Source organism: Pseudomonas sp. MNR3A, from assembly GCF_009650575.1.
GTDB classification, from domain to species: Bacteria; Pseudomonadota; Gammaproteobacteria; order Pseudomonadales; family Pseudomonadaceae; genus Aquipseudomonas; species Aquipseudomonas machongensis.
Genome location: NZ_VZZS01000037.1, coordinates 1 through 54,787, shown reverse-complemented (window position 1 = coordinate 54,787; position 54,787 = coordinate 1). Strand labels below are relative to the sequence as shown.

The 54,787-nt window shown below is 63.4% G+C and carries 59 protein-coding genes and 2 tRNA genes; 34 read left to right on the top strand and 27 right to left on the bottom strand.

Annotated features, from left to right (window positions below; genetic code table 11):
* Positions 1–59 precede the first annotated feature (59 nt).
* Complete coding sequence (locus F6X62_RS23730) at positions 60–677, bottom strand: dihydrofolate reductase family protein (protein WP_153774879.1); 618 nt, start codon at positions 675–677, stop codon at positions 60–62.
* 199 nt (positions 678–876) lie between these two features.
* Between F6X62_RS23730 and F6X62_RS23725 the strand changes: the two genes are divergently transcribed.
* Positions 877–1,689, top strand: a complete 813-nt coding sequence (locus tag F6X62_RS23725) for a crotonase/enoyl-CoA hydratase family protein (RefSeq protein ID WP_153774878.1) — start codon at positions 877–879, stop codon at positions 1,687–1,689.
* A 36-nt stretch (positions 1,690–1,725) separates the two neighbouring features.
* Positions 1,726–2,556, top strand: coding sequence for an NAD(+) diphosphatase (gene nudC / locus F6X62_RS23720; protein WP_153774877.1), 831 nt, complete (start codon positions 1,726–1,728; stop codon positions 2,554–2,556).
* A gap of 69 nt (positions 2,557–2,625) precedes the next feature.
* Here nudC and F6X62_RS23715 read toward each other — a convergent pair whose 3' ends face one another.
* Positions 2,626–3,405, bottom strand: a complete 780-nt coding sequence (locus tag F6X62_RS23715) for a TSUP family transporter (RefSeq protein ID WP_112898686.1) — start codon at positions 3,403–3,405, stop codon at positions 2,626–2,628.
* Between the two features lie 126 nt (positions 3,406–3,531).
* Positions 3,532–4,431: a LysR family transcriptional regulator gene (locus F6X62_RS23710; protein ID WP_153774876.1), complete on the bottom strand. Its 900-nt coding sequence runs from the start codon at positions 4,429–4,431 to the stop codon at positions 3,532–3,534.
* A 106-nt stretch (positions 4,432–4,537) separates the two neighbouring features.
* Here F6X62_RS23710 and F6X62_RS23705 point away from each other — a divergent pair, with 106 nt between their 5' ends.
* The 10 genes from F6X62_RS23705 (at position 4,538) to F6X62_RS23660 (ending at position 14,237) form a co-directional block, all read left to right on the top strand.
* A complete protein-coding gene (locus F6X62_RS23705; RefSeq protein WP_063545474.1) occupies positions 4,538–5,401 on the top strand; it encodes a VOC family protein in 864 nt (287 codons plus the stop codon).
* Complete coding sequence (locus F6X62_RS23700; protein WP_178117589.1) at positions 5,398–6,105, top strand: class II aldolase/adducin family protein; 708 nt, start codon at positions 5,398–5,400, stop codon at positions 6,103–6,105. Before F6X62_RS23705 ends, F6X62_RS23700 begins: the two co-directional genes overlap by 4 nt.
* Positions 6,106–6,125: 20 nt before the next feature.
* The gene (locus F6X62_RS23695) at positions 6,126–7,586 is read left to right on the top strand and encodes a 2-hydroxymuconic semialdehyde dehydrogenase (RefSeq protein WP_153774875.1); all 1,461 of its coding nucleotides are present in this window, start codon (positions 6,126–6,128) and stop codon (positions 7,584–7,586) included.
* Positions 7,587–7,596: 10 nt separating this feature from the next.
* Positions 7,597–8,379, top strand: coding sequence for a 2-oxopent-4-enoate hydratase (gene dmpE, locus F6X62_RS23690; protein ID WP_065861828.1), 783 nt, complete (start codon positions 7,597–7,599; stop codon positions 8,377–8,379).
* 12 nt (positions 8,380–8,391) lie between these two features.
* Positions 8,392–9,195 carry a 2-oxo-3-hexenedioate decarboxylase gene (dmpH, locus tag F6X62_RS23685; RefSeq protein ID WP_054892125.1) on the top strand — a complete coding sequence of 268 codons (804 nt, stop codon included), beginning with the start codon at positions 8,392–8,394 and terminating at the stop codon, positions 9,193–9,195.
* Between the two features lie 14 nt (positions 9,196–9,209).
* Positions 9,210–9,407 carry a 2-hydroxymuconate tautomerase family protein gene (locus F6X62_RS23680; RefSeq protein WP_054892124.1) on the top strand — a complete coding sequence of 66 codons (198 nt, stop codon included), beginning with the start codon at positions 9,210–9,212 and terminating at the stop codon, positions 9,405–9,407.
* A gap of 16 nt (positions 9,408–9,423) precedes the next feature.
* Positions 9,424–10,359 (top strand): acetaldehyde dehydrogenase (acetylating), encoded by a 936-nt coding sequence (locus F6X62_RS23675; protein WP_054892123.1) that lies wholly within the window; start codon positions 9,424–9,426, stop codon positions 10,357–10,359.
* 4 nt (positions 10,360–10,363) lie between these two features.
* Positions 10,364–11,377, top strand: a complete 1,014-nt coding sequence (dmpG, locus tag F6X62_RS23670; RefSeq protein ID WP_125929488.1) for a 4-hydroxy-2-oxovalerate aldolase — start codon at positions 10,364–10,366, stop codon at positions 11,375–11,377.
* Positions 11,378–11,438: 61 nt separating this feature from the next.
* On the top strand, positions 11,439–12,794 hold the full coding sequence (locus F6X62_RS23665) for an MFS transporter (RefSeq protein ID WP_153774874.1): 1,356 nt from the start codon (positions 11,439–11,441) through the stop codon (positions 12,792–12,794).
* Between the two features lie 111 nt (positions 12,795–12,905).
* Positions 12,906–14,237, top strand: coding sequence for an OprD family porin (locus F6X62_RS23660; protein WP_153774873.1), 1,332 nt, complete (start codon positions 12,906–12,908; stop codon positions 14,235–14,237).
* A 50-nt stretch (positions 14,238–14,287) separates the two neighbouring features.
* On the opposite strand, the gene F6X62_RS23655 is transcribed toward F6X62_RS23660, so the two are convergent.
* From F6X62_RS23655 to F6X62_RS23640, 4 genes are read right to left on the bottom strand one after another with little or no spacing between them, the layout of a single operon-like run.
* On the bottom strand, positions 14,288–15,715 hold the full coding sequence (locus tag F6X62_RS23655; RefSeq protein WP_153774872.1) for an efflux transporter outer membrane subunit: 1,428 nt from the start codon (positions 15,713–15,715) through the stop codon (positions 14,288–14,290).
* Positions 15,708–18,887 carry an efflux RND transporter permease subunit gene (locus F6X62_RS23650; RefSeq protein ID WP_153774871.1) on the bottom strand — a complete coding sequence of 1,060 codons (3,180 nt, stop codon included), beginning with the start codon at positions 18,885–18,887 and terminating at the stop codon, positions 15,708–15,710. Before F6X62_RS23650 ends, F6X62_RS23655 begins: the two co-directional genes overlap by 8 nt.
* A gap of 15 nt (positions 18,888–18,902) precedes the next feature.
* Positions 18,903–20,060 carry an efflux RND transporter periplasmic adaptor subunit gene (locus F6X62_RS23645; RefSeq protein ID WP_256674061.1) on the bottom strand — a complete coding sequence of 386 codons (1,158 nt, stop codon included), beginning with the start codon at positions 20,058–20,060 and terminating at the stop codon, positions 18,903–18,905.
* Positions 20,061–20,096: 36 nt separating this feature from the next.
* Complete coding sequence (locus F6X62_RS23640) at positions 20,097–20,339, bottom strand: hypothetical protein (protein ID WP_153774870.1); 243 nt, start codon at positions 20,337–20,339, stop codon at positions 20,097–20,099.
* A gap of 187 nt (positions 20,340–20,526) precedes the next feature.
* Between F6X62_RS23640 and F6X62_RS23635 the strand changes: the two genes are divergently transcribed.
* Together F6X62_RS23635 and F6X62_RS23630 are read left to right on the top strand one after the other, a co-directional pair.
* Positions 20,527–21,447, top strand: coding sequence for a LysR family transcriptional regulator (locus tag F6X62_RS23635; protein WP_054892115.1), 921 nt, complete (start codon positions 20,527–20,529; stop codon positions 21,445–21,447).
* Between the two features lie 91 nt (positions 21,448–21,538).
* Entirely contained in the window at positions 21,539–21,889 is a 351-nt protein-coding gene (locus F6X62_RS23630) for a hypothetical protein (protein WP_125929493.1), read from the top strand.
* A gap of 1 nt (position 21,890) precedes the next feature.
* On the opposite strand, the gene F6X62_RS23625 is transcribed toward F6X62_RS23630, so the two are convergent.
* Positions 21,891–22,589, bottom strand: a complete 699-nt coding sequence (locus tag F6X62_RS23625) for a YoaK family protein (protein WP_153774869.1) — start codon at positions 22,587–22,589, stop codon at positions 21,891–21,893.
* Between the two features lie 18 nt (positions 22,590–22,607).
* Positions 22,608–23,681, bottom strand: a complete 1,074-nt coding sequence (locus tag F6X62_RS23620; RefSeq protein ID WP_153774868.1) for a helix-turn-helix transcriptional regulator — start codon at positions 23,679–23,681, stop codon at positions 22,608–22,610.
* A gap of 150 nt (positions 23,682–23,831) precedes the next feature.
* Here F6X62_RS23620 and F6X62_RS23615 point away from each other — a divergent pair, with 150 nt between their 5' ends.
* Positions 23,832–25,925: a TonB-dependent siderophore receptor gene (locus tag F6X62_RS23615; RefSeq protein ID WP_371926327.1), complete on the top strand. Its 2,094-nt coding sequence runs from the start codon at positions 23,832–23,834 to the stop codon at positions 25,923–25,925.
* Between the two features lie 39 nt (positions 25,926–25,964).
* Here the strand turns inward: F6X62_RS23615 and F6X62_RS23610 are convergent, their stop codons facing one another.
* Positions 25,965–26,336, bottom strand: coding sequence for a GFA family protein (locus F6X62_RS23610; RefSeq protein ID WP_153774867.1), 372 nt, complete (start codon positions 26,334–26,336; stop codon positions 25,965–25,967).
* Positions 26,337–26,419: 83 nt separating this feature from the next.
* On the opposite strand from F6X62_RS23610, the gene F6X62_RS23605 reads away from it, so the two are divergent.
* A complete protein-coding gene (locus tag F6X62_RS23605) occupies positions 26,420–27,241 on the top strand; it encodes a bifunctional 2-polyprenyl-6-hydroxyphenol methylase/3-demethylubiquinol 3-O-methyltransferase UbiG (RefSeq protein ID WP_151926195.1) in 822 nt (273 codons plus the stop codon).
* On the opposite strand, the gene F6X62_RS23600 is transcribed toward F6X62_RS23605, so the two are convergent.
* The 4 genes from F6X62_RS23600 to F6X62_RS23585 all read right to left on the bottom strand — a co-directional run bounded on the left by F6X62_RS23600 (position 27,242) and on the right by F6X62_RS23585 (position 30,387).
* On the bottom strand, positions 27,242–28,009 hold the full coding sequence (locus F6X62_RS23600; protein ID WP_063545458.1) for an SDR family oxidoreductase: 768 nt from the start codon (positions 28,007–28,009) through the stop codon (positions 27,242–27,244).
* Between the two features lie 24 nt (positions 28,010–28,033).
* Positions 28,034–29,101, bottom strand: coding sequence for a phosphotransferase family protein (locus tag F6X62_RS23595; RefSeq protein ID WP_153774866.1), 1,068 nt, complete (start codon positions 29,099–29,101; stop codon positions 28,034–28,036).
* Positions 29,102–29,302: 201 nt separating this feature from the next.
* A complete protein-coding gene (locus F6X62_RS23590) occupies positions 29,303–29,620 on the bottom strand; it encodes an SCP2 sterol-binding domain-containing protein (RefSeq protein WP_027920549.1) in 318 nt (105 codons plus the stop codon).
* A gap of 53 nt (positions 29,621–29,673) precedes the next feature.
* Positions 29,674–30,387, bottom strand: coding sequence for a histidine phosphatase family protein (locus F6X62_RS23585; protein WP_153774865.1), 714 nt, complete (start codon positions 30,385–30,387; stop codon positions 29,674–29,676).
* Positions 30,388–30,586: 199 nt separating this feature from the next.
* On the opposite strand from F6X62_RS23585, the gene sohB reads away from it, so the two are divergent.
* Both sohB and F6X62_RS23575 read left to right on the top strand, forming a co-directional pair.
* Positions 30,587–31,612: a protease SohB gene (sohB, locus tag F6X62_RS23580; RefSeq protein WP_153774864.1), complete on the top strand. Its 1,026-nt coding sequence runs from the start codon at positions 30,587–30,589 to the stop codon at positions 31,610–31,612.
* Between the two features lie 145 nt (positions 31,613–31,757).
* Positions 31,758–31,831, top strand: a tRNA-Cys gene (locus tag F6X62_RS23575).
* A gap of 798 nt (positions 31,832–32,629) precedes the next feature.
* Here the strand turns inward: F6X62_RS23575 and F6X62_RS23570 are convergent.
* A complete protein-coding gene (locus tag F6X62_RS23570; protein WP_153774863.1) occupies positions 32,630–33,412 on the bottom strand; it encodes an EAL domain-containing protein in 783 nt (260 codons plus the stop codon).
* A gap of 325 nt (positions 33,413–33,737) precedes the next feature.
* Between F6X62_RS23570 and F6X62_RS23565 the strand changes: the two genes are divergently transcribed.
* Both F6X62_RS23565 and F6X62_RS23560 read left to right on the top strand, forming a co-directional pair.
* Complete coding sequence (locus F6X62_RS23565; protein WP_153774862.1) at positions 33,738–34,031, top strand: hypothetical protein; 294 nt, start codon at positions 33,738–33,740, stop codon at positions 34,029–34,031.
* A 231-nt stretch (positions 34,032–34,262) separates the two neighbouring features.
* The gene (locus F6X62_RS23560; RefSeq protein ID WP_065862473.1) at positions 34,263–35,132 is read left to right on the top strand and encodes a GyrI-like domain-containing protein; all 870 of its coding nucleotides are present in this window, start codon (positions 34,263–34,265) and stop codon (positions 35,130–35,132) included.
* 7 nt (positions 35,133–35,139) lie between these two features.
* Here the strand turns inward: F6X62_RS23560 and F6X62_RS23555 are convergent, their stop codons facing one another.
* Both F6X62_RS23555 and F6X62_RS23550 read right to left on the bottom strand, forming a co-directional pair.
* Positions 35,140–35,319: a DUF2388 domain-containing protein gene (locus tag F6X62_RS23555; RefSeq protein ID WP_153774861.1), complete on the bottom strand. Its 180-nt coding sequence runs from the start codon at positions 35,317–35,319 to the stop codon at positions 35,140–35,142.
* Between the two features lie 74 nt (positions 35,320–35,393).
* Positions 35,394–36,068, bottom strand: coding sequence for a polysaccharide lyase family 7 protein (locus F6X62_RS23550; RefSeq protein ID WP_151926200.1), 675 nt, complete (start codon positions 36,066–36,068; stop codon positions 35,394–35,396).
* On the opposite strand from F6X62_RS23550, the gene F6X62_RS23545 reads away from it, so the two are divergent.
* Together F6X62_RS23545 and F6X62_RS23540 are read left to right on the top strand one after the other, a co-directional pair.
* Positions 36,055–36,192 (top strand): hypothetical protein, encoded by a 138-nt coding sequence (locus F6X62_RS23545; protein ID WP_153774860.1) that lies wholly within the window; start codon positions 36,055–36,057, stop codon positions 36,190–36,192. The two genes, F6X62_RS23550 and F6X62_RS23545, sit on opposite strands and share 14 nt — an antisense overlap.
* Before the next feature lie 112 nt (positions 36,193–36,304).
* Entirely contained in the window at positions 36,305–36,499 is a 195-nt protein-coding gene (locus tag F6X62_RS23540; protein ID WP_054892098.1) for a hypothetical protein, read from the top strand.
* Between the two features lies 1 nt (position 36,500).
* Here F6X62_RS23540 and F6X62_RS23535 read toward each other — a convergent pair whose 3' ends face one another.
* From F6X62_RS23535 to F6X62_RS23525, 3 genes are all read right to left on the bottom strand, one after another.
* Entirely contained in the window at positions 36,501–36,914 is a 414-nt protein-coding gene (locus F6X62_RS23535) for a DoxX family protein (protein WP_054892097.1), read from the bottom strand.
* 104 nt (positions 36,915–37,018) lie between these two features.
* A tRNA-Leu gene (locus tag F6X62_RS23530) sits at positions 37,019–37,103 on the bottom strand.
* 106 nt (positions 37,104–37,209) lie between these two features.
* The gene (locus F6X62_RS23525; RefSeq protein WP_054892096.1) at positions 37,210–37,422 is read right to left on the bottom strand and encodes a hypothetical protein; all 213 of its coding nucleotides are present in this window, start codon (positions 37,420–37,422) and stop codon (positions 37,210–37,212) included.
* 135 nt (positions 37,423–37,557) lie between these two features.
* Here F6X62_RS23525 and F6X62_RS23520 point away from each other — a divergent pair, with 135 nt between their 5' ends.
* Genes F6X62_RS23520 through F6X62_RS23510 form a run of 3 tightly spaced genes read left to right on the top strand, consistent with a single transcriptional unit; the run spans position 37,558 to position 40,546 of the window.
* Positions 37,558–38,706: a nitrogen regulation protein NR(II) gene (locus tag F6X62_RS23520; RefSeq protein WP_054892095.1), complete on the top strand. Its 1,149-nt coding sequence runs from the start codon at positions 37,558–37,560 to the stop codon at positions 38,704–38,706.
* Positions 38,707–38,728: 22 nt separating this feature from the next.
* Positions 38,729–40,174 (top strand): ATPase domain-containing protein, encoded by a 1,446-nt coding sequence (locus F6X62_RS23515; RefSeq protein WP_063545338.1) that lies wholly within the window; start codon positions 38,729–38,731, stop codon positions 40,172–40,174.
* A gap of 12 nt (positions 40,175–40,186) precedes the next feature.
* Entirely contained in the window at positions 40,187–40,546 is a 360-nt protein-coding gene (locus F6X62_RS23510) for a response regulator (RefSeq protein ID WP_065862479.1), read from the top strand.
* Between the two features lie 71 nt (positions 40,547–40,617).
* On the opposite strand, the gene csrA is transcribed toward F6X62_RS23510, so the two are convergent.
* From csrA to F6X62_RS23480, 7 genes are all read right to left on the bottom strand, one after another.
* Positions 40,618–40,815, bottom strand: a complete 198-nt coding sequence (gene csrA, locus F6X62_RS23505) for a carbon storage regulator CsrA (protein ID WP_054892092.1) — start codon at positions 40,813–40,815, stop codon at positions 40,618–40,620.
* Positions 40,816–41,079: 264 nt separating this feature from the next.
* A complete protein-coding gene (locus tag F6X62_RS23500; RefSeq protein WP_153774859.1) occupies positions 41,080–42,093 on the bottom strand; it encodes a DNA topoisomerase IB in 1,014 nt (337 codons plus the stop codon).
* A 54-nt stretch (positions 42,094–42,147) separates the two neighbouring features.
* Positions 42,148–43,239: a molybdenum ABC transporter ATP-binding protein gene (modC, locus tag F6X62_RS23495; protein WP_153774858.1), complete on the bottom strand. Its 1,092-nt coding sequence runs from the start codon at positions 43,237–43,239 to the stop codon at positions 42,148–42,150.
* 1 nt (position 43,240) lies between these two features.
* Positions 43,241–43,921: a molybdate ABC transporter permease subunit gene (modB, locus tag F6X62_RS23490; RefSeq protein WP_063545336.1), complete on the bottom strand. Its 681-nt coding sequence runs from the start codon at positions 43,919–43,921 to the stop codon at positions 43,241–43,243.
* Positions 43,921–44,679 carry a molybdate ABC transporter substrate-binding protein gene (gene modA / locus F6X62_RS23485; protein WP_153774857.1) on the bottom strand — a complete coding sequence of 253 codons (759 nt, stop codon included), beginning with the start codon at positions 44,677–44,679 and terminating at the stop codon, positions 43,921–43,923. The genes modB and modA overlap by 1 nt, the downstream gene beginning before the upstream one ends.
* Before the next feature lie 170 nt (positions 44,680–44,849).
* Positions 44,850–45,020 (bottom strand): hypothetical protein, encoded by a 171-nt coding sequence (locus F6X62_RS25255; RefSeq protein WP_172964765.1) that lies wholly within the window; start codon positions 45,018–45,020, stop codon positions 44,850–44,852.
* An 8-nt stretch (positions 45,021–45,028) separates the two neighbouring features.
* A complete protein-coding gene (locus tag F6X62_RS23480) occupies positions 45,029–45,331 on the bottom strand; it encodes a DUF1883 domain-containing protein (protein WP_153774856.1) in 303 nt (100 codons plus the stop codon).
* 163 nt (positions 45,332–45,494) lie between these two features.
* Here F6X62_RS23480 and F6X62_RS23475 point away from each other — a divergent pair, with 163 nt between their 5' ends.
* From F6X62_RS23475 to F6X62_RS23435, 9 genes are all read left to right on the top strand, one after another.
* Positions 45,495–45,854 (top strand): hypothetical protein, encoded by a 360-nt coding sequence (locus F6X62_RS23475; RefSeq protein ID WP_054892086.1) that lies wholly within the window; start codon positions 45,495–45,497, stop codon positions 45,852–45,854.
* A gap of 145 nt (positions 45,855–45,999) precedes the next feature.
* Positions 46,000–46,650: a cytochrome c gene (locus F6X62_RS23470; RefSeq protein WP_153774855.1), complete on the top strand. Its 651-nt coding sequence runs from the start codon at positions 46,000–46,002 to the stop codon at positions 46,648–46,650.
* A complete protein-coding gene (locus F6X62_RS23465) occupies positions 46,647–47,561 on the top strand; it encodes a c-type cytochrome (RefSeq protein ID WP_153774854.1) in 915 nt (304 codons plus the stop codon). The genes F6X62_RS23470 and F6X62_RS23465 overlap by 4 nt, the downstream gene beginning before the upstream one ends.
* Positions 47,562–47,656: 95 nt before the next feature.
* Positions 47,657–49,018 (top strand): UDP-glucose/GDP-mannose dehydrogenase family protein, encoded by a 1,362-nt coding sequence (locus F6X62_RS23460; RefSeq protein WP_153774853.1) that lies wholly within the window; start codon positions 47,657–47,659, stop codon positions 49,016–49,018.
* A gap of 48 nt (positions 49,019–49,066) precedes the next feature.
* Entirely contained in the window at positions 49,067–49,906 is an 840-nt protein-coding gene (gene galU, locus F6X62_RS23455; protein WP_054892082.1) for a UTP--glucose-1-phosphate uridylyltransferase GalU, read from the top strand.
* Positions 49,907–50,008: 102 nt separating this feature from the next.
* On the top strand, positions 50,009–51,364 hold the full coding sequence (gorA, locus tag F6X62_RS23450) for a glutathione-disulfide reductase (RefSeq protein ID WP_153774852.1): 1,356 nt from the start codon (positions 50,009–50,011) through the stop codon (positions 51,362–51,364).
* Positions 51,365–51,579: 215 nt separating this feature from the next.
* Positions 51,580–52,104, top strand: coding sequence for a fimbrial protein (locus F6X62_RS23445; RefSeq protein WP_153774851.1), 525 nt, complete (start codon positions 51,580–51,582; stop codon positions 52,102–52,104).
* A gap of 58 nt (positions 52,105–52,162) precedes the next feature.
* Positions 52,163–52,906, top strand: a complete 744-nt coding sequence (locus tag F6X62_RS23440; protein ID WP_063545329.1) for a molecular chaperone — start codon at positions 52,163–52,165, stop codon at positions 52,904–52,906.
* 4 nt (positions 52,907–52,910) lie between these two features.
* On the top strand, positions 52,911–54,787 hold a 1,877-nt coding region (locus tag F6X62_RS23435), incomplete at its 3' end, for a fimbria/pilus outer membrane usher protein (protein ID WP_178117588.1).

Here is a 54,787-nt window from a genome sequence, read left to right as displayed (position 1 = left end):
GTGTCGGCCTATTCTAAGACGCGACACACCGGTGGGCACAACCCGGGTTGGGCGCTGTGTCAGGCAAAGCTGCCGGTCTGCACCGCGCCACTGCGCCGGTAATGGGCGAGCAGTACCCCGCGTGGCGTGCTCAGGGACTCGACCAGGCTCAGCGCTGCCGGTTGCGCGTTGTCTGCGAACAGCCGCTTGCCGTGCCCGAGCATCACCGGGTTGATCAACAGGCGCAGCTCGTCCACCAACCCGGCAGCCAACAGTTGCTGCACCAGTTCGGCGCTGCCTTGGGTGAGCAGCGCCGGGCCGTCCTGCTGCTTGAGCGCGCCGACGGCCTGGATCACATCAGCGCCCAGGGCGCGGCTGTTTTGCCAGTCGAGGGTGTCAGGGTGGTGGGTGGCGACGTGCTTGGGCACCTTGTTGAACAGCTCGGCCATGGGCGCGTTGTCCGAGTCGGCGTCTACCTTGGGCCAGTAGCCGGCAAAGATGTCGTAGGTACGCCGCCCCAGCAGCAGTTCGAAGGGCTGGCTGAACAGCGTCTGCATGGCCCGGCCAAAGGTCTCGTCGGCATAGGGCACGAGCCAGCCGCCAAAACCGAAGCCCTGGCTGGTGTCTTCCTGCGGGCCGCCAGGGGCCTGCATGACGCCGTCCAGGCTGACGAACGCGGCAACGATGAGTGTGCGCATGGGGATGTCCTCGCGAGGGGTGTTCGGGGCAGTGGAAGAATAGGTCACTGCGGTTCCTGAAGATTGGTCGAACGGGCAAGGCGTGAATCGACAGCCCATTCGTTACCAGCGGCGATCAGTCCCGCCTTTGGCATAAGCACGGCCTTGCAGGTGCGTTATAGTCCGGCGCGTGAACCCTTTCCCCACAGGAGTGCCGCCCGTGACCGAGTACACCGCGTTCAAGGTCGAACTGACCGACAACATCGCCCATGTACAGATCAATCGCCCGGAAAAAATCAACGCGATGAACGCGGCCTTCTGGGAGGAAATCGTCGAGATCTTCCAGTGGATCGACGACACCGAGGCGGTGCGGGCGGTGGTTGTCAGCGGCGCGGGCAAGCATTTTTGCTCGGGGATCGACCTGATGATGCTGGCCTCGCTGGCCGGCCAGATGGGCAAGGACGCCGGCCGCAATGCGCGCCTGCTGCGCCGCACCATCCTGCGCCTGCAAAGCTCGTTCACGGCCGTCGACAAGTGCCGCAAGCCGGTACTGGCGGCGATTCAGGGCTATTGCATCGGCGGGGCCATCGACCTGGTGTCGGCGTGCGACATGCGCTATTGCAGCGCTGATGCGCAGTTCTCGATCAAGGAAATCGACATGGGCATGGCCGCCGATGTCGGCACCCTGCAACGTTTGCCACGTATCATCGGCGACGGCATGATGCGTGAGCTGGCCTACACCGGGCGTATGATCGACGCCACCGAGGCATTGCGCATCGGCCTGGTCAACCGGGTCTATGACGACCAGGCTGCATTGCTCGACGGTGTCTTTGCCATCGCCCGGGAAATTGCAGGAAAATCGCCCATCGCCGTGGCCGGCACCAAGGAAATGATCAGCTACATGCGCGACCATCGTATCGACGATGGCCTGCAGTACATCGCCACCTGGAACGCCGCCATGCTGCAGTCAGAAGACCTGCGGGTCGCGGTGGCGGCCCACATGAACAAACAGAAACCGACGTTCGCCGACTGACTTCCCGACGGCGCACGCGCCTGAAGGGATCCGAACATGTCAGCACGCTGGACTACCGCAGTACTCGACCCGCAGACCGCTGGCGGCCTGGCCGTCGCCCGCAGCCCTGCGGGGTTCCTGGTGGATGACAACGGTGCGTTGTTTTCGCGGGACTGGCTCAAGCGCCAGGAGCTGGACGTGCTCTGCGAGCACGGTATCGGTCATTTCGACGGCGAACCGGTGTTCCTCCTGGAGCTGCGCACTGCCAGCGAACTGCCGGGCATGAGCTGGCGCGGCCTGCGCCAGTTCATGCTCGAAGGCGACTTCGACACCTACAAGCTGCTGGGTTACGCCGCACAGATCGGCACCTGGGCGCGCGAGCATCGTTTCTGCGGCAGCTGCGGCCAGCCGATGACGCAGATTCGCTGGGAGCGGGCGATGCATTGCCAGGCCTGCGACCTGCGCAGCTACCCGCGCATCTCGCCCAGCATGATCGTGCTGGTGACCCGTGGCGACGAAATCCTGCTGGCGCGCTCGCCGCGCTTCGTCACCGGGGTGTACAGCACCCTGGCCGGCTTTGCCGAACCGGGCGAGTCGGCGGAGGATTGCCTGGTGCGCGAAGTGCGCGAGGAAGTGGCGGTGCAGGTCAAGAATATCCAGTACGTGGGCAGCCAGTGCTGGCCGTTCCCACATTCGATGATGCTGGGCTTCCACGCCGAGTACGCTGGCGGCGAGATCGTCATGCAGCCTGACGAGATCGAGGATGCCCAGTGGTTCAGCGTGCACGACCTGCCGCCATTGCCCGCCGGGCGCTCCATCGCCCGCTACCTGATCGACCTGTACGTGGCGCGGCGTCTGGGGCTGGCAGAGCCGGTGCTGCCGACCTGATCAGGGCTGTTCTGCGTGCAACCACGACGGGGTTGTTATCGTGGTTAAACCAGTTGAGGTCTGGGCCGCTCAGGCCTGGCCGAACCAGTGCTGCCAGGCCAGGCGCACGGTCAGCGCCAGCACCACGGTGATGAACACCGGGCGAATGAACTTGCTACCGCCGCTGATCGCGGTGCGGGCGCCGAAGAATGCACCGATCATTACCGACACGCCCATGGCCAGGCCGACGATGTAGTCCACTTGCCCGGAAATCACGAACACCGTCAGCGCCGCGATGTTGCTGACGAAGTTCATGCTGCGCGCCACACCACTGGCACGTACCAGGTCGATGGGGTAGAGCAGCAGTGTGCTTACCGTCCAGAACGCACCCGTGCCGGGGCCTGCTACGCCATCGTAGAAACCTAGGCTGAAACCCTGGGGGAACTGCCATTTTTTCCTGATCGGTGCATCGGCATCCAGCGGCGCCTTGGGGGTGCCGCCGAACAGCAGGTACACGCCACAGGCGAAGACGATCACCGGCAGCATCTTGTTCAGCCATTCGGCGGGCATGTAGTGCGCGATCACCGCGCCGATCAGCGCGCCACTGAGGGTGCCGACGATCGCCAGGCGCCACTGCGCCGGGTGGAACAGCTTGCGCCGGTAGTAGGTGAACCCGGCGGTGGCCGAGCCGAAGGTCGAGCTGAGCTTGTTGGTGCCCAGCACCAGGTGCGGCGGCATGCCGGCGGTGAGCAGGGCGGGGGTGGTGAGCAGGCCGCCGCCACCGGCAATGGCATCGATGAAACCGGCGACGAAGGCCACTGCGGCGAGGATCAACAGGGTAAGCGGTTCTACGGTGAGTTCGAAGGGCATGGGACGGCTTTCAGGCTACAGGCGAGGGCGCGGCAAAAGGTCGCGCCAGAGGCTGCACATGGTAGCCCTCGGGGCGCGCCCTTGCCAGAGTCGCTAGCGTGGCTGGAGCTTGGGAATCCGTCGTGCCTAGCCCTGCGCAAACAATTCGCTGATCACCCTGCGCAACCACACACTGCGTGGCGCCTGCTGGAAGCGTGCGTGCCAGAACTGCTTGAGGTCGTAGCACGGGATCTCCACCGGCGGCTCGACGATCTGCACGTTCACGGTATCCAGGTACAGATTGGCCACGGTGCGTGGCAGCACCACCACCAGGTCGGATTGCTCGATGATCGAGGGCACGCTCATGTAGTGCGAGGTCTCGAGCACGATGTTGCGCTTGATCCCCGCTTCGTTCAGGTGCGCCTCGAACATTTCCTGGCGGCGGCTGCCGTCGCGCACCTGCAGGTGCTCCATGCGGGCGAAATCTTCGAGCGCCAGGCGCTCGCGGGCCAGTGGGTGGCCGCGGCGCAGCATGCAGGTGAGGTCGTGGGAGAACAGCCGTTGCTGATAGATGTTGGGGGCCGTGAGGTCGGGGAAGTAACCCAGCACGGCATCGACCTTGCCGTCATGCAGGCTGTCGGTGAGCGCATCGGGTGCCAGGCTGAGCGTGCGCAGGCGAATGCGTGGCGCGAGCTGGCGCAGCTTCTGGAACAACGACGGCAGGAACACCACCTCGCCGATCTCGCTCAGGCAGAACACGAACTCGTCTTCGGCGGTGGCAGGGTCGAAGGTCGGGCTGCTGAGGATGTCACGGTCGATGATTTCGATGACTTCGCGGGTGCGCTCGATGATGCCCTGGGCCCGTGGCGTGGCCTCCATGCCGGCACCGGAGCGGATGAACAGCGGATCCTGCAGCGAATGGCGCAGGCGGGCGAGGGCGGCGCTGGCGGCGGGCTGGCTGATGCCCAGCTGTTTCGCCGCAGCGGTGACGTTGCCGGTTTCGTAGACGGCCAGCAGGACGCGAAGCAGATTGAGGTCGGTGCGCATCTCTATAACCAAATCAAATAGTGCGAATAACGAGAATTAGCTTCTGCGATTAAGCGCCGGTTGCGAGGATGAGTCCAGACAAAAATAAAACCAAGGGACTCCACCCATGATCAACCTGCACGATATCCGCTACGTGCGTTTGGGTACCGCCAACCTGGACGATGCACGCCGCTACGCGACGCAGATCCTCGGTCTGCAGGTGGCCCGCGAGGCCAACGGTGCGGTGTATTTTCGCTCCGACAGCCGCGATCACACTCTGTGCTACTACGAGGGCGACCCGCGCGAAACCACCACAGCCTTCGAGGTCACCAGCAGCGACGAGCTGGAGCACGCCGCCGTGCTGCTCGAACGCAATGCCTTCAGCGTGGTGCATGGCTCGCGTGAAGACGCCGAGGTGCGCCACGTCAACGAGCTGATCCGTTTCAAGGACCCCAGCGGCAACAACATCGAGCTGGTGCTGCGCCCCCACGCCAGCGGCAGCCGCTACTTCCCCAGCCGTGACGCCGGCATCACCGGTTTCAGCCATATCGGCCTGCGCACCACCGACGCCCGCCGCGACGAGGATTTCTGGACCCGCCTGGCCAACGCACGGGTCAGCGATCGCATCGGCGAGGCGCCGCTGCTGCGTATCGACGAGGTGCACCACAAGATCGCGCTGTTCCCCTCCAGCCACGCCGGGGTGCAGCACATCAACCATCAGGTCGAGAGCATTGACGACGTGATGCGCGCCTACTATTTCCTGCGCGAGCGCAACATCAAGATCCTCTTCGGCCCGGGTCGGCATCCGACCTCGGGTGCGGTGTTCCTGTACTTCGAAGGGCCGGACGGCATGACCTACGAGTATTCCACCGGGGTCAGCCACATCCGCGCCGAAGACGACTCCAGCCACCAGCCACGGCAGTTCCCCGGCGTATCGTCGTCGTACTGCGCCTGGGGTTCGAAACCCGATATCCCGGAGTTCAAGGCATGAGCGGCCAGCCGATTGCCAGCCAGGCGCAGCAACGCCAGGTGCGCATGGCGGCCCGCGCGTTGGGCCGCGCCGGCCTGGCGCATGCCTACGGGCATTGCAGCCTGCGCCTGGACGCCGAGTACTTCCTGGTCTGTGCCGCGCGTCCGATGGGCCTGATCGGCGTGGGTGAGCCGGGCACCGTGGTGCCGGTCCATGGGCCGCTGCCAGACGGTGTGCTGGGCGAGGTGCGTATCCACCAGCAGCTGTACCGCCGCCGCGCCGACCTGGGCGCAGTGATCCGCAGCATGCCGGCGCAGGTGATGGCGCTGTCCTGCGCCGGTCTCACGCCAATGCCGCGGCACGGCATGGGCAGTTACTTCCAGCCGTCGATCCCGCTGTGGGACGACGTCCAGTTGCTGCGTGACGATGTCCAGGCCAGCGCGCTGGCTGAGCTGTTCGGCCAAGGCAAGGCCCTGGCCATGCGCGGCAACGGTGCCATCGTCGCCGGCGAATCGCTGGTCGAGGCGCTGACCCTGACCTGGTACCTGGAGGATGCCGCGCGCATCGAGCTGCAGCTGCAGGCCGCAGGCCTGGCCGAGCGCGGCCCGTTGCTCGATGCCCAGGCCTGCGCGCAACGCGCCACCCGTGGCGGGCGGATCTACGAGCGGATGTGGGAATACCTCACTGTCGGCGATCCGGAAGCCAGCGACACCGTATTCGAATAAAAAACAGAGGACTACCGATCATGCCTGCGCAAACGTTTCGTCATTTCATCAATGGCGAGTGGGTCAGCAGTGCCCGCACCTTCGAAAACCGCAACCCTGCCGACAACAGTGTCATCGGCCTCGTCCACGAAGCGGGGCAAGCCGAAGTCGATGCCGCCGTGGCCGCTGCCCGTGCCGCCCTCAAAGGCCCTTGGGGGACGATGACGGTTGCCCAGCGTACTGCGCTACTGCACAAGGTCGCCGAGGGCATCGAGCGTCGCCACGCCGAGTTCGTCGCGGCCGAAGTGGCCGACACCGGCAAGCCTGCACACCTGGCCGGGCACCTCGACATTCCGCGAGGCGCCGCCAACTTCAAGGTGTTCGCCGACCTGATCCGCAACGTACCAACCGAAAGCTTCGTGATGGACACCCCGGACGGCGGCAAGGCGGTCAACTACGCCGTGCGAGCACCGCGCGGCGTGATCGGCGTGGTCTGTCCGTGGAACCTGCCGCTGCTGCTGATGACCTGGAAGGTCGGCCCGGCCCTGGCCTGCGGCAACACCGTGGTGGTCAAGCCGTCCGAGGAAACCCCGGCCACTGCCACGCTGCTCGGCGAGGTGATGAACGAGGCCGGCGTGCCGCCGGGCGTGTACAACGTGGTGCATGGCTTTGGCGCCGATTCGGCGGGGGCCTTCCTGACCTCGCACCCGGATGTCGATGGCGTGACCTTTACCGGCGAGACCGGGACTGGCGAGGTCATCATGAAGGCTGCGGCCAAGGGCATTCGTCCGGTGTCGCTGGAGCTGGGCGGCAAGAATGCCGGTATCGTCTTTGCCGACGCCGACCTTGAGAAAGCGGTCAAGGGGCTGGGGCGCGCAGTGTTCGAGAACAGTGGGCAGGTGTGCCTGGGGACTGAACGCATCTACGTGCAGCGGCCATTGTTCGAGCGCTTCGTCGAGGCTTTCAAGGCGCACGCCGCGAGCATCGTGGTGGGCGATCCGAACGCCCATGGCACCACCATGGGCCCGCTGATCTCGCTCGGGCACCGCGAGAAGGTGCTGTCCTACGCCCGCCAGGCTGTCGACGATGGCGCCACCGTGGTGTGCGGCGGCGGCATTCCCCAGGTGCCGGCGCACCTGGCCGAAGGCGCCTGGTTCGAGCCGACCATCTGGACCGGCCTGCCGGAAACCTCGGCGGTGATCCGCGAAGAGATCTTCGGCCCCTGCTGCCACATCGCGCCGTTCGACACCGAGGAAGAGGCCGTGGCCCTGGCCAACGATACCCCTTACGGGCTGGCCGCCAGTGTCTGGACCCGCGACCTGCAGGTCGCCCACCGCTTGGGCAGCGCGCTGGATGTCGGCATCTGCTGGATCAACGCGTGGTTCCTGCGCGATCTGCGTACCGCCTTCGGCGGCGCCAAGCAGTCGGGCATCGGCCGTGAGGGAGGCGTGCACTCGCTGGAGTTCTACACCGAATTGCGAAACGTCTGCGTCCGCCTGTGAGGAGCACATCATGAACCTGAACGACATCCAGCGCGCTGGCCAGCAACTGCACCAGGCCCTGGCGTGTGGCCAGGCCCTGGCGCCGCTGACCGAAACTCACCCCGATATCACCCTGGAGCAGGCCTACCAGGTGCAGCTGGCGATGATCCAGCCGCGCCTGGACGCGGGCGAGCGGGTGCTGGGCAAGAAGATCGGCGTCACCAGCCAGGTGGTGATGAACATGCTCGGCGTCGACCAGCCTGACTTCGGCCACCTGCTCAGCGACATGCTCCACGCCGATGGCGCGGCCATCGCTATCGACGGCCTCATCGCGCCCAAAGCCGAAGGTGAGATTGCCTTCGTGCTCAAGGAGTCTCTGCAGGGCCCGGGCGTCACTGTCGCCGATGTGCTGCGCGCCACCGCCTATGTGATGCCGTGCTTCGAGATCGTCGACTCGCGCATTCGCGACTGGAAGATCCGCATCCAGGACACCGTCGCCGACAACGCCTCGGCCGCTGCCTTCGTGCTGGGGGACCGCGGTGTCGATCCGCGTGACGTGGACCTGGCCTGTGTCGGCATGACCCTGGAAAAGAACGGCGAGATCGTCGCCACCGGCGCCGGTGCCGCCGCGCTTGGCCATCCGGCCAACGCCGTGGCCTGGTTGGCCAACACCCTCGGCCGCCTCGGCATCGCGCTGAACAAGGGCGAGGTGATTCTCTCCGGTTCGCTGGCGGCCATGGTGCCGGTGCAGGCCGGCGACCAACTGCGTATCAGCCTCGGCGGCATCGGCTCGGCCGCTGTTCGCTTCGTTTGAAGGAAAACCCCTATGAACCTGTCCCAAGCCACCATCGCCCAACTGGCCGAACACCTGGAAAACGCCGAACTCAAGCGTGAGGCGGTGGCCAAGATCACCGACGCCCACCCCGACATGGACTGGGACGACGCCTATGCCATCCAGGACGCCATCCGCGCCCGCAAGCAGGCCCGTGGCGTGCGTATCGCCGGCCTGAAGATGGGCCTGACCTCGTTCGCCAAGATGAAGCAGATGGGCGTCACCGATCCGATCCACGGCTTTCTCACCGACTACGGCTCGAGCCTCGACGGCGCGGCTATCGATGTCGACAGCCTGATCCACCCCAAGGTCGAGGCCGAGATCGCCTTCGTCCTCAAGCACCCGCTCAAGGGGCCGGGTGTACATGTTGGCGACGTGCTGGCGGCCACCGACTTCATTGTGCCGGCGGTCGAAGTGATCGATTCGCGCTACGAGAACTTCCGTTTCGACCTCAAGAGCGTGATTGCCGACAACACCTCTTCGGCACGTTTCGTCACGGGCGGGCGCATGTCCGGGGTCGAGGGCATCGACCTCAAGTGCCTGGGCGTGGTGCTGGAAAAGAACGGCGAGGTGGTCGCCACCGGAGCCGGTGCCGCGGTGCTCGGGCACCCGGCGCAGAGCGTGGCGATGCTCGCCAACATGCTCGGCGCCAAGGGCCGCGAGCTGCCGGCGGGCACCTTCATCATGACCGGCGGCATCACCGAGGCCATTGCAGTGCAGGCGGGCGACAACGTCACCGTGCGCTACCAACACCTGGGCAGCGTGTCGATGCGCTTCATCTCATCCGGCCAACGCTGACAGGAGTACCTGACATGCCTATTGCCATCATCCATATCGCTGAAGGCCGCACGCCCGAGAAGAAGCGCGCGCTGTTGGACAAGGTCACCCTGGCCATCGCCGACAGCCTCGAAGTACCGGTCGAGAGCGTGCGCGTCCTGTTGCAGGAGATCCCCGAGACCCAGTGGGCGGCCGGTGGCCAGACCCTCGCCGAACGCCGCGCCAAAGCCTGAACACAGGACCACGACAATGAACGACAAGATCAGCGTTGCCATCATCGGTTCGGGCAATATCGGCACCGACCTGATGATCAAGATCCTGCGCAACGGCCAGCACCTGAAGATGGGCGCCATGGTCGGCATCGACCCGGCCTCCGATGGCCTGGCGCGGGCCGAACGCCTGGGCGTGGCGACCACCGCCAAGGGTGTCGAGGGCCTGTTGGCGCTGCCGGGTTTCAAGGATATCCGTATCGTTTTCGACGCCACCAGCGCCGGTGCCCACGGTCGCCACAACGCGCTGCTGCAGGAGCACGGAGTCAAGGTCATCGACCTGACGCCCGCTGCCATCGGCCCGTTCACCATTCCGGCGATCAACCTGGATGCCGAACTGGCCGCGCCGAACATCAACATGGTCACCTGCGGCGGCCAGGCCACCATACCGATCGTCGCTGCGGTGTCGCGTGTGGCCAAGGTGCATTACGGTGAAATCGTCGCCTCGATCAGCAGCAAGTCGGCAGGCCCCGGCACCCGGGCCAATATCGACGAATTCACCGAGACCACTTCCCATGCCATCGAGAAACTCGGCGGGGCACAGAAGGGCAAGGCGATCATCGTCCTCAATCCGGCCGAGCCGCCGCTGATGATGCGCGACACCGTGTTCGTGCTGTCGGAGCCGGCAGACCAGGCGGCGGTCGAGCGCTCGATCCTGGCCATGGTCGAGGCCGTGCAGGCCTACGTGCCCGGCTATCGCCTCAAACAGCAGGTGCAGTTCGAGGTGATCCCGGCAGACCAGCCGGTGAATGTTCCGGGGCTGGGGCTGCGCAGCGGCCTGAAGACTTCGGTGTTTCTCGAGGTCGAGGGCGCCGCGCACTACCTGCCGGCCTACGCCGGCAACCTGGACATCATGACCTCGGCGGCCGTGGCCTGCGCCGAGCGCATCGCCGCTACCCAGTTCGTGGAGGGCTGAACACATGAACGCCGGCAAGAAACTCTATATTTCCGATGTCACCCTGCGCGACGGCAGCCATGCCATCCGCCATCAGTACACCTTGCAACAGGCCCGCGACATCGCCCGCGCGCTGGACCAGGCCAAGGTCGATTCGATCGAGGTCGCCCACGGTGACGGCCTGCAGGGCTCGAGCTTCAACTATGGCTTTGGCCGGCACTCGGACCTCGAGTACATCGAAGCGGTGGCCGAGGTCATCAGCCACGCGAAGATCACCACGCTGCTGCTGCCCGGCATCGGCACCGTGCATGATCTCAAGGATGCCTACAACGCTGGAGCCCGGGTGGTGCGCATCGCCACCCACTGCACCGAAGCCGATGTCTCGCGCCAGCACATCGAGTACGCCCGCGAGCTGGGCATGGACACCGTGGGTTTTCTGATGATGAGCCATATGCTGGCGCCCGAGCCGTTGGCGCAGCAGGCGAAGCTGATGGAAAGCTACGGCGCCACCTGCGTGTACATGGCCGACTCGGGCGGCGCGATGAACATGCAGGATGTACGCGAGCGCTTCCAGGCGTTCAAGGCGGTGCTCGACCCATCCACCGAGACCGGCATGCACGCCCACCACAACCTCAGCCTGGGCGTGGCCAACTCGATCACCGCGGTGGAGGCGGGCTGCGATCGTATCGACGCCAGCCTTGCCGGCATGGGGGCTGGTGCCGGCAACGCGCCGCTCGAGGTGTTCATCGCGGCCGCCGAACGCCTGGGCTGGAATCACGGCACCGACCTGTATCGGCTGATGGATGCGGCCGACGATATCGTCCGGCCCTTGCAGGATCGCCCGGTGCGGGTCGACCGCGAAACCCTGGCCCTCGGCTACGCCGGGGTGTATTCCAGCTTCCTGCGCCACGCTGAGGTCGCTGCTCGCCGCTATGGCCTGAACACCGTGGACATCCTCGTCGAGCTCGGCCGTCGCAAGATGGTGGGCGGTCAGGAAGACATGATCGTCGACGTTGCCCTGGACCTGCTGCGACCCTGAAACCACAACGCCTTGCCATTGCTTTGCCCCAACCACAAGCCTAATAAAAAGGGGAAATACCTTGAGCCAGCACACTGCCCGAATCGGCGAGATCATCGATAACGCACGAATCTCGCCTTACCAGATCATCGTTCTTACCCTGTGTTTCCTGATCGTACTGGTCGACGGCTTCGACACCGCTGCGATCGGCTACATCGCTCCGGCCCTGCGTGAGGAATGGGGCCTGCTACCGGCACAATTGTCGCCGGCCTTCGGTGCCGGTCTGTTCGGCCTGTTGGTCGGCAGCCTGGTGTTCGGGCCCATCGCCGATGCCATCGGGCGCAAGCGCGTGCTGCTGGTGTCGGTGCTGGTGTTCGGCGTCGGCACCCTGGCCTCGGCCTATGCCCACTCGATCGAGTCGCTGACCGCACTGCGTTTCGTCACCGGTATCGGCCTGGGCGGGGCGATGCCCACCTGCATCACCCTGAGCTCGGAGTATTCACCGGCGCGGCGGCGGATGATCATGGTCACCCTGAGCTGGAGCGGCTTCACCGCGGGCCTTGCGCTGGGCGGCATGCTTGCGGCGCAGATCATCCCGCTGTTCGGCTGGCGTGGCGTGCTGACGATCGGCGGTATCGTGCCGCTGGCCATGTTGCCGCTGCTGGCCTGGCTGATGCCTGAATCGGTGCGCTTCATGGCTTCCAGCCCCAAGCATGGCGATGCCCTGCGCAAGGTGGTCGAGCGCATCACCGGCAGCAGCTATGCCGGGGTGACCATCCTCGACGACGAGCGCCCGGCGCAGGTCCGCTCGCCGATCTCGCACCTGTTCATCGAGGGCCGCGCGGTGCGCACGTTGCTGTTGTGGCTGGCGTTCTTCTGCTCGCTGTTCGTCTTCTACCTCCTGACCAGCTGGCTGCCGAGCCTGCTCAAGGACGCCGGTTACGACATCGCCCATGCCGCGCGTGTCGGTGCGATGGTGCCGCTGGGCGGCACGGTCGGCGCGATCCTGCTGGCGCTGCTGATGGACCGTGTCGGACCGTACCGTGTGCTGGCCTGCTCCTACCTGGGGGCGGCGGTGGTGATCGCGGTCACCGGCTACCTGATGGGCGATATCTATGGCCTGGCGGCGGCGGTGTTCCTGATCGGTTTCGGCGTGGCCGGTGCGCAAAACGGCCTGAACCTGGTGTCGGCGACCCTCTACCCGACCACGGCCCGCGTCACAGGGGTCAGCTGGGCCATGGCCTGCGGGCGTTCCGGCTCCATCGTCGGCTCGACCCTGGGGGCCTGGCTGATCGCCGCGGCCGGTACGCCGGTGGTGTTCTTCCACTGGCTGGCCATCCCAGTGGTGGCAGGTGCGGCGGCGATCTTCGTGCTGTACCGGCTGAGCATCCGGCCATCTGCGGCCTGGCCGGCTGAAGCACCTCCCGCGCACTCCTGATCCCTGAACGAACACCAGCGCCCGCTTCGTGACAGAAGCGGCGTCGGGCACGGCTTGCCTGCGCCCGGCGTTCGCGCTGCACATAACAACAAGAAACGAGGAGCACACAGCATGTCTTGCAAACGGTCTTCTTTCGCTCCCGGGCTGATCGCCCTGGCGCTGGCCCCCCTGACCACCCAGGCTGCCGGCCTGATCGAGGATTCACACGCGCGTCTGGAAATGCGCAACATCTACTTCAACCAGGACAACCGCAGCGGTAGCGCCAACCCGTCCAAGCAGGAGGAGTGGGGCCAGGGCTTTCTGTTCGACTTCACTTCCGGCTACACCGAGGGCGCCGTCGGTGTCGGTGTCGATGCCCTGGGCATGCTTGGCATTCGTCTGGATTCGGGCAAGGGCACCCACTACAACCCGCAGAGCACCAACCGCGGTGGCCTGGTGTTTCCCACCGACAGCGATGGCCGTGCGGTGGATGAGTTCAGCACCCTGGGCATGACTGGCAAGCTGCGCGTTGCCAAGACCGAGGCGCGGCTCGGCACTTTGCGTCCGAAAATGCCGGTGCTGACCCTCAACGACGGTCGCCTGCTGCCGGAAACCTTCGAAGGCCTGCAGGTCACCTCGCGCGACCTGGACAACTTCACGTTTACCGGCGGGCAGATCCAGCGGGTCAAGAGCCGCAACTCGTCGAACAACGAAGGCATGGCGATTGCCGGGGCGGGCGGGCCGTTCGGCAAACGCAGCAATGCGTTCAACTTCTTCGGCGTCGACTATGCCGTAAGCCGCGACCTGACCTTGCAGTACTACTACGGTGAGCTGGAGGACTTCTATCGCCAGCACTTCGTCGGCCTGGTGCACCAGTTGGCCTTGCCGGTGGGCAGCCTCAAGACCGACCTGCGCTATTTCGACAGCGGCCCTTCGGGGCGTAACGGCAGCGTGGCTGGGCGTGCCGAGGGCTACCGCAGTGCTGGTTTCGGCAACAACGGCAAGGTCGATAACCAGGCGTTTGCCGGGCTGTTCACCTACAGCCTCGGCGGCCACGGTTTCAGCCTGGGCTACCAGCAGCTTGAAGGCGACAGCGACTTTCCCTTCGTCAACCAGGGCGATGGCTCGGCCACCTACCTGATCACCGACCGCCAGACCGGTGCACGTTTCCAGAAAGCCGGCGAGCGGACCTGGGTGGCGCAGCACACCTACAACTTCGCCGCTGTCGGCATTCCGGGCCTGACCACGCTGCTGGCCTACCAGCGCGGCGACAACATCAAGTCGGCGCAGGGTGACCAGCATGAGTGGGAGCGCGATTTCTGGGTGACCTACGCAGTGCAGGGCGAGATGTTCAAGGGGCTGTCGTTCTCCTGGCGCAACGCCAGCTTGCGCAGCACCTACGCCAACCAGCGTGACCTGGACGAGAACCGTCTCTACATCACCTACAGCCTGCCGTTGTTCTAAGGCACAGCCCGCGCCACTTTCGTGGGCGCGGGCTTGCTCGTGAACGGGCGCTACTCCTGCTGCACCGGGTGCTGTGGCCACCCGCCGGCAAGTGCGACGAACAGGTCCACGGCGCGGGTGGTGCTGCCCGCCTGGCTGTCGGCTTGCTGGAGCTGCGCTTCGTAGAGCGAGCGCTGTACGTCCAGCAGCTCGAACAGCTCGATGGCACCAGCTTCGTAGCGGGCACTGGAGAGGTTGGCCGCGTTCTGCCAACCATCGGCCGCGCTGGTCAGGCGCAGCGTCTGCTCCTTGCTCCTGGCCAGGCGCACCAGGGCATTCTCGACATCCTCCAGCGCGACCAGCACGGTCTGCTGATACCCGGCCAGGCGACCGGCCGCTTCGGCGTCGGCCGCCGCGATGCGGCTGTTCACCCGCCCCACGTCGAGGAATGACCAATCGATGCCCAGCACAGCCAGGTTCGATTCGCTGGCGCCGCCATACAGACCTGTGCCCGTGAAGGCATAGGTGCCAAGCGCAGCGCCAAGGCTCAGGCGCGGGAACAGGTCGGCAGTGGCGACACCCACCCGGGCGGTGGCGGCGTGCAGTTGCTGTTCGGCAGCGGCGACATCCGGGCGGCGCCTGACAATCTGCGCCGGGGTGCCCGGCTCGATGGCCGCCGGTATCCGTGGCATGTCGACCACTTGCTGCAGCTGCGCATCGAGCGCTGCTGGCGCGAGCCCGGCGAGCACTGCAAGGCGGTGCTTGTCGACGGCGATGCGCGCCTGCAACTGCGGCATGCGCGACAAGGTGGTGTCGAGCTGGGCCTGGGCCTTGGACAGGTCGTAGCTGGAGCCACGTCCGCCCTGCAGACGCCCCTGCACGACGGCCAGGGTCTGACGCTGGCTTTCGGCGTTGGCGTTGGTCAGCGTGAGCATCCGCTGCGCTGCACGCAGGTCGATGTAGGTCGTCGCCACCTGGCTGACCACCGCAACCTGCATGGCCTGCAGATCGCTTGCCCGGGCTGCGGTCTCGGCCTGCTGCGATTCGACCGCACGGCGCACGCGCCCGAAGAAGTCCAGCTCCCAGCCCAGCACGGCTTTGTTGGCGTACAGGTCGTGGCTGCGGCTGGCGCCGTTGGCCTCGTCGCTGGCCAGGCGCTGGTGACCGGCCTGGGCCGACAGGGTGACGGTCGGGGCCTGGTCGAAGCGGGCCAGGCGCAGCAGGGCATTGGCAGCGTCGTAGTTGGCCAGTGCCGTGCGCAGGTCGTAGTTGCTGGCCAGCGCCGTATTCACCAGGGCCGTGAGCTGCGGATCGTCGAAGCGCTTCCAGAACGCGTCGTCGGCAGCCCTGGCTTGTGCCTGCACAGTAGGCGTGGCCGTTGCCTGGGAAAAACTGTCGGGTACCTGCGGGGTCGGGGGGCGATGGTAGTCCGGGCCTACGGCGCAGCCCTGCAGGAGGGCCAGCACCGCTGCCAGCGACCAGTTTGCCGGCTTACTCATGGATCAGGCCCTCGGTGCTGTTCGGCGCCATGTGCGACGGATGGTTGGGGATGGTGGCACCGAGCTTGCGCAGCACCACGTAGAACACCGGTGTCAGGAACAGACCAAAGAACGTCACCCCGAGCATGCCGCAGAACACGGTGACCCCCGTGGCATGGCGCACTTCGCTGCCCGCGCCGGTGCCGACCAGCAGCGGCACGGCGCCGGCGATGAACGCTACCGAGGTCATGATGATCGGGCGCAGGCGCAGCCGACATGCCTGCAACGCCGCCTCGACGGTGCCCTGGCCCTGCATCTCCAGCTCGCGGGCGAATTCCACGATCAGGATCGCGTTCTTGCAGGCCAGCCCCATCAGCACCACCAGGCCCACTTGCACGAACACATTGTTGTCACCGCCGGCCAGCCACACGCCGGTCAGCGCGGCGAACATGCAGATCGGCACGATCAGGATCACCGCCAGGGGCAAGGTCCAGCTCTCGTACAGGGCCGCCAGTACCAGGAAGGCCAGCATCACGGCGATGGGGAAGACGATCGCTGCGGTGTTGCTCTGGGTCACCTGCTGGTAGCTGAGGTCGGTCCATTCCAGCTCGATACCGCGCGGCAGGGTGCGGGTAGCGATCTGCTGGAGCTTCGCGATGACCTCGCCCGAGGACAGCACCCGCGGGTCGGCATCACCGATCAGGTCGGCGGCCGGGTAACCGTTGTAGCGCATCACCGGGTCCGGGCCGAAGGTCGGCACGATATCGACCACCGCGCTGATCGGTACCATCTCACCCTGCAGGTTGCGCACGCGCAGGCTGCCGATGTCCGCGGCGTTCTGGCGGAACGGGGTGTCGGCCTGGGCCACGACGCGGTACACGCGGCCGAGCATGTTGAAGTCGTTGACGTAGACCGAGCCCAGGTAGGTCTGCAAGGTGTCGAAGATTGCGGTCAGTTCCACGCCTTGGGCCTGGGCCTTGGTGCGGTCGATCTTCACTTGCAGCTGCGGAATGTCCGACTGGTAGGAGCTGACTGGGAAGGTCATGCCCGGGGTGTTGGCCACCTCGGCCTGGAACCGCTCGAGCGCCTTCTGCAGGGCGGCGTAGCCCAGCCCGCCGCGGTCGGTCAGGAACAGCGAGTAGCCGGAGCCGTTGCCCAGGCCCTGGATCGGCGGCGGCAGCAGCGCGTAGGCCGAGCCATCCTTGATCGCGGCGAACTTGCGGTTGAGCTCGGCATTGATGTCTGCGGCGCTGCGTGTGCGTTCGGAGAATGGCTTGAGCAGCACGTAGGAGGTCACCAGGTTGGGCGTGGTGGTGTTCTGCAGGGCGTTGGAGCCGACATAGGAGTTGGCGTAGGCCACCCCTTCGATGCCCGAGGCGATGGCCGACATCTGCCGGGCGACCGCATCGGAGCGGGCCAGCGAGGCGCCGGGCGGCAGGGTGGCACCGGCGAACAGGTACAGCTTGTCCTGATTGGGGATGAAACCGTTGGGGATGACATTGAACAGCACGCCCGTGGTTCCCAACAGCGCGGCGTAGACCACGAACACCAGGCCTCGTCGCGGCAGGATGCGGGCGATGCTGCCTTCATAACGTTGCGAGCTGCGGTTGAAGAAGCGGTTGAACGGACGCAACAGCCAGCCCAGGGCGGCGTTCATCAGGCGCGTCAGGCGGTCGGGTGGCGTGTCATGGTGGCGCAGCAGCTTGGCTGCCAGCGCCGGCGACAGGGTCAGCGAGTTGATGGTCGAGATCACCGTGGAGATGGCGATGGTGACGGCGAACTGCTTGTAGAACTGCCCGGTGACGCCGCTCATGAAGGCCATCGGCACGAACACTGCGCACAATACCAGGCCGATTGCCAGGATCGGCCCCGACACCTCGCGCATGGCCTGGTGCGCAGCCTGCAACGGCGTCAGCCCCAGCTCGATGTTGCGCTCGACGTTTTCCACCACGACGATGGCGTCGTCCACCACGATGCCTATCGCCAGCACCAGCCCGAACAGGGTCAGGGTGTTGACCGAGTATCCGAGCAGGTAGAGGAAGGCGAAGGTGCCGACGATCGACACTGGCACGGCAATCAGCGGAATGATCGAGGCGCGCCAGGTCTGCAGGAACAGCACCACCACCAGCACGATCAGGACCATGGCCTCGAACAGCGTGTGCTGTACGGCGCTGATTGATTCACGGACGAACACCGTCGGGTCCCAGACGCTGGTGTAGCTCACGCCTTCGGGGAAGTCCTTCGACAGGCTGTCGAGCTTGGCGTAGACCGCGTTGGCCACCTCGATGGCGTTGGCGCCGGGTGTGAGGAAGATGCCCACGGCCACTTCCTGGTTCTTGCCGCGGAACACGCGCAGGGTGTAGTCGCCGGAGTCCAGCTGCACCCGCGCCACATCCGACAGCCGCGTCACCTGTCCGTCGCGCCCGTTCTTGAGCACGATGTCGGCGAATTCCTGTTCGGTCTTCAGGCGGCCCTGGACGTTGATCGAGATGAGGAAGTCGTTGTCCTGCGGCGAAGGCTCTGCCCCCAGCTGCCCGGCCGAGACCTGCACGTTCTGTTGGCGGATGGCGGCAATGGCGTCCTGGGCGGTGAGGTCGCGTGCGGCGAGCTTGTGCGGGTCGAGCCAGATGCGCATGGCGTAGTCGCCCGCACCGTAGAGGATGACGTCGCCGATGCCGGGAATGCGCGACAACTCGTCCTTCACATGCAGGCGCAGGTAGTTGCGCAGGTACAGGGCGTCGAAGTGGTCGTTGGTCGAGTACATGTCGACGAACATCAACGGCGTCGGCGATTGCTTCTGGGTGGTGACGCCGTACTGGCGCACCGACTCGGGCAGGCGCGACAGGGCCTGACTCACCCGGTTCTGCACCCGCACCGCGGCGGTGTCCGGATCGACCTTGGCGTTGAAGGTCACCACCACCTGCAGCGTGCCGTTGGAGCTGGCGACGGACTTGAGGTAGATCATGTCTTCCACGCCGTTGATCGCTTCTTCCAGCGGCACGGCGACGGACTCGGCGATTTCCTTGGGGTTGGCACCGGGGTAGGTGGCTTTCACCACGACGGTGGCGGGCACCACTTCGGGGTATTCACCCACTGGCAGCAGCGGGATGGCCACCAGGCCCGCGGCGAAAATGATGATCGACAGGACGATCGCGAAGATCGGCCTGTCGATGAAGAACTTGGAAAAGTCCATGGCTGGAACCCCTGGCTATTGCTTGTCGTGTTGCGCGGCACTGGAAACCTGAAGTTCGCGGGTGTCGCCGGAGAGTGCGTGGGGGGTGACCGGGCTGCCGCTGGCATGCACGTTCTGCAGGCCCGAGACGATGATGCGGTCGTCTGCGACCAGCCCCGAGCGGATGACGCGCTGGCGCTCGATGCGCTGAGCGGTTTCGACGTAACGGCGTTCGGCCTTGTTGTCGCTGCCAAGCACGTAGACGTACTGCTTGTCCTGGTCGGTGAGGATCGCCCGGTCTGGCACCAGGGTGGCCAGCGCCGGTTCGCCCACGGCCAGCTGGACCTTCGCGTACAGCCCCGCGGTGAGCAGGCGGTCGGGGTTACGCACGGTCGCGCGGGCGCGCAGCGTGCCGGTACTGGCGTTCACCTGGTTGTCGATGAAGCTCAACTCGCCGCTGTAGGGATAGTCGTCGTCGCTGGCAAGGCCGATGCGCACCTCGGTGCTGGCGGCCTGCTTGAGGGCTTTCTGGTATTTCAGGAAGCTGTGTTCGTCGGGGTCGAAGTAAACGTGCACCGGGTCCTGGGAAACCACGGAGGTGAGCACGGACTGGTCGGCGACGGCAAGGTTGCCGAGCGTCAGTTGAGCACGGCTCGTACGCCCGTCGATGGGCGCGCGCACTTCGGTGAACTCAAGGTTCAGCGCCGCCGTGGCGACGGCGGATTCGGCGGCGCGAACCTCGGCCTGGCTCTGCTCGCGGGCCGAGCGCTTCTGTTCGGCTTCTTCACGGGAAACGGCGCTGCTCTTGAGCAGTTGCTGGGCGCGCAGGTCTTGCTGGCTGGCGAACGCCAGCGACGCCCGGGCCCGTTCCAGTTGGGCGCGGGCGCTGTCGAGCGCGTTGCGGTAGGGGCGTTGGTCAATGACGAACAGCAGGTCGCCTTTTCTGACTTCGGCGCCTTCGCGGTAGGCCACCCGGGTGATGTAGCCGCCGACGCGGGGCAGGATCGCTACCGTCTCGGTGGCGCTGACCCGGCCATTGAACGTGTCCCAGGTCTTGACCCTTTGCTGGGTGACCGGGATCACTTCGACATCGGGGGCACTGGCGCTGGCGGCCTGGCTGGATTCTGGGTTGCAGCCACTGACCAGCAAGGCCGTGGCGATCATTCCGGTAACGGCGACTAATCGGGCGCGCACAGGATCATCCTTAACGAGGGGATTGATGGGCGGGACTCAGCACGCAGGCGCTGTGCGTGGTTGGCTATCGTCGGCGGCAGGCTGCTTTTGCCTGGCCTGTTGCTCGGCGGCCTGCAGTGCCTCCTGCTGCTTGTGTCTTTCAATGTCCTTGGCTTGCTCGGCGAAGGTGGCGCGCAAGCGTTCATGGAAGCGTTCGAGGGCTTCGCCACCGTCGGAGGCTTGGGCGAAGAAGGGCTGGGCAGAGGCCAGCAGGACAAGGACCTTGAAACTGTTTTTCATGGCGTTCTCTCAAATGACGCGCACAGCGAGGCGCTAGATAGGATTCGGTAGGTGGAGTGGCAGGCGGTCGATGAGGGCGTTTATCAGGGCCGGTCAATCATCTGCCACGCAGACGAGCGCACTTTAAGAGAAGGTGTTTCACGGATAAACTAGCTGAATTCGTTTTATTCTTACGGGATCTCGGACAATGGCATTCGATCGACTGGAAGCGATGCGCGCCTTTTGCCGCATCGTCGAAGTGGGCAGTTTCAGTCGCGCGGCAGAGTCGCTGAACCTCGCCAAGACCACGGTTTCAGGCCAGGTTCAGGCGCTGGAGAACCTGCTGGGCATCAAGCTGTTGCACCGCACCACGCGCAAGGTCTCGACCACCACCGAAGGCGCGGCCTACTACCAGCGTGCACGGGTCATCCTCGAGGATGTGAACGAACTGGAGGCCTCGGCATCGCAGAGCTGTGGCGCAGTACGTGGGCGGGTCAAGGTCGAGATGCCGTCGCCGGTGGGGATCTTGCTGGTGGTGCCGGCATTGCCGGATTTCGCCGCCAGGTTTCCAGATATCGTGCTGGATGTGCGTTGCAGTGAACGCGTGGTGGATTTGGTGCAGGAGGGCGTGGATTGTGCGATCCGTGGCGGGCACGTGGCAGACCAGGACCTGGTCTGCCGGCCAATCGGGGTGATGCGGTTCTGCTTCTGCGCCGCGCCGTCCTACCTTGCCTCGGCACCGCCGCTCCAGGTACCGGCTGATCTGCCACGCCATCGCCATCTGGGCTTCAAGTTCCCGGCGACCGATCGCCGCTACATCCCCACCCTGACTCGCGGCGACGAGCATTTCACCCTCGACCATCCACCGGCCATGTACTTCAACAGCGGCAGCGCCACGGCCGCTGCCGTGGTCGCCGGGTTGGGCGTGGCCTTCCTGCCCAGGGCCGAGGCTGAGGTGCACATCCGCAGCGGGCAATTGGTCGAGGTGCTGAGCGATTGGCAGATGGGCACCATGCCGATGTCGTTCGTCTACCCGCCGACCCGGGCGTTGTCGGCGAGGGTCCGGGCGTTCGCCGACTGGGTGACGGCGCTGATGGCAGAGGATCCGGTGTGGGCACCGGTCAGGTAGCGTCGGGTTGAATGCCGCTGCGCTGCGCGAGCATTCACGCGCGATCACCGCCAGTGCTACAGTCGCTTCTTTTTTGCCCCGAGGATGGAACATGCGAGCACTACTGCCGATGACTGCAGCCCTGATGTTGATTGGCTGCGCTTCGTCGACCATGGAGGCCGCGCGCAACGGCCAGCCCAGCGCGCGCCTCGACTCGCAGAAAGCGCCGGAGTTGGTGGCCCAGTGCATCCAGTTCAGCTGGCAGGAAGAATCGCGCTTCGGCGTTGACGCCAGTGGTTACCTGGAAACGCGCAAGGGCGGTGGCTTGACGGTGTACACCCGCGAGGCGGAATCCTTCGTTGACGTCTACCCGCAGGCTGGCGGGACCCGGGTCGATTACTACGCCCGCAAGAACGACATGGTTGCGCTGCAGCGCAAGGCTGCTGCGGCAACCTGCCTGTGAGTCAGCGAGGCATGTAGCGCAGTTGCCAGCGCCTGGGAATCTTCCACGAGACCACGGCGAGCAGCAGGGCGGTCAGCGCGCTGGCCAGCAGTGCCGCTCGCTCGAAGCGTTGCTCCAGCAGCACACCCAGCACTGCGCCGATGAACATGCCGCTCCAGGGCACCAGTTGTACGCGCCACCCCAGCCGTTGTTGGCCCAACAGGGTGCGGCCCAGCCCGCGGCCGAACCGCGACAGCGCGCCGGTGACGTAGGTCAGGCCGATCGGCAGGCCGTTCACTTCCTCGACCACCGCATTGATCATGCCCATCGCGGTCACCGCCGCCAGTAGCGCGAGCAGTTGCATGGGCTCTGGCAGCATGCCGGCGACCGCCAGCAGCAGGGCGATCACACCCAGCAACGGCCAGTGACGCCGGCCGCTTCTGGCGGCAACGATCACCCCCAGTGCGTTGCCCAGCACGAACGCCGCGATCACCAGCGCCAGGCGCAGCACCGGCCCAAGCTCGGCGCTGCCCAGCGAGACCGCCAGGCGCGTGGTGTTGCCGCTCATGAACGAAACGAAATCGCCCGTGGCCATGAAGCCGATGGCATCGGTCATGCCGGCGAGTACCGACAAGGCGGCAACGAAATACAACCCCACCGTGCCGCGGCGCTGTACCCGCTGTTGACGCTGGCTGTCGAGTGACGCACTTCCCGGTAGCATCGCAGCTCTCCCCCTGAATCAGCCCAGCCGTGCCTCGAGCCTGGCGATATGTGCTTGCAGCCGTTCATGTTCTTCGCGTTCGGCGGTGATGTTCGCGAATACGCTGATCAGGTGCTCGGGTTGGCCGTCGGCCTGGCGTTGCAACGAAGTACGCGCGCGGACCCACAGGTAGTGGCCGTTTTTGTGGCGTACGCGCTTTTCCACTTCGTAGCGGTCGATCTCGCCGTCAAGCAGGCGCTGCAGCAAGTGCAGGTTGTGCGGCAGGTCGTCGGGATGGGTCAATTGCTGGAAGGTGGTGCCGTAGAGCTCGTCTTCGCGGTAGCCCAGCAGTTCGCAGAAGCTGCCGTTGACCCGCTGCCAGCTGCCGTCGGGATCGATGTAGGCCAGCGCGCCCCAGGCGAACTCGAAGATGGTGCGAAAGCGCGCCTCGCTCTGGCGCAATTCTTCTTCGGCGACTTTGCGTTCGGTGGTGTCCATGCTGATGCCGACCATCTTCACCGCGCGCCCGGCGCTGTCGGCCAGCACGGTGGCGCGCGAGGCGATCCAGCATTGGCTGGCGTCGGGGCGGGTGATGCGAAAATCGCATTCGCAACCGGTGCCGTCGGCAACGGCCTGGGCGTACATGGCCTGCATCGGCGGAATGTCGTCCGGGTGGATATGTGCCCAGAACTCTTCGTTGCGCTGCACTGGCCAGCCATACACCGCCTCGACGTTGGGCGAGTAGGTGACTTCATCGGTGACCAGGTTCCACTCCCAGGTGACGATGCGTGCGCCTTCCTGGGCCAGTTTCATGCGGGTTTCACTTTCCATGATCTCGGCGGTGTAGCGTCGCCGCACGTCGGTCATCGGCAGCTCCACCACCTCGGCCTGCTGCACGCTCTGCAAGGCTTCTTCACCGTAGCGCAGCCAGATCCAGTTGACCTTGAGGAAAGCGGCGAGCTTGCGCAGGTTGTCGTAGTCGATTTCGCCGCCGCGGGTCCACTTGTGCACCGCGGTGCGTGAAATGCCTAGAGCGGTGCCCACGGCTTGCAGGGTCAGCTTGTGGTGTTCGAGCAATTCCTTGAGGCGAAAGGCAAAGCTGTTTTCAACCATGGGGCGGTTCCTGGAGGCGGGCCGGAAACGCGAGTATACCCGAGCCGTCAACCTGGGGTTGACGGGCAAATGCGGTTTTTTCTCATCCGGGTACTCCTCGCATCGTTCATAAATTGTTATGTTATTACATGAAATTTAGGAGCGTCGTTGATGAAAGTTTCCCCCGCCCGGTTCTGCCTGGGTTTTTCCCTGTCTGTGTTCGGCCTGCCTGGCAATGCAGCCGAACCTGTAATGCTCGAGGCCTTGACCGTCAGCGACAGTCATCTGCAGGAGCGCGCCGACGGCCCGGTGCAGGGCTATCGCGCCACCCGCTCGAGCACCGCGACGCGCACCGATACCGATGTGCGCGACACGCCGCAGAGCATCGCCGTGGTGCCCAGCCAGGTGCTTGAAGACCTCAACAGCACGCGCATCGACCGTGCCCTGGACTTTGCCGGTGGCGTCACCCGGCAGAACAACTTCGGTGGCTTGACCTTCCTCAACTACAGCGTGCGCGGTTTTACCACCGGCGAGCTGTACAAGAACGGCTTTGCCATCAACCGCGGCAGCTACAGTGCACCGGACACCTCGACCATCGAGCGCATCGAGGTGCTCAAGGGCCCGGCCGCCAGCCTGTACGGGCGCGGCGATCCGGGTGGCCTGGTCAATATCGTCAGCAAGCGTCCGCAGGAGGAGGCGTTCACGCGCCTGAAGGCCAGCGCCGGCACCTGGGATCGCTACCGCGGCAGCCTCGACGTCAACACGCCGCTGGACGAGGAGGGGCGCCTGCTGTCGCGCGTCAATCTGGCAGTGGAAGATAACGGCAGCTTTCGCGATCACGTCGACAGCCGCCGACAGATCGTCAGCCCGTCGCTGAGCTGGCAACTCGACCCTGACACACGGTTGTTGCTGGATGCCGAATTCTCGCGCACCGAGTCGGTGTTCGACCGGGGTATTCCGGCGGTCAACAACCAGTTGGGATCCGTGAAGCGCTCGACCTTTCTCGGCGAGCCCAACGACGGCCACATTCGCAACGACAACCAGACCCTGGACCTGGCCCTGGAACGCTACCTGAACGACAGCTGGAAACTGCGCCTGGCCAACCACTACACCCAGGGCCACCTGCGCGGCAACAGTTCGGAGCCGTCGCGGGTGGTCGGCCAGGCGATCAGCCGTTTCTACCGCGAACGCAATTTCGAGTGGAACGACAACATTACCCAGGCCGAACTGCACGGGCAGTTCGATTTCCTCGGCTGGCAGCACCAGAGCCTGATCGGCCTGGAGTACGAGAACTACCGCAACAGCCAGAAATACCCACAGAGCGCTACGTCGCTCGGCTATGGGCTGGATATCTACCAGCCGGTCTACGGCCAGACCAAGCCGCCGCTGATCAACCCCAATGACTTCTTCGAACGCACCGAAAGCCAGGCGCTCAACCTGCAAGACCAGATCATCTTCGACGAGCGCTGGCGTGGCCTGCTCGGCGTGCGCCTGGAACGGGTCGAGCAGACGGCGCTGAACCGTGCCACCGGGGTAAGCAACAGCCAGGTCAAGGAAGTCGCTACGCCGCGAGTGGGGCTGTTGTATCAATGGACGCCGGAAGTGGGGGTGTTCGCCAATGCTTCCACCTCGTTCAAGCCCAACGCCATCGGCACCCAAGGCCAGGTGTACAAGCCGGAGAAGGGGCTGGGCTACGAGACGGGTCTGAAGCTCGACCTGTTCGACAGCCGGCTCGGTGCGACTGTGGCGTTGTTCAGCATCGACAAGGAAAACGTCGTCACCACCGATGCCTTTGGTGAAAGCATCGCCGCGGGCAAGGCGCACAGCCAGGGGCTGGACGTGCAGTTCAGCGGTCAGCTCACCGAGGCCGTGCGGGTAATCGGTGCCTATGCCTATATCGATGCCGAGGTCACCAAGGGCGATGCCGCACTGCCCAAGGGCAGCGACCTGCTGGGCATTCCTCGGCACAGCGGCAGCCTGATGGTGGTGCACGAGTTCCAGAACGGCTGGCTGCGTGGCTCGGATGTCGGCGCCTCGGCCAACTACGTGGGTGAGCGCTCCGGGCAGGCGGGCGGCGACCTGCGCCTGCCGGCGTACAGCACGCTGGACTTGCTGGCGCACTACAAGGCCAGCGAGCAGTTGAGTTTCGGGGTGAACCTGAACAACGTCTTCGACCGCAAGTACTACGAGCGCGGCTATAACGCGGCGTGGAACATGCCGGGCGAGCCGCGCAACCTGAGTGTGAGCATGAGTCTGTCGCTGTAACCTGAGGGACCGCAAAGCGGTCCCGAACCAAGCCCCTCATCAACCCCGCTGCATCCACCCCGGGCAGCGGTCCTCGAACGAGTGCCCGGTCGGCACCAGGTGCTCGTCGTCGATCTCATCGAAACACCCCAGCAGCAACGCCACCGTTGGTGCATCGTCGATTGCTCCTATCGAACTGCCGCAGCTTCGGCAAAATGCCCGGCTGGAATAATCCGAGGAGCGCCAGGTGTCAGGCGCACCGCCGACACCTACCCAGCGCACTTGCGCACGATCGAACTCCACCCAGCTCGCCACCAGTGCTCCGGTGTGCTGCTGGCACCAGCGGCACGAGCAGTGGTGGGGATTGCCCGCTGGCCCATCGGCCTCGAAGCGGATCGCACCGCACAGGCAGCCGCCCTTGTAGGTCTTCATGCTGGCGCTCTCTCCTTGAAGGCTGGTTGTCGGCCTGCCCCCTGGCCGGTTAACGTGGCGGTTTTTCGCACAGGGAAGTGTCCATGAATCCGTCACTGGAACTCAACCGCGCCAATTGGGACGAGCGGGCGCCATTGCACGCCGCCTCGCCGGGCTATGAAGTCGAATGCTTCGTGCAGTCTGCCACGCATCTTTCGGAAGTCGTGCGCTTCGACCTGCCGCGCCTGGGCAATATACAGGGCCTCAAGACCCTGCACCTGCAATGCCACATCGGCACCGACACCTTGTCGCTTGCGCGGCTGGGCGCGCAGGTCAGCGGGCTGGACTTTTCGCCCGCATCGCTGGCGCAGGCGCGGTTGCTGGCAGAGCGCTGTGGCACCGATATCGACTATGTCGAGGCGGATGTCTACCGTGCCAGCGACGTGCTGCCCAAGGCGAGCTATGACTTGATCTACACCGGGATCGGCGCATTGTGCTGGCTGCCGGACATCCAGCGCTGGGCGCAGAATGTCGCGGCATTGCTCAAGCCGGGCGGACGGCTGTTCCTGCGTGAGGGGCACCCGATGTTGTGGACGCTCGACGAAACCCACGCCGATCGCCTGCAGGTCGACTTTCCGTACTTCGAGCATGAGGCGCCGCTCATCTTCCACAGCGACCAGACCTACGTCGAAAGCGAACATCGCCTGGCGCAGACCGAGACCCATTCCTGGAACCGCGGCCTTGGCGAAATCATCACGGCGCTGCTTGAACAAGGCATGCAATTGACCGCCCTGGTCGAGCACCCGAGCATCCCGTGGGAGGCGTTGCCTGGGCAGATGCTCAAGGGCGCCGACGGCGAGTGGCGCCTGGCCGAGCGGCCCGAGCGCCTGCCGTTGAGCTACACGCTGCAGGCGCGCAAGGGCTGATCAGGAAAGGAAACCGCCGTCGACGTTGAGTGCGGTACCGGTGGTATAGCTCGACGCGTCGCTGGCCAGGTACAGCACCGCGCCGGCCATCTCGCTCGGGTCGGCCACGCGCTTGAGCGGAATCTGCTGCAGGGCGGCGTTGAGGATGGCGTCGTTCTTCACCAGTGCCGAGGCGAACTTGGTGTCGGTCAGGCCCGGCAGCAGGGCGTTGCAGCGGATGCCGAACTGCGCGCACTCCTTGGCGAAGACCTTGGTCATGTTGATCACCGCAGCCTTGGTCACCGAGTAGATGCCCTGGAACAAGCCCGGTGTCACGCCGTTGATCGACGCTACGTTGATGATGCTGCCACCGCCGTGCTCGCGCATCAGCTTGCCGGCTTCCACCGACATGAAGAAGTAGCCGCGGATGTTCACGTCGACGGTCTTCTGGAAGGCGCTGACGTCGGTGTCGAGTACGTTGCAGAACTGCGGGTTGGTGGCGGCATTGTTGACCAGGATATCCAGGCGTCCGAACTGCTCGCGGATGCCGGCGAACACTTGCTGGATCTGGTCCAGCTCACCGATATGGCAGGCCACCGGCGTAGCCTTGCCGCCGGCTGCGATGATTGCGTCGGCGACCTGCTGGCAGCCGTCGAGCTTGCGGCTGGAGACGATCACATGGGCCCCTTGCTGGGCCAGCAAATGGGCGATGGCTTCGCCGATGCCGCGGCTGGCGCCGGAAACGAAGGCGATCTTGCCGTCAAGGTCGAACAGTTGGGTCTTGGACATGCTGGTTTTCCTTGTTGTCGCCGGTTACAGGGTGGATTTGCCGATCAGTTGCAGGCTCATCCGCTCCAGCAGCCGGTTCATGTGGATGAACTGGGCGAAGCGTTTGTCCTGGGTCTGGCCGTGGAAGAAGCGGTAGTAGATCTGCTGGACGATCCCGGCCAGGCGGAACAGGCCGTAGCAGTAATAGAAGTCGAAGTTGTCGATGCGAATGCCGGCGCGCTCGGCGTAATAGTCGACGAACTGGCGGCGGGTCAGCATGCCGGGGGCGTTGCTCGGCTGGCGGCGCATCAGTTGCACCGGTGCCGGGTCGTTGGCCTCGATCCAATAGGCCAGGCTGTTGCCCAGGTCCATCAGCGGGTCACCGATGGTCGCCATCTCCCAGTCCAATACGCCGATGATGCGCATGGGGTTGTTGGCATCGAGGATGACGTTGTCGAAGCGGTAGTCGTTGTGCACGATGCCAGGGCGCGCGTGGTCGGCGGGCATCTTCTCGCGCAGCCAGGCGATCACCTCTTCCCAGCGCGGCGCATCCGGGGTCAGGGCTTTTTCGTAGCGGCTCGACCAACCTTCGATCTGACGCTGCACATAGCCTTCGGGCTTGCCCAGGTCGGCCAGGCCGCAGGCGTTGTAGTCGACCTGGTGCAGTTCCACCAGACGGTCGATGAAGCTCTTGCACAGCGCCTCGGTGCGGCTGGCGTCGAGGTTCAGCTCCGGGGGCAGGTCCGAGCGCAGGATGACACCCTCGACCCGCTCCATCACGTAGAACTCGCCGCCGATCAGCGATTCGTCGGTGCAGTGCACATAGGCCTTGGGGCAGAACGGGAAGCCGTCGTTGAGCTGGTTGAGGATGCGAAACTCGCGGCCCATGTCATGGGCCGACTTGGCCTTGTGCCCGAAGGGCGGACGACGCAGCACGAACTCGCGCTCGGGGTAGGCGACCAGATACGTGAGGTTGGAGGCGCCGCCGGGGAACTGGCTGATGCTCGGGGTGCCTGCGAGGCCCGGGATATGCGCCTTGAGGTAAGGATCGATGATGGCTGCATCGAGTTCTTCGCCGGGGCGGACCTGGGTGGACTGGTCGGTGAGCGTCATGCGTATTCCTTATTCTCGGTCGCAAGGATCATTGGCTAATCTAATGGCCAACCTGGGTTGGGACAAGCGTGCCAAACGTCATATCGACGCGGGTGTTGCTGCGCGATCACTGCCCCTGATGAATGGTGCATGCAGGCTGCGGGCAAAAAAAAACCGAAGCCGGTCAGGCCTCGGTTTTCTTCAAGCGCGTGTTCGCATCACTCAGGACGGGAACAGCTCGCTCAGCTTCATCGACAGCATCATGTCGCCTTCGACGCGCAGCTTGCCGCCCATGAAAGCCTGCATGCCATCGGTCTCGCCACTGACGATGCCTTTGAGGGTTTCGCTGTCCAGAACCAGGGTGCAGTTGGCGTCAGGGTTCTCGCCTTCCTGGATCTCGCAGGTGCCGTCCTTGACGAGCAGGGCGTAGTGCTTGTCTTCGTCGGTGATGTTGAAGCCGAACACCAGGTCCAGGCCGGCGGCGGCGGCAGGGTTGAACTTGGCTTTCATCGCTTCGACTGCTTTAGCTACGTCGCTCATGGTGTATTCCTTGTTGGGTGAAAGTCGCGTGCACGGGGCACAACAGGCCGGGCTCATCGATAGGTGAGAAGCTCCGGCATCCGCAACAGCTGCACGTGGGCCTGGCTGTTGAAGGAGGTCAATGCCACGTCGCGGCCACGGAACTTCAGGTGGCTGAGCGACGTGTTGATGATCTGCCAGTTCAGCGCGAACGCCTGGGCTGGGGTGATTCCGGTGACCAGGTGGAGCAGGGCGGCGATGCTGCCACCGGAGGTGAAGATGGCAATGTTGTCACGGCTTGAGGCTTGTGCCAGGACGCGTTGCAGGCCGGCACCAACGCGCGCTGTGAACGCGGTCCAGGTCTCCAGGCCATCGTGAGCCTCGTGCTCGCCGTCATGCCAGCGCTGCACCATCAGCGCGAACAGACGCTGGAACTCGCTGCGATTCTGCGCAGCATTGCGCAGCACGTGCAGCGCCTCGGGCTCGTCTGGCAGCAGGGCAGGGAGCAGGGCGCGGATCACGCCGTCGGCATCGAACTCATTGAAGGCTGCGTCGGTCTCTATGGCCGGGATTGCGCAGCCGGTAGCGGCCATTGCGTCGAGCGTCAGCCGTGCTGTGTCCTGCTGGCGCCGCAGGTCGCCGGCCACGCAGCGATCCAGGTGCAGGTCCAGTTGAGCCAGGTGTTCACCCAACGCCTGACTCTGGCGCACACCCAGCGGCGACAGGACATCGTAGTCGTCGGCGCCGAAGGAGGCTTGGCCATGTCGGATCAGGTAGATGTTGCCCACTGGAATGTCCGGCCGGGATGGAGGTTGCTGCGAGGTTAGGATGCGCCAGAGAGGCTGTCAATGAAAAAACATACAAGCGTTTGAAAAGGTTGTTTGAACTGTGTTGCCAGCATTTTCCCATGCTAGCGGCAGCCCAGGCGCACCGGTATGCTTGCATCAGTTTCGCGTCGTGCAGGCGCAGGTTCATTAAGGAGTCAATGTGGAGTTTCTTGCCGAATACGCAAGCTTTCTCGCCAAAACCGCCACTGTGGTGATCGCCATCCTGGTCATCCTTTCGGGTATCGCCAACCTGCGTGGCAAGGGTCGACGCAAGCCCGGCGGGCAATTGCAGGTCACTCGCCTCAACACCTTCTACAAGGAGCTGCGCGAGCGCCTGGAAGCTGGCCTGCTCGACAAGGTCGAGCTCAAGGCCCTGCGCAAGCAGCAGGCCAAGACGGAAAAACAGAAGAAGAAAGGCAAGGCCAAGCCCGAGGAGAAGGGCCGGGTCTTCGTGCTGGACTTCGACGGCGACATCAAGGCCTCCGCCACCGAGAGCCTGCGCAACGAAATCACCGCGCTGCTCACCCTCGCCACCCCACGTGACGAAGTGGTGCTGCGCCTCGAGAGCGGTGGCGGGCTGGTGCACAGCTACGGCCTGGCTGCCTCGCAGCTGGCGCGTATCCGCCAGGCCGGCATTCCGCTGACCGTGTGCATCGACAAGGTCGCGGCCAGCGGCGGCTACATGATGGCCTGTATCGGCGAGAAGATCGTCAGTGCGCCGTTCGCCGTACTTGGCTCGATCGGCGTCGTCGCGCAGCTGCCCAACGTCAATCGCTTGCTGAAAAAGCACGACGTCGACTTCGAGGTCTTCACGGCCGGCGAATACAAGCGCACCGTCACCGTGTTTGGCGAGAACACCGAGAAGGGCCGGGAGAAATTCCAGGAAGACCTGGATATCACTCACCAGCTGTTCAAGGACTTCGTCGCCCGCTACCGCCCACAGCTGCACATCGACGAAGTCGCCACCGGCGAAGTGTGGCTGGGTGTTGCCGCACTTAACCGCAAGCTGGTCGACGAGCTGCGCACCAGTGACGAATACCTCAGCGACCGCGCCCACGACGCCAACCTGTTCCACGTCCGCTACGCCGAGCGTAAATCCCTGCAGGAGCGCATCGGCGTGGCCGCCAGCGGTGCCGTGGAGAACACCTTGGTAGGGCTTTGGAGCAGGCTTGGCCGCTTGCGCTAACACCTTGAACCCCTTGAAGATTTTTTTCTTCAGGGGGGTTGCAAGGTGAGGGGAATGCCGACATAATGGCGTCCATCGAAACGCAGCTCACTTGAAAAAGTCGAGCGGTTTCAAGGAGATAGCGAAAGCTGACTCCGAACTTTGAGGCCGAGTAGCAAAGTGGTTATGCTCCGGATTGCAAATCCGTCTACGCCGGTTCGATTCCGACCTCGGCCTCCACCATTCGAAAACCCCGCAGATTAACGTCTGCGGGGTTTTTCTTTATGGGTCCGAAAAGCCAAGAGTTCCGAAACAAAAGGCATGGAGCATGCGCTACACCGGACCCGCAACAGAAGGCCATATCGCGGCAGTTGAAAAAGGTTGTGAGGGAGGGAGATTGCGTCAGACCATGACTGCGGCCATGGCATGGGGGCGGCAGCGCGCCCTGGACTGGATCACCGAGAGCTTTCCGCCTGCGCCTACCGGCCTTGAAGTTAAACCCTCTGGACGCAGGCCTTCACGTACTTCCAGATAAGGATGCTGGAAAACGGAACGCTCTTGAAAAGACATCAGTCGTATCTCCATCGGAGGCGCATTTGAGGCGCACAATTGGAGAAAATGATGAGCCTTCAGTCCATAAGCCATAACCTGTACGAGCACACCTACCTTGGGTACCAGGCATCTATCTACGTGCTGTGGGAGGCTAGCCTTGATTTTCCCACCGGGATGCTGGTTGAAGTAGGGAGACCAGGCGCTACGGCGCGCACCATGCGTGTGAATCGACCATTCTCCTCCCCGTTTGAAGCAGTTATCGAAGGAAAGGTAATGGTCGAACAGTACGTGCAGAGTCAGAACGGCTGAGCATGATTGACACGCACAGCTTTCAGGCTGCTGCTTTCGGCCGAGCCGCATTCAGGTGAAGGCCGTTAGCTGTCGCATCCCGCTCTCTCAGGTCCGCTAGATGGCATTACAAACCGTCGAGCCTCGAAGGCTCGGGGTTGGGCTGCGCTGAATGCCTTCTGCTACAAGCAGGTCAAACTAAGAAAGTCGTTCGACCAATGGCAATGCATTTACCTGTGGTCGAGCGAACAGAAATCCTTGCATCAAATCAATCCCCAATGCTGCCAATGCTTGGCACTCTGCATCTGTCTCAATCCCCTCGGCGATCAGTGTAATGCCTAGCCGTTCGGCTACCAGAACGATACCCGCGACGATGGCTTGCCGAACCGGATCCTGGCTGATTCTCCGCGTGAGTGCCATATCCAGCTTCAGTACGTCTGGCTGAAATTCTGCGAGGAGGTTCAAGCCTGAGTAACCCGAGCCGAAGTCATCTATCGCAGTGGTGAAGCCCTGTCGGCCGTATTCCTTGAAGATTGCTTTCAAGTGCTCGGTATCGTCGATCCGCTCACCCTCGGTCACTTCGAACATGAGCTGATTGGCAGGGAAGTCGAATGTCCGGGTGGCTTCCAGGGTAGCTCGGATACAGGTACTGGCACGGTAGACGGCGTTGGGCAGAAAGTTGATGCTCAATTTACAGTCCGCATGCCGTCCCAGTCCTAGTGCTGCCGCTTGCTCGATGGCCTTCACTCGACAGGCCTGATCGAAACGGTACAGATTATCGGGCGACACCTTGGCCAGGATTTGCGCAGCGCTTTCACCGCTTGGACCGCGAACCAATGCCTCATAGCCATACGGCCTACCTGAAGGAACGTGAATGATGGGCTGGAAGGCCATCGTAATGTCGAAACCCAGGCTCGCAAGGTCGCGACATTGGGAGCAGCCAATCGCTAGAAAGGGCTGGGGGAAAACGGGCTTGCTCATGGGTTATCGCCGAGGTGCGTGGGTACGAATGTTGAGAATGCTCGAATCCACAGCAAGTTCCAATTTGTACCCACTCGCCTTGGCTCAGGGGCAGTCTGCCGTGAGCTGGCGTTAGGACGAACTGTGTTCTAACGGCGTCGGACCTTCGGGAGTTTATTTGGGGGCTAGAAACCTGTTTCTTGTACATGGTCTTCGCTGGCGTACAAGATTCAGGGCCGCCTGTCAGACTGCGACGGATTTTGACGCCAATTTTATGAATGTCGCCGGAGGCAGCGCTAATGTGGGTACGTCACTTACATTAACGCGTATGTCGAAGGAGGCCGGCATGATTATCAGAGGAGAGGTGTTTTGGGGCTGGGCCGACCCGACCCTGCATCACCGCGATCACGTAGAGGCGCTGGATGACGGAACCGTGATCGATGTTCAGGCGAGGCTATCTCGAATAGGGGGCACGCAGCTGTTCATCGGCGTTTACTCGTCTTCAGGCGCCAGGCTTCTTGAAGAGGCCTACGATGAACGTCCTGGAGAGTCGATGACCCGCGCTCTTGCATGGGGTGTGGGACGCGCCAGGAGGATTGCGATGGAGGGTGTGCCCAGGAAGATTGCAGCCAGGGCATGACCCTTGAGGTTAACCACGAAGCCCAGCTCCGCGCTGGGCTTTTTGCATCTGGCGACACGACGCCCCCACAGTGCTCTCTCAAAGGGGGATACATGAAATACTGCTCGCATTGCTAGCCATGCCCGGCGTGGTTGGATGCTCATCGCCGGATGCATTGAGCAAACCCGGCTAGGTACGCTTTCCGAGCATCGACGATCCTTGCCTCACCGCAACCACTGGGCCTTGCCACCGATGTCCTGCACACCTCCCAACGCGATCTACGCCAAGCGCTTCGAAGCGGTGCTCACCCATATCCAGGCCAATCTCGAAGGTGACCTGTCGGTGAACACCCTGAGCGAGATCGCGAACTTCTCGACCTTTCACTTCCATCGGCAGTTCACTGCGTATGTCGGCGTGCCCGTCGCGCGATACGTGCAGCTGATGCGACTGCGTCGGGCTGGTCAACGACTGGCGGGGGATGACAGCCACTCGGTACTGGACGCTGCGTTGGACGCCGGCTTCGAAAGCCCCGAGGCGTTCAGCCGTGCGTTTCGCCGGGCCTTTGGCATGTCGCCGAGCACCTTTCGCCAGGCGCCGAGCTGGCAGCTGTGGAATGCGGTATTTGCCATTCCTCATTTTTCCAGGAGTATCGTCATGCAAGTCAGGATCGTGGACTTTGTCGAGGTCAAGGTTGTAGCGCTGGAGCACCATGGTGCACCGGCATTGTTGGACCAGACCGTCGGGCGCTTCATCGATTGGCGCAAGCGCACGGGCCAGTCGCCGGTGGAGAGCAGTCGCACATTCGGCATCCCTTACGGCAACCCCGACACCACACCAGCGCAGGATTTTCGCTTTGCCATCTGTGGCGAGATCAATCAGCCGCTGGTGCCTGATGACGAAGCGGTGCGAGAGCTCATCATCCCTGCCGGGCGTTGTGCGGTGGTGCGTCATGTCGGCTCGCCGCATGCCATTGGCGAGACTATCTATCCGGTCTATCGCGACTGGTTGCCGGGCAGTGGTGAGGAACTGCGCGACCATCCGCTGTACTTCGAATACTTGAGCGTGTATCCGCAGACGCCGCTCGAGCAATGGCAGACGGATATCTACATCCCCCTGCGTTGAGCGCTGATCAATAGGTGGCGGTGATCGCCAGCGCCAGTTGTCGGTCGCTCATGAAGGGGGGTGTGGCGCTGGCGCGGTATTCATGGCATGCCTGTTCGAAGCGAGCTCCGCGAATGGCGCCGTCGGAGCCGATGAAGGCGAGTGCGTCGACGCAGAAAAAGAAAAACCCGCCATTGGGCGGGTTCAAGAACGTATCGAAGCCTGGTCACTATGCCCCTGTGAATGTCAGCATTTCGTGAAAGGCATGTCGACAGACTGTTTCTAGATGTGGCTGAGTTCGAGTCGGCTGATCACGCACACCGAGCCGTCTTCGGCGGCGGTGGAGTCGCTGTAGTCCACCTGGTTATACACGCCGCCATGGAAATTGAAGGCGCGGACGTTCCAGCTCTGGGCCATCTGCAGGACGCCAGTGCTGCCCGTACGGCCGTTGCAGGTGGCGCTGACCGTTGCCGCACCGGCGCTGGTGACTTCGATGCTGATCTCGAACGGGGTGTTCAGCGGCACGTCGGTCAGTACGTTGCTACTCAGCGGCGTGAGCTGGTTGAAGTCCTGGCGAAACCCCAGGGTGATCTTGCCCTTGTTCCAGAACACCTTGATCACGGGGCTGTCGTCGTCCTTGACGTGCATCTGCGAAATCACCACTTTTTGCGCCGAATTGACCTTTTCCAGGGTCATGCGCTGATGATTGCTGTGGCGGGTAGCGCTGGTCAGGGACCAATAGCGTGCTTCCTTCCACTCGCAGCGGGTGCGGTGGGTGCTCTTGCTCGAAGCGCCGCGGGTCGGAGCGCTCATGCGGATCGAGCCGTCGCTGAGGCGGGCGATTACCTGGGTGAGGGTGGCCAGGGCCTGGGCCCCGGTCAGTTCCAGCGCCACCGGATTGCTGGGTGACTTGGGTACGGGCGTGGTGATGATGAGGTTTTCCATGTTCACGGCCATTGCTGTTCTCCTTGCAAAAAAGACAGGTCCTACACCTAGTGCGAACCTGGAGGAGCGGCGCAAGTTTCAGCTGATCCATGAGCGGCAAAAAAAGCCCGCCATGGCGGCGGGCAAGACGTTCTGAAGGGAGCAGCGCAAGATTACGGCTTGCGCAGTTAAGCGAGCGTTAACCCGGTTCAATGATTGACCGCGACTTCCGATAAGCCTATACAGGCCCCCCAACACGGAGCTGCGCGATGCACGAAGAAGACGATCTCCCCGAACCTGAGCACGATCACTTGCTCGATCACGAATTTCTCTACGAGGACTTCGACCCTGAGGCCGATGCCCAGGGCGCCGAGGATGAGATCGAGGAAGACGAGGCGCTACAGGATGATCTCGACGATGACGAGCAAGACCATCCCGCCTGGCATGACCACCCTGACGACTGAGTCAGCGCCGGTCCAGCGAGAAGCGTCCGGCGCCTGTCACAGCCAATAGCAGCAGCCCGCCGATGATGCTCATGTTCTTGAAGAACTGGGTCATGTTGGCTGCGCGCGCAGGCTCGACCATGTTCCAGAACGGGTGGCCGATCAGCGCCGTGCCGAGCACGAACAGGGCGAACAGCAAAGCCAGTGGTCGGGTGTAGAAACCGAGTATCAGGAGGATGGCTACGAAGAACTCCATGATCACTGCGACCGCCGCCGCGACCGTCGGGGCTGGGGCGCCCAGGGATCCGAGATAGCCCACGGTGCCTTCGAAGCCGGTGAGTTTGCTCCAGCCAGAGAGGACGAAGAGGATCATCAAGAGGATGCGCGCCAGAAGGATGATGGCATCGCGTTGACCGTCGAAGAGGGTGTAGCGCATGTCTATGCTCCGGTGGACAGTGTCAGAATCCACTCTAGCAGGTGCGCAAGCCTTTGCTGCACGAACGAAAAAGGCGCCTGTTCAGGCGCCTTTGACGAGGAATATGGTGCGAGTGGTGGGACTCGAACCCACAAGGCTTGCGCCGACAGATTTTAAGTCTGCTGTGTATACCAATTCCACCACACTCGCACACTTGACCGGGTCACCGGGACCGGCACGCTTCAATGCTGAAGGGCCATACAATCAAGCGCGCTTTATAACCCATCGTTATAGGTGAGTCAACCGCGCTGCCCGTTCAGGGGCGGATCAGCTGGGCGATTTCGCGCATGTCATCAGCGCTGTGGCGAAGGTCCTGCACCTGTTCCCCCATGGCGGTGGCATCGTCCTGATGCACCGAGTGGCGCAGAAAACGGGTGTGGCCATCGAGTGCCTGGCACAGGTGGTCGATCTGCCGGGCGGTGTGGCGCAGGTCGTCCTGCAGGCCCAGCAGACGGAAATTGATGGCCATATAGGTTCCATGACAGGTGGGGGCTGGGGTACTATAGGGTAATCCCCGGCTTGCTGTCATTGCGCCATATATCGGACACTGATGCCGTGCACTAAGCTCTTCTACAGTTCCTCTTGTCGTGCTCGTGGAGCCCGCATGGTTTCGACCGATCGTCCCGCCCCGCCGCTCATGACCGCCAATCGCTACGAACAGCTGGTGCAGGCGGTGGTGGATTACGCCATCTACATGCTCGATCCGACCGGTCACGTCGTGTCCTGGAACCCAGGGGCCGAGCGGATCAAGGGCTATTGTGCCGACGAGGTGATCGGTCGGCATTTCTCGTTGTTCTTCACGCCACAGGATTGCGCCGACGGTCGCCCGGCACGCCTGCTGCGCCAGGCGCTGGAGCAGGGCGTGGCGCAGGACGAAGGTTGGCGAGTGCGCAAGGACGGTACGCAGTTCTGGGCCCTGGCGGCGCTGGATGTGGTGCGCGATGAGCATGGCGAGATCATCGGCTTGGCCAAGGTGACGCGCGATATCACGGATCGACGTGAGTCGGCGTTGCAGCTCGACACGATGCGAGCGCAGCTGTTCCAGGCGCAGAAGCTCGAGGCCTTGGGGCAGCTGACTGGTGGCCTGGCCCATGACTTCAACAACCTGCTGACCATCATCCTCAGCTCGGCGCGCCTGGCGCGTGCCAGTGGCGATCCGCAGCGGATAGAGCGCCTGCTCGAACACATCCTCGAGGCCGGGCAGCGTGGCTCGCAATTGACAGGCCAGTTGCTCAGCTTCGCTCGCCACCGGCAACTGAACGTCAGCACCATCTCCCCTGACGAGTTGGTTGCGTCCACCCGCAGCTTGGTGGAGCACGCCTTGCCTGACGGCATCGACCTCATCGCGCAGGTGGCGCCAGAGGTGCCGACGATCGAGGTGGATGCCGGGCAGTTGCAGATGGTCTTGCTCAACCTGCTGTTCAATGCCCGTGATGCCATCAGCGGCAAGGGGACGATCGGCCTGGACGTGACAGTCGTTGAACTGGCGGGTGAGGTAGAGGCGCTGCACGGGCGCTTCCTGCGTTTCGATGTGCAGGACAGCGGCCACGGGATCGATGCGCAGGTGCTGCCGCGAATCTTCGAACCTTTTTTCACCACCAAGGCTTTTGGTAAGGGAACCGGGCTGGGGTTGAGTCAGGTCTATGGTTTTGCCAAGCAGAGCAATGGTGCGATCTGCGTAGCAAGTTCGGTCGGTGAGGGCACGCGCATGAGCCTTTACCTGCCGGTTTCATCGAAAGTGCCCGAACCCTGAGACACGAGGTGGACAGTACGTCATGGTAGAAACACTCAAGCGACTGGCGACCGGTATCGAGGGCCTGGATGCGCTGCTCAAGGGCGGCCTGGTAGCCGGATCCTCGTACATCGTCCAGGGGCCGCCCGGGGCGGGCAAGACCATCCTCGCCAACCAGTTGGCCTGCGGCCATGTGCGTGACGGCGGGCGGGTACTGGTGGCGACGCTGCTCAGCGAGTCCCATGAGCGCCTGTTCAAGTACCTCTCGACCCTGGAGTTCTTCGATCAGACGCTGGTGGGCGACCAGATCCAGTTCGTCAGTGCCTTCGATACGTTGCAGGACGAAGGGCTGGAAGCTGTGGTGCGTCTGTTGCGCCAGGAGATCGCCAGGCAGCAGGCCAGCTTGTTGATCGTCGATGGCCTGCTCAATGCTCGGGCGCGGGCCGAAACCAGTCTCGATACCAAGAAATTTGTCGCCGAACTGCAAGGGCACGCGGCATTTGCCGGCTGCACCGTGTTGCTGTTGACCAGTGCTCGCCTCGATGAGGGCAGCCCGGAGCACACCATGGTCGATGGCGTCATCGAGTTGGGTGAACAGCTCGAGGGCAGCCGCGCAGTGCGTCATATACAGTTGCGCAAAACCCGAGGCAGCGGTGCACTGTCGGGGGTTCATGAATGCCTGATCAACGAGGCAGGGCTGCAGGTCTATCCGCGCCTGGAGGCGTTGTACAGCCACCCGAGCAACCTGGGTTCTGACACCTTGGTACGTATCACCACGGGTGTGAAAGCGTTGGACGGGATGCTCGATGGTGGTCTGGCCGAAGGGTCGGTGAGCCTGCTCATGGGGCCGTCGGGAGCGGGCAAGTCATCCCTTGGGCTCGGCTTTCTTGCAGCGGCCACGCCTGAGGCGCCGGCGCTGCATTTTGGTTTCTACGAGCCGCCTGCTCGCCTGAGGTTGAAGGCTGCCTCGCTGGGCTACGACTTTGCCGAAATGGAACGCCAGGGGGCCTTGCAGCTCAGCTGGCAACCGACCACCGAGGGCTTGCTCGATCAGGTTGGCGCACGCTTGCTCGCGCAGGTACAGGCGTTGGGGGCGAGGCGTGTGGTGATTGACAGCCTGGGCGCCTTCGCTCGGCTCGCTTTCGATCAGGCGCGGCTCAACGGTTTCTTCCGAGCCCTGACCGGCGAGCTGCGCGCACGGGGTGTCAGTGTGATGCTGACCTGGGAGATGCGCGACCTGTTCGGCTCGGAAATCACGTCACCGGCACCGGACCTGTCGAGCATCGTCGACAACCTGTTCCTGATGCGTTTCGTCGAACTGGAGTCGCAGCTGCGGCGTGTGTTGTCGATTCTCAAGGTCCGTGACAGCCACTATGATCCGGCACTCCACGAGCTGGCTATCGGCGCCGATGGCATTACCCTGCGCAACGCATTCGCGGGGGCCAGCGGTGTGCTGTCGGGCACGGCCGTACCCCAGGGGGACCGCTGACGGTACCTGGCAATGAACAGCATCTTGATCGTCGATGACGAATACTTGATCGCCGACATCCTCGGATTCGCCCTGGAGGATGAGGGTTTTCTGGTAGAAAAGGCCAGCAATGGGCGCAAGGCGCTCGAGGCCCTGAGGGAGAAGCGGGTGGACCTGGTGATCACCGACTACATGATGCCGGTGCTCAATGGCGAGGAGCTGGTCAGGGCGATTCGCAATGAGCTGCAGCTGCCCGATCTGCCGGTCATTCTCATGAGCGGCGCGCAGGCCTACGAGGGGCACAGGCTGCCGGAACTGTTCAGCGCGGTGTTCGACAAACCGTTCGACATGGACCGCATGATCGCCAAGGTCCGCGAACTGTTGAGTCCCTGAGCCGCAGGCGGGATCCCGCGGGGACGTGCCGTGTGATCAAGCGCGTCCGTGCGGCTTGAGGCGAAGGGTGATCAGTATTGGTCGTCGGCTTTCTCCGGAGCGGGGTTGCCGGCCTGGATGCGCTTGAAAATCTCTTCACGATGGACCTGGACATCCTTGGGCGCATCGATGCCGATCCTCACTTGCATCCCCTTGACGCCCAGAATGGTGACTTTGATGTCATCGTTGATGACGATGCTTTCGCCAACCTTGCGGGTGAGTATCAGCATGTAGTTCTCCTTGGTGATGTAGAAATCCGTGGGGCCATGTGCCGCAGCGGTGGGAGCCTGTCCCTCTTCCTTCTCATTAAAGACGCTTTCGGAAGATATTAATTCCTGAGCGAACAAAATCTGTTGGCGGTCTTCAGTTGCAGGTGCCGAAATCAACCGGGTCAGATCAATCGGCGAAGGTGCTCGGTGGCAAGGATAGGGGGCCGGAGCGAATATGGGAAATTTCTCTGCTTTATGTTGTAAATAGCTCTGGTCAATGAAACTTCACAGCGCTTCGAGTGCCTGCAGAAAACGCAGCAGGGCCACCTCTTCCTGCTCCAGGCCTTTGCGTGCCCGCACTCGCGGAAGTTCGGCAAGGCGGCCCAGGTGGAAGTGCTCGAGCAGCGCTGGGTGGATGTAGCAGCGTCGGCACACCGCCGGTGTGTTGCCCAGGCGCGTGGCAACCTCGCGGACGATGGCCGCGACCTGGCGCCTGGCCTCGGCCTCAGGCTGCCAGGCCAGCGGGCGCAGCAGGCTCAGGGCCAGGGCGCTGCCGCCCCAGGTGCGGTAGTCCTTGGCGGTGAAGTCGGCACCGGTCAGTTGCTGGAGGAACAGGTTGATGTCACTGGAGCCGATGCGATGGCGCTGGCCGTCCTCGTCCAGGTATTGGAAGAGTTCCTGGCCAGGCAGCTCCATGCAGCGCTTGAGCAGTTGCGCCAGGCGCCGGTCGCGCACGGTGATGCTGTGCTCGACGCCGCGCTTGCCGCGAAACTGGAAGCGAATGGTGCTGCCCCTGACCTCGACATGTCGGTTGCGCAGGGTGGTCAGTCCGTAGGACTGGTTGTCGCGCAGGTATTGACGGTTGCCGATGCGGATCAGCGTGTTGTCGAGCAGGCTGACCACCAGTGCCATGACCTTTTCCCGGTCCATCCCGGGGCGTGCCAGGTGCTGGTCCAGGTGCTGGCGCAGCCCTGGCAACGCTTGCGCGAAGGCCAGCATGCGCCCGTACTTGTGCTCGTCGCGTAACGTGCGCCACTCGCTGTGGTAGCGGTACTGCTTGCGCCCACGGGCATCGCGACCGGTGGCTTGCAGGTGGCCTTGTGGGTCGAGGCAGATCCACACATCGGTATAGGCGGGAGGGATGACTAGCGCCGCGATACGCGCCAGCGTATCCGTGTCGCGCACCCGCACCCCATCAGGGCTGAGGTAGATGAAGCGCCCACGCCAAAGGCGTCGGCTCAGGCCTGGCTGGGTGTCGTCGACATAGTGCAGGGTGCGGGGCAGGGTGATCTCGGGCATGGCGCAGTCCATCGACCAGTTGTCATCTGTGGACAACGACAGTGCCTGAGTTGCTCAGGCCAACAGCGCCACCGACTTGATCTGCGCCCACAGCATCTGGCCCGGCTGCAGCCCGAGCTGGTCTGCCGAGTACCGGGTGATGCGCGCGAGCAAGGCGCTGCCGGCAGCGTCGAGGCTGACCAGCACGTGCGCCGGGTTTTCGGCCGGGCGACATTCACGCACGGTCACCGGCAAACGGTTGAGGATGCTCGAGGCGCCGTCGTGGGCGAGGGTCAGGCTGACATCGCGGGCGTGTACCTTGAGGCGCAGGGTGCTGCCGACATGCAGGTCGGGATGGGCGATGCGTAGCAGCGCACCGTCGCTGCCCGGCAAGCGCAGGTCGAACAGTCCATAGTCGGGTTGGTGGCCGATCACCACACCTTCGAGCACCACACCCGCTTCCTCGCTCTGCGCCAGCGAGAGGTCGAGGCGCGCGAGCGTCTGGCCGATCGGGCCGCTGGCCATGACCTTGCCCTGCTCCAGCAGTACCAGATGATCGGCCAGGCGTGCGACCTCGTCCTGGGAGTGGCTGACGTACACCACAGGGATGTCGAGCTCGTCGTGCAGGCGTTCGAGGTAGGGCAGGATCTCGCGCTTGCGCGGGCCGTCCAGGGCGGCCAGGGGCTCATCCATCAACAGCAGTCGGGGGCTGCTGAGCAGGGCGCGGGCGATACCGACACGCTGCGCTTCGCCGCCGGAGAGGGTGATGGGCTTGCGTTCGAGCAAGTGCCCGATCCCCAGCAACTGGCAGGCCTGGTCCAGTCCGACCTTGCGTTCGCCGGCTGAGACCCGCCGCCAGCCGAATTCCAGATTGCCGCGCACCGAGAGGTGCGCAAACAGGCTGGCCTCCTGGAACACATAACCCACCGGGCGTCGATGCGGGGCGAGGAAAGTGCCGTGGCGACTGTCTTCCCACACCTCGCCATTGATCTCGATGTAGGCTTCGCTGGCGCGTTCCAGGCCGGCCAGGCAGCGCAGGCAGGAAGTCTTGCCTGAGCCCGAATGGCCGAACAGGGCGCTGATCCCGCGGCCCGGCAGGTCGAGGTCGACATCCAGGGTGAAGTCGTCGCGCGCCAGTTTCAGGCGTGCGTGCATGCGTGAACTCATCTCAGCTCCAGCCAGCCTTGCCACGGCGGCCGGCATAGAGCATCAGCAGCACCAGGAAGGAGAACACCAGCATTGCACCGGCCAGCCAGTGCGCTTGCGAATAGGCCATGGCTTCGACGTGATCGAAGATCTGCACCGAAACCACGCGGGTCTTGTCGGGGATGTTGCCACCGATCATCAGTACCACACCGAACTCGCCGACGGTATGGGCAAAGCCGAGGATGCTGGCAGTGATGAAGCCCGGCCTGGCCAGCGGCAGCACCACGTGGATGAAGGTGTCCCAAGGGCTGGCCCGCAGCGTTGCGGCCACTTCCAGCGGGCGCTGGCCGATGGCGCTGAAGGCGTTCTGCAGGGGCTGGACCACGAACGGCATGGAGTACACCACCGAGCCGATCACCAGCCCGGTAAAGCTGAACACCACGGTGCCTAGCCCAAGCGCCTGGGTGGCCTGACCAAGCCAGCCGTGGGGGCCGAGCGCGATCAGCAGGTAGAAACCGATCACGGTCGGTGGCAGCACCAGGGGCAGTGCCACGACTGCCCCGACGGGCCCGCGCAGCCATGAGCGGGTGCGTGCCAGCCACCAGGCGATGGGCGTGCCCACCACCAGCAGGATCAGTGTGGTCAGGCTGGCCAGTTTGACGGTCAGCCAGATCGCCCCCAGGTCACTGGCGTCGAGTGGCATCAGATTTCATAGCCGTAGGACTTGATCACCGCAGCGGCTTTCGGGCCCTTGAGGTACTCGACCAAGGCCTTGGCCGCCGGATTATCCTTGCCTTTGTTGAGAATGACCGCGTCCTGGCGAATCGGGTCGTGCAGGCTGGACGGGACGATCCACGCCGAACCGTTTTCGACCTTGCCATCCTTGTAGATCTGCGACAGGGCGACGAAGCCCAGTTCGGCGTTGCCGGTGGAGACGAACTGGAAGGCCTGAGTGATGTTCTGCCCTTCCACGATCTTGCCCTTGGTGGCTTCGGTCAGCTTGAGTTTGTCCAGCACCTGGGTAGCGGCCAGGCCGTAGGGCGCGGTCTTGGGGTTGGCGATGGACAGGTGCTGGAAGTCGTTCTTCTTCAACACCTCACCCTTGTCGTCGACATAACCGGGCTTGGCGGACCACAGGGCGAGGGTGCCGATGGCGTAGGTGAAGCGCGAGCCTTCGACGATTTCCTTTTCCTGCTCAAGCTTGGCAGGGGTGCTGTCGTCGGCGGCGAGGAACACTTCGAACGGCGCGCCGTTCTTGATCTGCGCGTAAAACTGTCCTGTGGCGCCAAAGGCTGCGACCAGCTTGTGTCCGGTGTCTTTCTCGAAGTCCTTGGCGATCGCCTGGATCGGCGCGGTAAAGTTGGCCGCCACGGCCACCTGAACTTCATCGGCCCAGGCGCTATTGAGGGAAATCAGGCTGGCCAGGGCGCTGGCGGCCAGGTGGGACAGGCGAATACGCATGAAACGGGCTCCTCGGAGGGTTATCGTTATATTGCGAAATATATAGCGATAAGCCGTTCGCCGGGAAGAGGTGAAATCATGGCAGGGTGCTATCGGGGCACCAGGCCTGTATCGGCGGTGCAGGCACCCAGGGCGGCGGCGGGCACGCCCTGAGCGCTGTGGCTGTTGGATTACAACGCCTTGCTGACCTGAATGTCGCTGATTTTCTCGGCGTCTTCGCCGTGGATCTTGCGCAACGCTTCCAGGGCTTGTTCCTGAGAGGCATCGGGCATCACGGCAAAGTCCCAGCGGCGCTGGCCGTCGAGCTTGTACTTGATCACGTATTTGAGGTTCTGGGTCATGGCAGGGCTTATCCGAGTTTCGACGACGAGCGACGGATGATCTTGATCTTGTGGGTGAAGGTCGGCTTGCGCGTCACCGAGATCGGGCGGGCGGTCACGGTATCGAGCGTGATGTTCCAGAAACCGGTGCTGGGGACGGTGATTTTCGCCGGGAAGCGGTCGAACAGGCCGCCGTGGTAAGTGTGGCGACCGCCGTTCTTGAAGCTGCGGAAGTTGGCGTCGTTCATCAGGCGGATGTTGCAGCGCTGGGAGCACTCGATAACGACGATGTCGTCCTCGTTGAGGTGCTCGCGCTGGTGGACGAATTTCATGTGGGGCTCCGCGAGGTTGGGATTCTGCAAATGCCCAAGATACCACGATGTCAGGGTACACTGGCGGGCTGCACGGCCGGGCCAGGGAGAAATCTGCCAAAGCAGGGAGCAAAACCGCCCGGACGTTGTCGAACGATTTCTTTGATTGGCAGAGGTGCAACGGATGAAGTGGGTGATGGCGGCGGCGACGCTGGTACTGGGTGGTTGCGTCAGCGTCTCGGAGCTGGAGCAGTCGCGAGAGACGCTGGATGTGATCTCCGGCAAGACGCCGCGTGAGTATGCCGATTGTGTCAAGCAGAAGCTGGGCGACAGCCGTGATCCGCTGGTGGAAGAGGCGCGTGGCGATGGCCTGCGCCTGATCGTGCCGCAGAAACTCAGTGCCGGTGTCGGCCCGGCAGCGCTTGTCGATGTCGACAAGCGTGGCAGTGGCAGTGCCATCAAGCTGCATGAACGCTTGAACAACTTCCCTCTGCGTCTGGGTGATGTGCGCTCCGCAGCGACCCAGTGCATCTCCGGTTCTTGATCCAGCGCAAGCAATACGTCGTTAGACGCCCGCTCAATACCTTATGACTTGTAGGGACATTGTTCCGCTTTAGTTATCCGGACTAGTATCCATTTCCTTATGTCTTTTAAGACTAAGCTTATAACAAGGAAATGGAGTGTCCCTGATGAACCCGATGAGTCGCGTCATGATCGGCAGTCTGCTGATCCTGGCCTGGCCCGCGGCGCATGCCGTCGATGGCCAGAAAATCTTCACCCAGGGCGGGCAGAATCCCGCCGCCATGGCCTGTCTCGGTTGCCATGGCCCGGACGGCAAGGGTATCGCCGCCGCTGGTTTTCCCCGCCTGTCCGGCTTGTCCGCCGGATACCTGAGCAAGCAACTCGAGGACTTTCGCTCGGGCAGCCGCAAGCAGCCGGTCATGGAGCCGCTTGCCAAGGCGCTGAGCGACGAGGAGATCCGCTCGGTCAGCGCTTGGCTGGCCGAGCAGCCTTCCGACCCGGTTACGGGTTCGCGCCGTCAGCAAATGGCCAGCGATCCGACCGAACGCCTGGCCTTGTACGGCGACTGGAGCCGGCAGATTCCCGGTTGTGTGCAGTGCCATGGCCCAGGTGGTGCGGGGGTTGGCGAGCACTTTCCGCCACTGGCCGGACAGCCGGCGGCTTACCTGGTTGCGCAGCTCAATGCCTGGCGCGACGGTAGCAGGCGTAACGACCCTAACCAACTGATGGTCGGTGTGGCCAAGGCCATGACCGATGCCGAGGTGACGGCAATCGCCGACTACTTCGCCCACGCCGCCCGCCAGGAGGTCGCACCATGAAAAAAGTCCTGATCGCAGCATTGTGGCTCGGCGCAGGCGTCGCCCAGGCGACGCAGATCGCCATGCAAGACCAGTCGCAGCTCAAGGTGCCCGGCAGCCAGGCCACTCCGGTATTCGTGCCTCCTGCAGAAAGCGAGTTGCCGGACAACGCGTTCGGCCAGATGGTCCGGCAGGGGCATGCGCTATTCGTTGATACTCGCCGCTTGATGCCTGAGGCTGTCGGCAATGGCATGAACTGCAGCAACTGCCATCTCGACCAAGGCCGCATGGCCCACTCCGCGCCGCTGTGGGGCGCCTACCCGATGTATCCCGCCTATCGCAAGAAAAACGACAAGGTCAACACTTACGCCGAACGTATCCAGGGCTGTTTCCAGTTCAGCATGAACGGCAAGCCCCCGGCGGCCGACAGCCCGCAGATGACCGCGCTCAGCGTCTATGCCTACTGGCTGGCGACCGGCACTCGCACAGGCGTGGAGACGCCCGGTCGCGGTTATCCTGAGGTGCCGCAACCCAAGGACGGCTACAACTTCAAGCGTGGCGAACAGGTGTACAGCGAGCAATGCGCGATCTGTCACGGCGGCAAGGGCGAGGGGCAGAAAGTTGCAGGTGAATACGTCATGCCACCGTTGTGGGGGCGCGATGCCTATAACTGGGGGGCCGGGATGCACCGAATCAACACCGCCGCGTCCTTCATCAAGCACAACATGCCGCTGGGCAAGCCAGGCAGCCTGAGTGACCAGCAGGCATGGGATGTCGCGGCCTGGATCAACAGCCACGAACGCCCGCAGGATCCGCGCCTGGTAGAGGGCTCCATCGAGAAGACGCGGGTGAAGTTCCATGCCAACGATGGCGTCAACCTGTATGGGCAAAAGGTCGAGGGTGTATTGATCGGGCAGGGCACGGGCGGCTGAATACCGCGCACCTGTCATATTCCCGCCGTGTCGCTGTCACGGCCCTGCAATCGCCTGCAGGTTGCAATGTCGTATCTTCCTGAAGGAGTGCGGCCATGGAACTCTGTGTGATCGGGGCGGGGTATGTGGGGCTGGTCACGGCGGCCTGTTTCGCGCAAATGGGCAATCGTGTGGTCTGTCTGGAGCATGACCGTTCGCGCCTGGCCCGGTTGCGTCAGGGGCAGTGTCCGATCTACGAGCCCGGGCTCGCTGCGCTCGTGCAGGAGGGGCTGCACAGTGGCCTGCTGAGTTTCACCGAGCACTGGGATCACGCGTTGGCGCGGGTTGATGTGGCGTTCATCGCCGTGGGCACGCCCAGCCATGAAGACGGCTCGGCGGACCTGCAGCATGTGCTGGCGGTGGCCGACAGTCTCGGGCGGCACTTGCTGCGCCCATGCCTGGTGGTGAACAAGTCGACCGTGCCGGTGGGCACGGCCGAGCGGGTTGCCCGCCAGGTCAACAGCGGCTTGCGCGCACGCGGGGCCAGTTTCACGGTGTCGGTGGCGAGCAATCCGGAGTTTCTCAAGGAGGGCAGCGCCGTCGAGGACTTCATGCGCCCTCAGCGGATCATCATCGGCACCGACAGTGACGCCGCCACTCAATGCTTGCAGCGCCTGTATGCGCCCTTTGTACGTAACCGGGAGCGCGTGCTGGTCATGAGCCCGCGCGCCGCCGAATTCAGCAAGTATGCCGCCAATGCCTTCCTTGCCACCAAGATTTCCTTCGTCAACGAGCTGGCCGGCCTGTGCGCCGAGCTGGACGTGGATATCGAACAGGTGCGTCGCGGGATCGGCAGCGACCGGCGCATCGGCAGCGATTTCATCTACGCAGGCTGCGGCTATGGCGGCTCATGCTTTCCAAAGGACGTGCGTGCGCTGATCCACACAGCCGAGCAGCATGGCTATCAGCCGTCGATCCTGCGCGCGGTCCAGGCGCGCAACGCGCAGCAGAAGACCTTGTTGTTCCAGGCACTGCAGGAGCATTTCGGGGGTAGCATGCGCGGGTGCAATGTGGCGTTGTGGGGCCTGGCGTTCAAGCCTGGCACCGACGACCTGCGCGAGGCACCCAGCCTGGTGCTGCTCGACGCCCTGCTGGCGGCAGGGGCACGGGTGCGGGCCTGTGACCCGGCGGCGCTGGAGGGGGCCGCGGCGGCTTATCCGCAGGCGCTGGCAAGTGGTCAATTGCAGTTGGGGGATGATCCCTATGCCTGTGTGGAGGGCGCGGATGCACTGGTACTGGTGACCGAATGGAAGCAGTTCCGCCAGCCGGATTTTCGTCGGATCAGGGGCCTGATGCGTAAGCCGGTACTGTTCGACGGGCGTAATATTTACGATCCATCGGAACTATCTACACTGGGTTATCTCTATCATGGCATCGGTCGGCCACAGGCGGGGCATTGTAAGGTGACTGCCGCCTGATTAGACTGCGCCGAATACCACAGGCCCAGCCCTTGTTTAAGGATGTATATGATCAAAAAATGCTTGTTCCCGGCAGCCGGTTACGGCACCCGCTTCCTGCCCGCTACCAAAGCCATGCCCAAGGAAATGCTGCCGGTGGTGAACAAGCCACTGATCCAGTATGGCGTTGAAGAGGCCTTGGACGCCGGTCTGAACGAGATCTCCATTGTCACCGGGCGCGGCAAGCGCGCGCTGGAAGACCATTTCGACATCAGCTATGAGCTGGAAAATCAGATCAAGGGCACCGACAAGGAAAAATACCTGGTCGGTATCCGTCGCCTGCTCGACGAGTGCTCGTTCTCCTATACCCGCCAGACTGAAATGAAAGGCCTGGGCCACGCCATCCTCACCGGTCGCCCCCTGATCGGTGACGAGCCGTTCGCCGTGGTGCTGGCGGACGACCTGTGCGTCAACCCTGAAGGTGACGGTGTACTGACGCAGATGGTCAAGCTGTTCAATCAGTTCCGCTGCTCGATCGTTGCCATCCAGGAAGTCGATCCGCAGGAAACCAACAAGTACGGCGTGATTGCTGGCGACATGATCCGCGATGACATCTTCCGCGTGACCAACATGGTCGAGAAGCCCAAGCCTGAAGATGCGCCGTCGAACCTGGCAATCATTGGCCGCTACATCCTGACCCCGGACATCTTCGATATCATCGCCAACACCGAGCCGGGCAAAGGCGGGGAGATCCAGATCACTGACGCCCTGATGAAGCAGGCACAGAACGGTTGTGTCATTGCCTACAAGTTCAAGGGCAAGCGTTTCGACTGCGGCGGCGCCGAAGGCTATATCGACGCCACCAACTTCTGCTTCGAGAATTACTACAAGACCGGCAAGGCCTACTGAGTCCGAGCCTGCGCTGCAGCGCCACTTTTCTTGCTGTCTGACGCTTGCAGCGCGTCACGAAAAGAGCCACCCTCGGGTGGCTTTTTTTGTGGAGTCTGGAAAGTGGCCTACGATTTTGATCTGTTCGTGATTGGTGCTGGTTCCGGCGGTGTGCGTGCGGCGCGCTTTGCCGCGGGGTTCGGGGCGAAGGTGGCGGTGGCCGAGAGTCGGTATCTGGGCGGCACCTGCGTCAACGTCGGCTGTGTGCCGAAGAAGTTGCTGGTGTACGGTGCACACGTCGCCGATGAGCTGGAGCAGGCGGCCGGCTACGGCTGGACCCTCGAAGAAGGTCACTTCGACTGGGGCACCCTGATCGCCAACAAGAACCGCGAGATCGAGCGTCTCAACGGCATCTACCGCAACCTGCTGGTCAACAGCGGCGTCACCTTGCTGCAAGGTCATGCGCGCATGACCGGTGCCCATGAGGTTGAGGTAGAAGGTCAGCGCTACAGCGCGGCGAACATTCTCATCGCCACGGGCGGCTGGCCACAGGTGCCTGACATCCCGGGCAAGGAACTGGCGATCACTTCGAACGAGGCGTTCTACCTCAAGGAGCTGCCACGCCGGGTGCTGGTGGTCGGTGGTGGCTACATTGCCGTCGAATTCGCCGGCATCTTCCAGGGCCTGGGCGCCGATACCACCTTGCTGTATCGCGGCGACCTGTTCCTGCGCGGCTTCGATGGTTCGGTACGTACCCACCTGAAGGAGGAGCTGGAAAAGCGTGGTCTGGACCTGCAGTTCAACGCTGATATCCAGCGTATTGACCAACAGGCCGATGGCAGCCTCAAGGCGACGCTCAAGGATGGTCGGGAGTTGATCGCCGACTGTGTGTTCTACGCCACCGGTCGTCGTCCGATGCTCGACAATCTGGGGCTGGAGAACACCGGCGTGGAGCTCGACGAGCGCGGGTACATCCGGGTCGACGACCTGTACCGTACCACCGAACCTTCGGTGTTCGCCTTGGGCGATGTAATCGGTCGTGTCCAGCTCACACCGGTCGCTCTGGCTGAAGGCATGGCGGTGGCCCGTCACCTGTTCAAGCCCGAGCAGTACCGTTCGGTGGACTACCAGAACATCCCCACGGCGGTGTTCAGCCAGCCGCCGATCGGCACCGTCGGCCTGACCGAAGAACAGGCACTGGCTGCCGGCCACAAGATCCAGATCTTCGAGAGCCGCTTCCGCGCCATGAAGCTGACCCTGACCGACCTGCAGGAAAAGACCCTGATGAAGCTGGTGGTCGATGCCGAGACCGACAAGGTCCTGGGTTGCCATATGGTGGGGCCGGATGCAGGCGAGATCATCCAGGGGCTGGGTATCGCACTCAAGGCAGGCGCCACAAAGCAGCAGTTTGACGAGACTATCGGCGTGCATCCGACCGCCGCCGAGGAATTCGTCACGATGCGGACTGTAACTCGTTGATAGTTCGCAGCATTCTCCGGGCCTCGAAGCATGAGGCCTGGGGATTGTTCCCACAATCGCATAGTAGAGAATCCTACCGCTGTCATGGTTGTCGCTAGCCGCTGATCAACCAATCACCGACAGAGCCTCCCAAGGCTGATGCAGATACTGTTGCCGCGCCGCTCTACGGCGCCGGTTCGGCATGTGCCTGATCGTCTAGCTTGAGGAAGGATGATATGGACAGGTTCTACAAAAGTGTTTTTGCGCTCTGCGGGTTGTCGCTGATCGCTGGGGGGGCCCAGGCAGACCATGGCGAAATCAGCTTTCAGGGGCGGGTTCTGGCGCCGACGTGCATCATCAATGGGGGGGACGGCAATCTTCCGGTGACCCTGCCGGATGTCAACGCCGCGAAACTCGTGCGTCCAGGCGATGTGGAAGGGGAAACGTCCTTCGTATTGCAACTGACGGGTTGTACCCATGTCGGCCAGGTTTCAACTTACTTCGAGCCAGGTGCAAGCGTCAGTGATCAAGGGCGTCTGATCGTCGATGCCGGCGGCAGTGAAAACGTCGAGCTGCAATTGCTCAACAGCGCCAAGAGCGTCATGAATCTCGCTGCAGCCAAGGGTTCGCAGAACTCCCAGCAAGTCACCCTCGTGGACGGTAACGCGACGCTGCGCTACTACGCCCAGTACTACTCGACAGGCCGCACTACCCCAGGCCTGGTCAGTTCCAGAATCCGCTACTCGCTGGATTATCTCTGAGTCCTATGGAGCAGCCCTGTCCGGGGCTGCTCCGCTCCCAATTTTCGAGTGGAACATCATGAAGCTATCTCTCAGCGCCATGGGGTGGGGATCGTTGCTGGCCGCGTTTCTGTCGTGCACGCAGGCCAATGCCAGTGTGGTGATTGCCACCACGCGGGTCGTCTATCCCGCCGAGAGCTCCGAGGTCACTGTCAGGTTGAGCAACGAGGGACGGTATCCGTCGCTGGTGCAGGTCTGGGTCGACGAGGGAGGGCCGGAAGAGGCCGAGGATGAGTTACAGGGGCCATTCAGCGTGACACCTGGGTTGTTGCGCCTGGACCCGGGCAAGCGCCAGAGCCTGAGGGTGTTTCACGATAGTCGTGCCATGCCAACGGATCGAGAGAGCCTGTACTGGCTGAATGTACTCGATGTCCCGCCGAAAGGTGGTGGCGATAACAGCCTGCAGATTTCCCTCAGGACTCGTATCAAACTGTTCTATCGGCCGCAGGGATTGGCCGCAAAGCCCGCCGATGCTCATGCACGGCTTACCTGGCGCCTGGTCAGGGAATCCCAGGGCTGGGTACTGCACGCGGACAATCCCACGCCTTATCACGTCAATCTCGCCAAGCTTGAGGCTGTCCATCCGGGTTCGGCGTTGCCAGCATCGGTAGGCCATGTTGCTCCCCTCAGCAGCGCCCGTTTCGCGCTGAGCTCCGCGCCGTCTCGTCCCGATGCGGTTTCCCAGGTCCGCTATCAGTACCTGGATGACTACGGCGCCTCTCGAGAAGCTGTTGCAATCCTGCAGTTCCCTCAAGGCCGTTGAACCCATGAGTTTTCGCCGGTGGTGGGCCATTCTCGGTATGACAGGAGGGTATGTCGGGCTTGTACCTGGTGTGGAGTTCGATCCCGGCCTGTTGCGCCAGGGCAGCACGATCAATCTCGAGCGTTTCCAGGCCAGCGATTCGGTTCCCCAGGGCGACTTTGCCCTGGATATCATCCTCAACCAGCAGTGGATAGGGCGGCGCACCGTGTTTCTGCGCAATCGGGATGCATCCGGTCAGGCGGCGCCCTGTTATGACCGAATCCTGCTCGAAGAGTTGGGGCTTGATCTAGCGAGGCTGGCCGCTCAGCCGCGCAAGCAACTGATCATCCCCGACAGCTGCATGATGTTGCCTCAACTGCTGGTGGCCGCCAGCGAGGACCTGGATTTTGGGGCCTTGCAACTGCGCCTTGAAATTGACCGGTCTTTGCTGCGTCGCCAACCCCAGGACAATTTGCCATTCCATACCTGGGATGCAGGTGTCACAGCAGGTTTTGTCGACTACCGCCTGAATGTGCATGAGCAGCACGACCTGCAGGCAGGCAGTCGTAGCCAGCAGGGCTATCTCGGCCTGCGTGCCGGATTCAATACCGGGGATTGGTATTGGCGCCACGAAGGCAATGCGCAGATGAGCGACAAGCGCGCAGCCCGGTACCAGCCGGGTGCGACGTCGGTACGGCGCGATGTTCCCTTGTGGTCGGCCCAGCTTACTCTCGGCGATGGCTACGCTGCTGGGGATGTATTTGACAGCAGTGCCTTTCGCGGACTGCGATTATCCACCGACGAGCGCATGTTGCCCCGCGCACAGCGGGGGTTTGCGCCGGTCGTGAGGGGCGTGGCCAATACTACGGCGCTGTTGAGCATCCGCCAGCGAGGGATGTTGCTGCATGAGTCGACGGTGCCGCCGGGGCCGTTCGAGATCGACGATCTGTATGCCAGTGGCCTCAACGACGATCTGGAGGTCACCCTGGAGGAGGCTGACGGCAGCGTACGACGCTTCACGTTGCCCTATCAGGCCGCGCCACTGGCCTTGCGAGAAGGGGCAAGCCGTTTCGACCTTAGTGCGGGGGTGTGGCGCGACGACCTTGGGCGTCCTGGCCCAGGTCATGTGCAAGGCAGTTGGCAGCAAGGGGTGGACAACACCTTCAGCGTACATGGAGGCGCCTGGCTGGCAGAGGACTATCTGGCCAGCGCCATGGGGGGGGCGATCAACAGCCGCTTTGGTGCTTTTGGATTGACCGCATACCACGCGCAGGCATCGCTAGGCCAGGGTCGCTCCGCGCAGGGGCAGGCGCTGCGTTTCAGTTGGCGCCAGCGGGTGGAGGCAACGGCCACCGACCTGAGCGCCAGCCTTACCCACCGCAATAACGCTGGCTACTACAGCTTTGACGAGTTCGCCCGCACCAGCCAGCAAACGCAGCGTACAAATCAGCGTTCGCCTCAGCAGTGGCGGGCAGCGCTGACACTTCAGCAGCGCCTGCCCGGGAGCGGTCGTCTGAGCCTGAGGGCCAGCGCGGGTAAGCAGTGGGGATCTGGGGGGGGCAATCGTGAGTACAACGTGGGGTATTACAACAATCTGCGCTCGCTCTCCTACGGCATGACGCTTGGGCGCGAGTATCGAGGCAACGGACAGGCCGTAAGCGCTTTGACACTGACGGCGAGCTTGCCGTTGGGTCTGCAGCGTCGTGGATCGCTGAGCTCCAGCATGAGCCGCGACTCCGAAGGCGGGGCCAGGACGAATGTGCGCTGGAGCGCGACTGCCGGCGAGGATGGGCAATGGGGGTATGGCCTGTCCAGTGTGTACCAGGAGGGAAGGCAAGGCGGCGCAGGGCTCGACGCCAACCTGGTGCATCGCAGCCCGACGGGAGAGCTGAGCGGCGTCGT

Bases quoted from the DNA above. Each gene is read 5' to 3' on its own strand.
- F6X62_RS23715 (WP_112898686.1), bottom strand. From the start codon at position 3,405: ATGCCCTTCGAACTCACCGTAGAACCGCTTACCCTGTTGATCCTCGCC.
- F6X62_RS25255 (WP_172964765.1), bottom strand. From the start codon at position 45,020: ATGACCCAGAACCTCAAATACGTGATCAAGTACAAGCTCGACGGCCAG.
- dmpH (WP_054892125.1), top strand. From the start codon at position 8,392: ATGAACCTGTCCCAAGCCACCATCGCCCAACTGGCCGAACACCTGGAA.
- nudC (WP_153774877.1), top strand. From the start codon at position 1,726: ATGTCAGCACGCTGGACTACCGCAGTACTCGACCCGCAGACCGCTGGC.
- F6X62_RS23650 (WP_153774871.1), bottom strand. From the start codon at position 18,887: ATGGACTTTTCCAAGTTCTTCATCGACAGGCCGATCTTCGCGATCGTC.
- F6X62_RS23600 (WP_063545458.1), bottom strand. From the start codon at position 28,009: ATGTCCAAGACCCAACTGTTCGACCTTGACGGCAAGATCGCCTTCGTT.
- F6X62_RS23595 (WP_153774866.1), bottom strand. From the start codon at position 29,101: ATGACGCTCACCGACCAGTCCACCCAGGTCCGCCCCGGCGAAGAACTC.
- F6X62_RS23625 (WP_153774869.1), bottom strand. From the start codon at position 22,589: ATGCTACCGGGAAGTGCGTCACTCGACAGCCAGCGTCAACAGCGGGTA.
- F6X62_RS23565 (WP_153774862.1), top strand. From the start codon at position 33,738: ATGATTATCAGAGGAGAGGTGTTTTGGGGCTGGGCCGACCCGACCCTG.
- F6X62_RS23480 (WP_153774856.1), bottom strand. From the start codon at position 45,331: ATGAAATTCGTCCACCAGCGCGAGCACCTCAACGAGGACGACATCGTC.
- F6X62_RS23635 (WP_054892115.1), top strand. From the start codon at position 20,527: ATGGCATTCGATCGACTGGAAGCGATGCGCGCCTTTTGCCGCATCGTC.
- modA (WP_153774857.1), bottom strand. From the start codon at position 44,679: ATGCGTATTCGCCTGTCCCACCTGGCCGCCAGCGCCCTGGCCAGCCTG.
- F6X62_RS23675 (WP_054892123.1), top strand. From the start codon at position 9,424: ATGAACGACAAGATCAGCGTTGCCATCATCGGTTCGGGCAATATCGGC.
- F6X62_RS23520 (WP_054892095.1), top strand. From the start codon at position 37,558: ATGGTTTCGACCGATCGTCCCGCCCCGCCGCTCATGACCGCCAATCGC.
- F6X62_RS23570 (WP_153774863.1), bottom strand. From the start codon at position 33,412: ATGAGCAAGCCCGTTTTCCCCCAGCCCTTTCTAGCGATTGGCTGCTCC.
- F6X62_RS23470 (WP_153774855.1), top strand. From the start codon at position 46,000: ATGAACCCGATGAGTCGCGTCATGATCGGCAGTCTGCTGATCCTGGCC.
- dmpE (WP_065861828.1), top strand. From the start codon at position 7,597: ATGAACCTGAACGACATCCAGCGCGCTGGCCAGCAACTGCACCAGGCC.
- F6X62_RS23510 (WP_065862479.1), top strand. From the start codon at position 40,187: ATGAACAGCATCTTGATCGTCGATGACGAATACTTGATCGCCGACATC.
- F6X62_RS23620 (WP_153774868.1), bottom strand. From the start codon at position 23,681: ATGGTTGAAAACAGCTTTGCCTTTCGCCTCAAGGAATTGCTCGAACAC.
- F6X62_RS23730 (WP_153774879.1), bottom strand. From the start codon at position 677: ATGCGCACACTCATCGTTGCCGCGTTCGTCAGCCTGGACGGCGTCATG.
- F6X62_RS23590 (WP_027920549.1), bottom strand. From the start codon at position 29,620: ATGAGCGACGTAGCTAAAGCAGTCGAAGCGATGAAAGCCAAGTTCAAC.
- F6X62_RS23445 (WP_153774851.1), top strand. From the start codon at position 51,580: ATGGACAGGTTCTACAAAAGTGTTTTTGCGCTCTGCGGGTTGTCGCTG.
- F6X62_RS23610 (WP_153774867.1), bottom strand. From the start codon at position 26,336: ATGAAGACCTACAAGGGCGGCTGCCTGTGCGGTGCGATCCGCTTCGAG.
- F6X62_RS23515 (WP_063545338.1), top strand. From the start codon at position 38,729: ATGGTAGAAACACTCAAGCGACTGGCGACCGGTATCGAGGGCCTGGAT.
- F6X62_RS23465 (WP_153774854.1), top strand. From the start codon at position 46,647: ATGAAAAAAGTCCTGATCGCAGCATTGTGGCTCGGCGCAGGCGTCGCC.
- F6X62_RS23615 (WP_371926327.1), top strand. From the start codon at position 23,832: ATGAAAGTTTCCCCCGCCCGGTTCTGCCTGGGTTTTTCCCTGTCTGTG.
- F6X62_RS23630 (WP_125929493.1), top strand. From the start codon at position 21,539: ATGCGAGCACTACTGCCGATGACTGCAGCCCTGATGTTGATTGGCTGC.
- F6X62_RS23540 (WP_054892098.1), top strand. From the start codon at position 36,305: ATGCACGAAGAAGACGATCTCCCCGAACCTGAGCACGATCACTTGCTC.
- F6X62_RS23705 (WP_063545474.1), top strand. From the start codon at position 4,538: ATGATCAACCTGCACGATATCCGCTACGTGCGTTTGGGTACCGCCAAC.
- modC (WP_153774858.1), bottom strand. From the start codon at position 43,239: ATGAGTTCACGCATGCACGCACGCCTGAAACTGGCGCGCGACGACTTC.
- F6X62_RS23695 (WP_153774875.1), top strand. From the start codon at position 6,126: ATGCCTGCGCAAACGTTTCGTCATTTCATCAATGGCGAGTGGGTCAGC.
- F6X62_RS23440 (WP_063545329.1), top strand. From the start codon at position 52,163: ATGAAGCTATCTCTCAGCGCCATGGGGTGGGGATCGTTGCTGGCCGCG.
- F6X62_RS23655 (WP_153774872.1), bottom strand. From the start codon at position 15,715: ATGAGTAAGCCGGCAAACTGGTCGCTGGCAGCGGTGCTGGCCCTCCTG.
- F6X62_RS23475 (WP_054892086.1), top strand. From the start codon at position 45,495: ATGAAGTGGGTGATGGCGGCGGCGACGCTGGTACTGGGTGGTTGCGTC.
- F6X62_RS23525 (WP_054892096.1), bottom strand. From the start codon at position 37,422: ATGGCCATCAATTTCCGTCTGCTGGGCCTGCAGGACGACCTGCGCCAC.
- dmpG (WP_125929488.1), top strand. From the start codon at position 10,364: ATGAACGCCGGCAAGAAACTCTATATTTCCGATGTCACCCTGCGCGAC.
- F6X62_RS23460 (WP_153774853.1), top strand. From the start codon at position 47,657: ATGGAACTCTGTGTGATCGGGGCGGGGTATGTGGGGCTGGTCACGGCG.
- galU (WP_054892082.1), top strand. From the start codon at position 49,067: ATGATCAAAAAATGCTTGTTCCCGGCAGCCGGTTACGGCACCCGCTTC.
- F6X62_RS23710 (WP_153774876.1), bottom strand. From the start codon at position 4,431: ATGCGCACCGACCTCAATCTGCTTCGCGTCCTGCTGGCCGTCTACGAA.
- F6X62_RS23680 (WP_054892124.1), top strand. From the start codon at position 9,210: ATGCCTATTGCCATCATCCATATCGCTGAAGGCCGCACGCCCGAGAAG.
- modB (WP_063545336.1), bottom strand. From the start codon at position 43,921: ATGCCACTCGACGCCAGTGACCTGGGGGCGATCTGGCTGACCGTCAAA.
- csrA (WP_054892092.1), bottom strand. From the start codon at position 40,815: ATGCTGATACTCACCCGCAAGGTTGGCGAAAGCATCGTCATCAACGAT.
- F6X62_RS23660 (WP_153774873.1), top strand. From the start codon at position 12,906: ATGTCTTGCAAACGGTCTTCTTTCGCTCCCGGGCTGATCGCCCTGGCG.
- F6X62_RS23605 (WP_151926195.1), top strand. From the start codon at position 26,420: ATGAATCCGTCACTGGAACTCAACCGCGCCAATTGGGACGAGCGGGCG.
- F6X62_RS23545 (WP_153774860.1), top strand. From the start codon at position 36,055: ATGTTCACGGCCATTGCTGTTCTCCTTGCAAAAAAGACAGGTCCTACA.
- F6X62_RS23550 (WP_151926200.1), bottom strand. From the start codon at position 36,068: ATGGCCGTGAACATGGAAAACCTCATCATCACCACGCCCGTACCCAAG.
- F6X62_RS23700 (WP_178117589.1), top strand. From the start codon at position 5,398: ATGAGCGGCCAGCCGATTGCCAGCCAGGCGCAGCAACGCCAGGTGCGC.
- F6X62_RS23560 (WP_065862473.1), top strand. From the start codon at position 34,263: ATGTCCTGCACACCTCCCAACGCGATCTACGCCAAGCGCTTCGAAGCG.
- F6X62_RS23640 (WP_153774870.1), bottom strand. From the start codon at position 20,339: ATGAAAAACAGTTTCAAGGTCCTTGTCCTGCTGGCCTCTGCCCAGCCC.
- F6X62_RS23535 (WP_054892097.1), bottom strand. From the start codon at position 36,914: ATGCGCTACACCCTCTTCGACGGTCAACGCGATGCCATCATCCTTCTG.
- F6X62_RS23500 (WP_153774859.1), bottom strand. From the start codon at position 42,093: ATGCCCGAGATCACCCTGCCCCGCACCCTGCACTATGTCGACGACACC.